At 66.3% G+C, this 57,671-nt stretch carries 45 protein-coding genes and 1 tRNA gene (2 of these 46 only partly in view); 20 read left to right on the forward strand and 26 right to left on the reverse strand.

The annotated features are described in order from the left end of the window. Positions 1 to 1,295, reverse strand: partial view of an NAD(P)H-hydrate dehydratase gene (locus FQV39_RS04010; protein ID WP_248313237.1) — the 5' portion only. The gene continues 208 nt to the left of window position 1, outside the view; 1,295 of the gene's 1,503 nt are visible here — the first part of the coding sequence; its start codon is at positions 1,293 to 1,295; the stop codon falls past the left edge of the window. A gap of 307 nt (positions 1,296 to 1,602) precedes the next feature. Between FQV39_RS04010 and FQV39_RS04015 the strand changes: the two genes are divergently transcribed. After that, positions 1,603 to 1,941, forward strand: coding sequence for a P-II family nitrogen regulator (locus tag FQV39_RS04015; protein WP_149129127.1), 339 nt, complete (start codon positions 1,603 to 1,605; stop codon positions 1,939 to 1,941). 98 nt (positions 1,942 to 2,039) lie between these two features. Beyond that, positions 2,040 to 3,449 (forward strand): type I glutamate--ammonia ligase, encoded by a 1,410-nt coding sequence (gene glnA / locus FQV39_RS04020; RefSeq protein ID WP_149129128.1) that lies wholly within the window; start codon positions 2,040 to 2,042, stop codon positions 3,447 to 3,449. A gap of 375 nt (positions 3,450 to 3,824) precedes the next feature. Here the strand turns inward: glnA and FQV39_RS04025 are convergent, their stop codons facing one another. The 3 genes from FQV39_RS04025 to FQV39_RS04035 all read right to left on the reverse strand — a co-directional run bounded on the left by FQV39_RS04025 (position 3,825) and on the right by FQV39_RS04035 (position 7,010). Then, a complete protein-coding gene (locus FQV39_RS04025) occupies positions 3,825 to 5,042 on the reverse strand; it encodes a glycosyltransferase family 4 protein (protein ID WP_149129129.1) in 1,218 nt (405 codons plus the stop codon). 184 nt (positions 5,043 to 5,226) lie between these two features. After that, a complete protein-coding gene (locus FQV39_RS04030) occupies positions 5,227 to 6,609 on the reverse strand; it encodes an oligosaccharide flippase family protein (protein WP_149129130.1) in 1,383 nt (460 codons plus the stop codon). Positions 6,610 to 6,818: 209 nt separating this feature from the next. Next, positions 6,819 to 7,010 carry a hypothetical protein gene (locus FQV39_RS04035; protein WP_149129131.1) on the reverse strand — a complete coding sequence of 64 codons (192 nt, stop codon included), beginning with the start codon at positions 7,008 to 7,010 and terminating at the stop codon, positions 6,819 to 6,821. Positions 7,011 to 7,397: 387 nt separating this feature from the next. Between FQV39_RS04035 and parE the strand changes: the two genes are divergently transcribed. The 3 genes from parE to FQV39_RS04050 all read left to right on the forward strand — a co-directional run bounded on the left by parE (position 7,398) and on the right by FQV39_RS04050 (position 10,942). Next, positions 7,398 to 9,479 (forward strand): DNA topoisomerase IV subunit B, encoded by a 2,082-nt coding sequence (gene parE / locus FQV39_RS04040; RefSeq protein ID WP_149129132.1) that lies wholly within the window; start codon positions 7,398 to 7,400, stop codon positions 9,477 to 9,479. A gap of 159 nt (positions 9,480 to 9,638) precedes the next feature. After that, positions 9,639 to 10,610, forward strand: a complete 972-nt coding sequence (locus tag FQV39_RS04045) for a LysR family transcriptional regulator (RefSeq protein ID WP_149129133.1) — start codon at positions 9,639 to 9,641, stop codon at positions 10,608 to 10,610. Between the two features lie 71 nt (positions 10,611 to 10,681). Next, positions 10,682 to 10,942: a hypothetical protein gene (locus tag FQV39_RS04050; RefSeq protein ID WP_149129134.1), complete on the forward strand. Its 261-nt coding sequence runs from the start codon at positions 10,682 to 10,684 to the stop codon at positions 10,940 to 10,942. Between the two features lie 156 nt (positions 10,943 to 11,098). Here the strand turns inward: FQV39_RS04050 and FQV39_RS04055 are convergent, their stop codons facing one another. After that, positions 11,099 to 11,794, reverse strand: a complete 696-nt coding sequence (locus tag FQV39_RS04055; RefSeq protein ID WP_149129135.1) for an alpha/beta fold hydrolase — start codon at positions 11,792 to 11,794, stop codon at positions 11,099 to 11,101. A 162-nt stretch (positions 11,795 to 11,956) separates the two neighbouring features. Between FQV39_RS04055 and FQV39_RS04060 the strand changes: the two genes are divergently transcribed. Both FQV39_RS04060 and FQV39_RS04065 read left to right on the forward strand, forming a co-directional pair. Then, positions 11,957 to 13,420: a DEAD/DEAH box helicase gene (locus tag FQV39_RS04060; protein WP_149129136.1), complete on the forward strand. Its 1,464-nt coding sequence runs from the start codon at positions 11,957 to 11,959 to the stop codon at positions 13,418 to 13,420. A gap of 186 nt (positions 13,421 to 13,606) precedes the next feature. Continuing rightward, positions 13,607 to 14,665, forward strand: coding sequence for a GGDEF domain-containing protein (locus FQV39_RS04065; protein ID WP_149129137.1), 1,059 nt, complete (start codon positions 13,607 to 13,609; stop codon positions 14,663 to 14,665). Positions 14,666 to 14,822: 157 nt separating this feature from the next. On the opposite strand, the gene FQV39_RS04070 is transcribed toward FQV39_RS04065, so the two are convergent. Then, entirely contained in the window at positions 14,823 to 15,212 is a 390-nt protein-coding gene (locus tag FQV39_RS04070; RefSeq protein WP_149129138.1) for a HesB/IscA family protein, read from the reverse strand. Positions 15,213 to 15,418: 206 nt separating this feature from the next. Here FQV39_RS04070 and FQV39_RS04075 point away from each other — a divergent pair, with 206 nt between their 5' ends. Both FQV39_RS04075 and FQV39_RS04080 read left to right on the forward strand, forming a co-directional pair. After that, complete coding sequence (locus FQV39_RS04075) at positions 15,419 to 16,486, forward strand: malate/lactate/ureidoglycolate dehydrogenase (protein ID WP_187640159.1); 1,068 nt, start codon at positions 15,419 to 15,421, stop codon at positions 16,484 to 16,486. Positions 16,487 to 16,492: 6 nt separating this feature from the next. Next, entirely contained in the window at positions 16,493 to 16,852 is a 360-nt protein-coding gene (locus FQV39_RS04080; protein ID WP_149129140.1) for an MmcQ/YjbR family DNA-binding protein, read from the forward strand. A 262-nt stretch (positions 16,853 to 17,114) separates the two neighbouring features. Here FQV39_RS04080 and FQV39_RS04085 read toward each other — a convergent pair whose 3' ends face one another. From FQV39_RS04085 to FQV39_RS04120, 8 genes are all read right to left on the reverse strand, one after another. Then, a complete protein-coding gene (locus FQV39_RS04085; RefSeq protein WP_149129141.1) occupies positions 17,115 to 18,002 on the reverse strand; it encodes a PhzF family phenazine biosynthesis protein in 888 nt (295 codons plus the stop codon). A 213-nt stretch (positions 18,003 to 18,215) separates the two neighbouring features. After that, positions 18,216 to 18,521, reverse strand: coding sequence for an SUF system Fe-S cluster assembly protein (locus tag FQV39_RS04090; RefSeq protein WP_472840671.1), 306 nt, complete (start codon positions 18,519 to 18,521; stop codon positions 18,216 to 18,218). A 212-nt stretch (positions 18,522 to 18,733) separates the two neighbouring features. Further along, on the reverse strand, positions 18,734 to 19,987 hold the full coding sequence (locus tag FQV39_RS04095; protein ID WP_149129142.1) for an aminotransferase class V-fold PLP-dependent enzyme: 1,254 nt from the start codon (positions 19,985 to 19,987) through the stop codon (positions 18,734 to 18,736). A gap of 2 nt (positions 19,988 to 19,989) precedes the next feature. After that, complete coding sequence (locus tag FQV39_RS04100; protein ID WP_149129143.1) at positions 19,990 to 20,196, reverse strand: tautomerase family protein; 207 nt, start codon at positions 20,194 to 20,196, stop codon at positions 19,990 to 19,992. After that, the gene (gene sufD, locus FQV39_RS04105) at positions 20,196 to 21,545 is read right to left on the reverse strand and encodes a Fe-S cluster assembly protein SufD (RefSeq protein ID WP_149129144.1); all 1,350 of its coding nucleotides are present in this window, start codon (positions 21,543 to 21,545) and stop codon (positions 20,196 to 20,198) included. Before sufD ends, FQV39_RS04100 begins: the two co-directional genes overlap by 1 nt. Then, positions 21,545 to 22,297, reverse strand: a complete 753-nt coding sequence (gene sufC, locus FQV39_RS04110; protein WP_149129145.1) for a Fe-S cluster assembly ATPase SufC — start codon at positions 22,295 to 22,297, stop codon at positions 21,545 to 21,547. The genes sufD and sufC overlap by 1 nt, the downstream gene beginning before the upstream one ends. A 112-nt stretch (positions 22,298 to 22,409) precedes the next feature. Next, a complete protein-coding gene (sufB, locus tag FQV39_RS04115; RefSeq protein WP_149129146.1) occupies positions 22,410 to 23,882 on the reverse strand; it encodes a Fe-S cluster assembly protein SufB in 1,473 nt (490 codons plus the stop codon). Between the two features lie 59 nt (positions 23,883 to 23,941). After that, a complete protein-coding gene (locus FQV39_RS04120; protein WP_149133646.1) occupies positions 23,942 to 25,147 on the reverse strand; it encodes a cysteine desulfurase family protein in 1,206 nt (401 codons plus the stop codon). A gap of 289 nt (positions 25,148 to 25,436) precedes the next feature. Between FQV39_RS04120 and FQV39_RS04125 the strand changes: the two genes are divergently transcribed. Then, entirely contained in the window at positions 25,437 to 26,108 is a 672-nt protein-coding gene (locus tag FQV39_RS04125) for an alpha/beta hydrolase (RefSeq protein ID WP_149129147.1), read from the forward strand. Positions 26,109 to 26,117: 9 nt separating this feature from the next. Here the strand turns inward: FQV39_RS04125 and gcvA are convergent, their stop codons facing one another. Continuing rightward, positions 26,118 to 27,071: a transcriptional regulator GcvA gene (gcvA, locus tag FQV39_RS04130; protein ID WP_149129148.1), complete on the reverse strand. Its 954-nt coding sequence runs from the start codon at positions 27,069 to 27,071 to the stop codon at positions 26,118 to 26,120. Between the two features lie 122 nt (positions 27,072 to 27,193). Here gcvA and FQV39_RS04135 point away from each other — a divergent pair, with 122 nt between their 5' ends. Continuing rightward, positions 27,194 to 27,421 carry a YjiS-like domain-containing protein gene (locus FQV39_RS04135; RefSeq protein WP_149129149.1) on the forward strand — a complete coding sequence of 76 codons (228 nt, stop codon included), beginning with the start codon at positions 27,194 to 27,196 and terminating at the stop codon, positions 27,419 to 27,421. Between the two features lie 93 nt (positions 27,422 to 27,514). Continuing rightward, the gene (tyrS, locus tag FQV39_RS04140; RefSeq protein ID WP_149129150.1) at positions 27,515 to 28,759 is read left to right on the forward strand and encodes a tyrosine--tRNA ligase; all 1,245 of its coding nucleotides are present in this window, start codon (positions 27,515 to 27,517) and stop codon (positions 28,757 to 28,759) included. Positions 28,760 to 28,983: 224 nt separating this feature from the next. Here the strand turns inward: tyrS and FQV39_RS04145 are convergent, their stop codons facing one another. Beyond that, complete coding sequence (locus FQV39_RS04145; RefSeq protein WP_187640160.1) at positions 28,984 to 32,427, reverse strand: YhdP family protein; 3,444 nt, start codon at positions 32,425 to 32,427, stop codon at positions 28,984 to 28,986. Between the two features lie 222 nt (positions 32,428 to 32,649). Between FQV39_RS04145 and FQV39_RS04150 the strand changes: the two genes are divergently transcribed. Continuing rightward, entirely contained in the window at positions 32,650 to 33,114 is a 465-nt protein-coding gene (locus tag FQV39_RS04150) for a peroxiredoxin (RefSeq protein ID WP_149129152.1), read from the forward strand. Positions 33,115 to 33,196: 82 nt separating this feature from the next. After that, positions 33,197 to 34,504 carry a peptidoglycan DD-metalloendopeptidase family protein gene (locus FQV39_RS04155; RefSeq protein WP_149129153.1) on the forward strand — a complete coding sequence of 436 codons (1,308 nt, stop codon included), beginning with the start codon at positions 33,197 to 33,199 and terminating at the stop codon, positions 34,502 to 34,504. A gap of 190 nt (positions 34,505 to 34,694) precedes the next feature. Here the strand turns inward: FQV39_RS04155 and prfB are convergent. The 3 genes from prfB to FQV39_RS04170 form a co-directional block, all read right to left on the reverse strand. Then, positions 34,695 to 35,823 (reverse strand): peptide chain release factor 2 gene (gene prfB, locus FQV39_RS04160; protein ID WP_149129154.1). Its coding sequence is split into 2 segments (ribosomal slippage): positions 34,695 to 35,753 and positions 35,755 to 35,823, totalling 1,128 coding nucleotides; the frame shifts between segments, so codons are not numbered across the junction. 265 nt (positions 35,824 to 36,088) lie between these two features. After that, the gene (locus FQV39_RS04165; RefSeq protein WP_149129155.1) at positions 36,089 to 38,536 is read right to left on the reverse strand and encodes a penicillin-binding protein 1A; all 2,448 of its coding nucleotides are present in this window, start codon (positions 38,534 to 38,536) and stop codon (positions 36,089 to 36,091) included. 296 nt (positions 38,537 to 38,832) lie between these two features. Then, positions 38,833 to 40,095 carry an N-acetylmuramoyl-L-alanine amidase gene (locus tag FQV39_RS04170; protein WP_149129156.1) on the reverse strand — a complete coding sequence of 421 codons (1,263 nt, stop codon included), beginning with the start codon at positions 40,093 to 40,095 and terminating at the stop codon, positions 38,833 to 38,835. A 636-nt stretch (positions 40,096 to 40,731) separates the two neighbouring features. Between FQV39_RS04170 and FQV39_RS04175 the strand changes: the two genes are divergently transcribed. Both FQV39_RS04175 and FQV39_RS04180 read left to right on the forward strand, forming a co-directional pair. Continuing rightward, positions 40,732 to 43,512, forward strand: coding sequence for an Rne/Rng family ribonuclease (locus FQV39_RS04175; protein ID WP_149129157.1), 2,781 nt, complete (start codon positions 40,732 to 40,734; stop codon positions 43,510 to 43,512). Between the two features lie 235 nt (positions 43,513 to 43,747). After that, a complete protein-coding gene (locus FQV39_RS04180; RefSeq protein WP_149129158.1) occupies positions 43,748 to 44,101 on the forward strand; it encodes a hypothetical protein in 354 nt (117 codons plus the stop codon). A gap of 400 nt (positions 44,102 to 44,501) precedes the next feature. Here FQV39_RS04180 and FQV39_RS04185 read toward each other — a convergent pair whose 3' ends face one another. Both FQV39_RS04185 and FQV39_RS04190 read right to left on the reverse strand, forming a co-directional pair. After that, positions 44,502 to 46,811 (reverse strand): mechanosensitive ion channel family protein, encoded by a 2,310-nt coding sequence (locus FQV39_RS04185; RefSeq protein WP_149129159.1) that lies wholly within the window; start codon positions 46,809 to 46,811, stop codon positions 44,502 to 44,504. Between the two features lie 89 nt (positions 46,812 to 46,900). Continuing rightward, complete coding sequence (locus FQV39_RS04190) at positions 46,901 to 48,091, reverse strand: aminotransferase class I/II-fold pyridoxal phosphate-dependent enzyme (protein WP_149129160.1); 1,191 nt, start codon at positions 48,089 to 48,091, stop codon at positions 46,901 to 46,903. 286 nt (positions 48,092 to 48,377) lie between these two features. Between FQV39_RS04190 and FQV39_RS04195 the strand changes: the two genes are divergently transcribed. The 3 genes from FQV39_RS04195 (at position 48,378) to accC (ending at position 51,697) form a co-directional block, all read left to right on the forward strand. After that, complete coding sequence (locus FQV39_RS04195; protein WP_149129161.1) at positions 48,378 to 49,184, forward strand: DsbA family protein; 807 nt, start codon at positions 48,378 to 48,380, stop codon at positions 49,182 to 49,184. A gap of 642 nt (positions 49,185 to 49,826) precedes the next feature. Then, positions 49,827 to 50,294: an acetyl-CoA carboxylase biotin carboxyl carrier protein gene (gene accB / locus FQV39_RS04200; protein WP_149129162.1), complete on the forward strand. Its 468-nt coding sequence runs from the start codon at positions 49,827 to 49,829 to the stop codon at positions 50,292 to 50,294. Positions 50,295 to 50,335: 41 nt separating this feature from the next. Next, entirely contained in the window at positions 50,336 to 51,697 is a 1,362-nt protein-coding gene (gene accC / locus FQV39_RS04205) for an acetyl-CoA carboxylase biotin carboxylase subunit (protein ID WP_149129163.1), read from the forward strand. Between the two features lie 228 nt (positions 51,698 to 51,925). Here accC and FQV39_RS04210 read toward each other — a convergent pair whose 3' ends face one another. Both FQV39_RS04210 and FQV39_RS04215 read right to left on the reverse strand, forming a co-directional pair. Then, positions 51,926 to 53,038, reverse strand: a complete 1,113-nt coding sequence (locus FQV39_RS04210) for a M20 family metallopeptidase (protein ID WP_149129164.1) — start codon at positions 53,036 to 53,038, stop codon at positions 51,926 to 51,928. A 74-nt stretch (positions 53,039 to 53,112) separates the two neighbouring features. Next, positions 53,113 to 54,462: an amidase gene (locus tag FQV39_RS04215; RefSeq protein WP_149129165.1), complete on the reverse strand. Its 1,350-nt coding sequence runs from the start codon at positions 54,460 to 54,462 to the stop codon at positions 53,113 to 53,115. Positions 54,463 to 54,736: 274 nt separating this feature from the next. On the opposite strand from FQV39_RS04215, the gene FQV39_RS04220 reads away from it, so the two are divergent. Continuing rightward, positions 54,737 to 54,810, forward strand: a tRNA-Gln gene (locus FQV39_RS04220). A 163-nt stretch (positions 54,811 to 54,973) separates the two neighbouring features. On the opposite strand, the gene FQV39_RS04225 is transcribed toward FQV39_RS04220, so the two are convergent. From FQV39_RS04225 to FQV39_RS04235, 3 genes are all read right to left on the reverse strand, one after another. Continuing rightward, the gene (locus tag FQV39_RS04225; protein WP_187640161.1) at positions 54,974 to 55,795 is read right to left on the reverse strand and encodes a MipA/OmpV family protein; all 822 of its coding nucleotides are present in this window, start codon (positions 55,793 to 55,795) and stop codon (positions 54,974 to 54,976) included. Positions 55,796 to 55,872: 77 nt separating this feature from the next. Next, on the reverse strand, positions 55,873 to 57,249 hold the full coding sequence (locus FQV39_RS04230) for a sigma-54-dependent transcriptional regulator (RefSeq protein WP_149129167.1): 1,377 nt from the start codon (positions 57,247 to 57,249) through the stop codon (positions 55,873 to 55,875). Beyond that, positions 57,246 to 57,671: the end of a sensor histidine kinase gene (locus FQV39_RS04235; RefSeq protein WP_149129168.1), read on the reverse strand. The gene runs 1,302 nt beyond the window's last position; the window shows 426 of its 1,728 coding nt (coding positions 1,303-1,728); its start codon lies off the right edge, out of view; the stop codon is at positions 57,246 to 57,248. Before FQV39_RS04235 ends, FQV39_RS04230 begins: the two co-directional genes overlap by 4 nt.

Genomic DNA, 57,671 nt, shown 5'->3' on the forward strand with positions numbered 1-57,671 from the left:
CCGGTCGCATTGATCGCCGCCCGCCCGTCCGGCGCGGCGATGACCGTATCCGCCCCCTTGTAAACGAGGATGGCGTCAGCGTGAGCCGCCGCCTTGCGCGCACGCTCCAGCTTCGAGGCTTCCATCGCGATCGCCGGCTCCTTGCCGAACAGGCGCTGGAACTCGCCCTCATGCGGCGTGAACACGCGAGGATAGGTGGGGTTCGAGGCGGGGGCTTCCTCGCGCAGCGACGTCGCAAGCAAGGTCAGGGCGTCGGCATCGAGCACGGCCGGCCTGTCGCTGGCGAGAACTGAGCGGACCAGGGCGGCAGCCCGCTCGTCCAGGCCCAGCGCCGGCCCGGCCACGATGGCAGAGATCCGTCGGTCCTGCAGGAATCCAGTGAACGCCTCACCGTCCGCGACCGGGCGCTGCATCACGGCGTTCGGGCCGTGCGATGCATGAGCGGCCAGGGCCCCCGGCGCGCACAGGATCGTCACGAGCCCGGCGCCGATCCGCAACGCCGCCCGCGCGCTCAAACGCGGCGCGCCGACACCCGTGATACCGCCTGCGGCGACGGCCACCGCCCCGCGCCGGAACTTGTGCGTGTCGAGGCCGTGATGCGGCAAGGCGGCGAGCCAAAGCGCCGGTTCGTTGCGGAAGGTCGCGGGCGCGATCTCGGACAATGCCCTCGCGGCCGGGATACCGATATCGGCGACGACGATCTCGCCGCAGAGCGCGCGCCCCGGCAACAGGAGATGACCCGGCTTCAGTCGGAAGAAGGTCACGGTTTCAGTCGCGCGAACGGCGGGGCCTTCGGCCTGGCCGGTATCCCCGGATACGCCGCTGGGAATGTCGACGGCGATCACCGGGCGACCAGCACCGTTCATGAGCGCGACGGCTTCGGCTGCCTCGCCGGCGAGCGGCCGCTTGAGCCCTGCGCCGAACAGCGCGTCGATATAGAGATCGATCGTCCCATCGCCGAGCGATGCGAGCGGCAGAACCGGCCCGCTCCACTGCGCGAAAGCAAGCGCGGCATCGCCCTGGAGGGCATCCGGCGAGCCCAGCAGCGCTACTTGCACCGTGACCCCGCTCTCCTGCAGCAGCCGGGCCGCAACGAAGCCGTCGCCGCCATTGTTGCCGGGACCGCAGGCGATCGCGACCCTGGCGCCTTTCCCGACGCGCCGCAACGCGGCATCGGCAACGGCGCTTCCCGCACGCTCCATCAGAGTGATCCCGGCCGTGCCGGTGGCGATCGCAATGCCGTCCGCCCGGCGCATCTGGTCGGTCGAAAGCAGGGCAAGATCCGATGGCTGCATCGCTTCGGCTTCAGAAATGGTCATCCGGCATGATGGGATGGCCGGGCGCGATATCGCAAGAGAAGGCCTATCGCGAGAATTGCTATATAATTAGGCACATGATCTATTTTTGTGCTGTTTTTTGCCTCCTGCACGGGCGCGTCGAAGGGGTCTGCCGCATGGCGGGGCGTTTGCGCCAATGCTATGAGCAGAAGTACGGTCGCAATGGTTCGAAGCCGAAGGGCGCCCAGCCCGCGATGACGGATCGTTGCAGTTCCCTTTCCGGCACGTGCCGGACCCTCGAAGCGCAGTGGAGGTCGATCGGCGCATGAAGAAGATCGAAGCGATCATCAAGCCCTTCAAGCTGGACGAGGTGAAGGAGGCGCTTCAGGAGGTCGGCCTGCAGGGTATCACCGTGCTCGAAGCAAAGGGCTTCGGCCGCCAGAAGGGCCATACCGAGCTCTATCGCGGCGCCGAATATGTCGTCGACTTCCTGCCGAAGGTGAAGATCGAGATCGTACTGAACGACGACATGGTGGACCGCGCCATCGAAGCGATCGTCAAGGCCGCCCAAACCGGCCGGATCGGAGATGGCAAGATTTTTGTATCGACGGTCGAGGGGGCTATCCGCATCCGGACCGGCGAGACCGGCGCGGACGCGATCTGAAGTATTTCCCCCGCATCACGGGATCAAAGGCCGGTGGCTGGATTGGAGCCAGCGACGGCCCACGAGTTTGATAAACTGCTGGCAAGAGGAATGCTGAAATGAAAAGCGCCAAGGATGTCCTCAAGGCGATCAAGGACAACGACGTCAAATACGTCGACTTCCGCTTCACCGACCCGCGCGGCAAGTGGCAGCATGTGACGTTCGACGTCGGCATGATCGACGAGGACATCTTCGCCGAAGGCACGATGTTCGACGGCTCCTCGATCGCCGGCTGGAAGGCGATCAACGAGTCCGACATGCTGCTGATGCCGGATCCGACCACCGCGACGATGGATCCGTTCTTCTCGGCCGCCACGATGGTCATCAACTGCGATGTGCTCGAGCCGGCCACCGGCGAGCCCTATGGCCGCGATCCGCGCGGCATCGCCAAGAAGGCCGAGGCCTACCTCAAGTCGACCGGCATCGGCGACACCGTTTATGTCGGCCCCGAGGCCGAGTTCTTCGTCTTCGACGACGTCAAGATCGCGGCCGATCCGTACCACACCGGCTTCAAGCTCGATAACGTCGAGCTGCCGACCAACGGCTATGCCGACTACGAGGGCGGCAACCTCGGCCACCGCATCGCCACCAAGGGCGGTTATTTCCCGGTTCCGCCGCAGGATTCGGCGCAGGACATGCGCGGCGAGATGCTGGCGGCCATGCAGGCCATGGGCGTCAAGGTCGAGAAGCATCACCACGAGGTCGCCTCGGCCCAGCACGAACTCGGCATGAAGTTCGACACGCTGACGCACACCGCCGACCTGATGCAGATCTACAAATACGCGATCCACAACGTTGCCCAGAGCTACGGCAAGACCGCGACCTTCATGCCGAAGCCGGTCTATGGCGACAACGGCTCGGGCATGCACGTGCACCAGTCGATCTGGAAGAACGGCAAGCCGCTCTTCGCCGGCAACAAATATGCCGACCTGTCGCAGGAGTGCCTGTGGTACATCGGCGGCATCATCAAGCACGCCAAGTCGCTGAATGCCTTCACCAACCCCTCGACCAACTCCTACAAGCGCCTCGTCCCGGGCTATGAGGCCCCGGTGCTGCTCGCCTATTCGGCGCGCAACCGCTCGGCCTCCTGCCGTATTCCGTGGACGACCTCGCCGAAGGCCAAGCGCGTCGAGGTCCGCTTCCCCGATCCGATGGCGAACCCCTACCTCGCCTTCGCCGCGATGCTGATGGCCGGCCTCGACGGCATCGTGAACAAGATCGACCCCGGCCCGGCGATGGACAAGGATCTCTACGACCTGCCGCCGCGCGAGCTGAAGAAGATCCCGACCGTCTGCGGCTCGCTGCGCGAGGCGCTGGAAGCGCTCAAGAAGGACAACGCCTATCTCAAGGCCGGCGGCGTCTTCAACGACGACTTCATCGAGAGCTATATCGAGCTCAAGATGCAGGATGTGGCGCGCTTCGAGATGACGCCGCACCCGATCGAGTTCGCGATGTACTATTCGTACTGAGGGCTCGGGCCGGCTCTGCGAGCCGGCCAAGGTCTCCTCCTGGCCGCGGATTCGCGGCTACCTTTCACCGGGGCGGCGACGCCCCGGTTTTTTGTTGCAGTCGAGCGACGGGGCTGACAGATCGTTTGAAAATCCACCAAGCCCTCATCCTGAGGAGCCATTCCGTGAGGAATGGCGTCTCGAAGGATGCTCCAGGAGGCTTAGGAACCCACTGGATCATCCTTCGAGACGCGCCTGCGGCGCTCCTCAGCATGAGGGCTGGAATTTCCAAGCGGTCTCTGAGAGGTAGCGGCTGTGGCAAGGTCGTTGCCGTACTCGACGGTACTGGCACGATCCAGGCTGATAATGGCTTGAGATCAGCTCAGAGTGGCGGTTTCACTGCTTCCCGCTGACGAGACGGCGATAGTTCTCGACCGTACGCCCGACATGCCGAGCTGTCGTCAACGGGTCCGCCCAGTAGCGGCGATAGGCTGCGGCGCCCATCGCCTGCGCGAGCGCATCGTCCTTGAGTCGGCTGAGCGCCGCAGCAAGTCCGGCGGCATCTCCGCCGTCGACGAGGATGCCGTCCTCGCCGTCATCGACCCAGCTTGCCGGCCCCGTGGTCCGCGCCAGAACCACCGGCACGCCGAGAGAGCGCGCTTCGGCGATCACCAGCGGTCCAGGCTCGTACCAGAGGGAGGGCAGCACGAGGCAGCGCGCCTGCGCGATCTCGTCGAAGACCTGCTCCGCAGGCACCCAGCCGCGGATCTCGGCCTGTGGATTGATGCGTGCGATCTCCGCGGCCAGCGGCCCTTCCCCGACGAAGAGCGCGGGCATGCCGGCATCGGCTGCTGCCTGCGCCAGGATGTCGCCGGCCTTCTCCTGGGTGAACCGGCCGAGGAACAGGGCATGCCGGTTGTTCGCCACCTGCGCGGGCCGCCGCTTCTGCGCCTCCATCATGTTCTCGACCACGGCATGGCGCGCCTGTTTCGGCAAGAAGGGCTCGGCGAAGCTGCGGGCGAAATCGCTGACATGGATGAAGAGCGGCGCGGAGAGCTTGCGCATCGCCTCGTCGGAACGCCATTGGCGCGCCACCCGGACAAGCTTGTGGACATACGAGGCTCGATCGCAGTTGCTGGTGATGCAGTCGACCGACATCGGCTTCAGCCGACAGGGCGCATTGGCCCTGAAATCGAAATAGCCGCCGACCGGGCAGAAGGAGAAATAGTCGTGCATGGTGATCGCGACCGGCAGCCCGCTTTCGCCGGCCGCCGCGATCGCCGCCGGGCTGAAAGCCTTGGTCCACTGATGGAGATGCACCAGAGTCTCGCCGCGCGGCTGGCGCGCCAGAAGTTCGCTCAGGAAGGTATGCGCCCGGGCGTTCCAGATGCCTTGCCTGGCTGCCGCGAGTTTGCTGCCGACCTGCCAGATGTCCTCGCCGGCAAAGCGTTCGACGCTGATCAGAGGATGATCGAGCCGGTCGGAAACGGGACCGATGGCGCAGGCGAAGACGATCTCGACACCGGCTTCGGCCAGGCCGCGCGCGCTCTCGATGGCAACTTTTGCGGCGCCGCCATTGACCGAGCCGAAATCGCTGATGATGACCGCGCGCACGAAAGCCTCCCACGAACATTCTGGCCGCGAAAGATTGAGGAAGGGCTGACGCCCCTATTTGAACGACAGGATTCGCTGCGGGCTCAGCCGCGCCCTCGACAGGTCGAGCAGCGTGATGCCGTTACCTTTCAGCTGGCCGCGCCGACCGCGCCCCCTTGCCGCCTTCGCGGCAGCACGGCACCGTTCAGCGAGTCAGCCATTGCAGCATCCGCGGCAGGACGGGAAGGCTCACGGCGGCGACAATCCCGATGGACATGGCGGTCGACAGCCAGAGATGGCCGGCAAGTGCCACGGACGTGCTCCAGGCCGCCGCGAAGGCGGCTAGGGTAGCCGCGATCGGCGCCCACGGCATCTCGAAAGGCAACAGCTGCAGCATGAAGAGCCCTCCCGCCAACGCCAGCGCCGCGCCCGCCGCCGCGCCGCCCGCGACCGCAATATCGGAACCGCCCCAGACGGAAACCGCTGCAATCGCGCCCGCGCAGGTCAGGACGCAATCGGCCACGGCGAGCAACCCGATGACCGAGAGACGGCGGCGCAGATGGGCGGGCGTGGGCAAGAGCGTCTGGGTCAATGCCCGTAGTAACGCCATGACCGTGATCAGCGGTGCCGTGCGCAGGAACGAGGTTCTGAGCTCGTTCGCGATCACCAGCGTGGTCGCGATATCGATCAGGGCGATGATCGCAGCCGCTCCCATGATCGAGAAGCCGGCCAGGAGCGCGTAGTAGCGCCCCAGCTCGCCGCGCATCTCGCCTGCCGCATCGCCTCGATCGAACAGTGAGACCAGCATGGGGTAGCGGATGGCCTGGATGGCGGAAACGATCAGCACGAAGGGGCGCTGGAGCAGATCGAGCGCCAGCATCGGCCCGGCGGCGCCGGCAGTGCCCAGCGCCTGCGCCAGAATGGCCTTGAGCCCGAGCGGCGCCAGCAAGTTCGCGACAGAGGCGCCGGCCGAGACGCTGCCATAGGCGAGATGGCGGCGTATCACGCTGACGTCGCGGCGCGGCGCGAATGGCATGACACGGTGCGAGAGCGCCCAGGCTCCTGCGCAATAGAGCAGATTGCCGGCCAGCACGCCGATGACGACATGCTCGAAATCGGCAGAGGCGAAAGCGCCGGCCAAGGTCGCGACCGCGATGACGCTCGCCCTGGCGCCCTGGAGCAGGGAGAAGATCCGAAACTTCTGCCGGAATCGCAGCATCGTCAGATGCAGTTCGCCGGCCGCCTGCAGGATTGCAACGATGGCTCCCGCAATCCCGATCCAGAGCGGCAGCCCGAACGCTGGCGCGGCCATCCCGCAGAGCATGCAGATGGCGGAGCTGGCGAGAAACTCGAACTGGATGACGCCGCGCTCGGTCGCCTCGCTATGCAGATCCGGTCCGGGATAGAAGCGACTGCAGGCGAAGCGTATCCATTCGAAGATCGCGATCGCGGCGAACTGGGTCAGCGAGACGAACAGCGAATAGGTGACATAGTGCTCGGCCGGCAGCCGATGCGAGACCGCCAGCAGCAGTCCGAAAGCCAGCAAGGCTTGGTAGAGATAGGTCGAAAGAGCCGCGAGCTTGGCCATCAGGCCGTCGCTCCTCTAGCTCTTTGTTTTATCGCATTTTCTTCACGCGAACCGGTGTCCACTTCGCTCGAAAATGCTCTAACGGCCGAATTGTCGGCCCTATGATCGACCGCGCCGAAATCGATGCCGAAATGCATTCACCCTCGCCCTCCAGCCACAGGCCCTAGGGCAAAAAGGTTGATATTTCCGCGCTGTCGAAGCGATTTGCGTCAGTAGAAATGCAGAGCGACCAGCCCTGCCGATGCGGCGATCGCCGCGATCCACCACAACCAACGGGATGAAGCACTATCGGTCAGCGCAGCGCTGACGACATCCTCATGCCCAAAGCATTCTCCCGCGAGGCGCGCCGTGCGCTGCAGACCCGCGATACCCTTGCCCCCTACCGGCTGACGCGACGCCACGCTCTCCTCCCCCTTAGGCCGATCATAGCGCATTGCGATTCTCCGCATAGGCCCGATCGTGACGTCGATCCTCGACGGTGATGGTTAACGCAGGCTGAACACTCCCGGTTCCTGCTCCCGACACAGATCGTCACATCGGCATGACAGGCGGAAGACGTCCCGAGAAGAGAGTTTCGATGCGCGGAGCAGCTGTCTATAAGCAACCCGACCAGGCGCAGCGCCCGGCGATGCGCTAGAGAACGCGCCGATCTGACTGCAACGCAGTCAGATCGGAGAACGCGTTCTCTTACTTAAGTTTAGAGACGGATTCACCGATCAGGTTGTTTCAACCTGATCGGATCCGGCTCTAGAATTTCAGTTCCGCGAATCAGGAAGCATTTGGCAGCGATGGCAGAGAACGGCGATCTTTTCGGCTCGGAATCGGAGCGGCCCCGTGCGGCCGATCCAATGCCGGAAGCGCGCTCGCCGGCCGCGGTGCCGAAAGCCCCCGCGCCCGCAGGGAACGGCGCGCGCAACGGCACGCTTTCCGAGGCCGGCTACGATGCCTCGGCGATCGAGGTGCTCGAAGGGCTGGAGCCGGTCCGGCGGCGGCCCGGCATGTATATCGGCGGCACCGACGAGCGCGCGCTGCATCACCTCTTCGCCGAGGTGATCGACAATGCCATGGACGAGGCGGTGGCGGGCCATGCCACCTTCATCGATGTCGAATTGTTCGAGGACGGCTCGATCGCGGTCACCGATAATGGCCGCGGCATCCCGGTCGACCCGCATCCGAAATTCCCGGGCAAGTCCGCGCTCGAAGTCATCATGACGACGCTGCATGCCGGCGGAAAGTTCGACTCCAAGGCCTATGAGACCTCGGGCGGCCTGCATGGCGTCGGTGTCTCGGTGGTGAATGCATTGTCCGACCGGCTCGAGGTCGAGGTCGCGCGCGGCAAGACGCTCTACCGCCAGATCTTTTCGCGCGGACTGCCGCAGGGGCCGCTGGAGACGGTCGGCGCCGTCGCCAACCGGCGCGGCACGAAGGTGCGCTTCCATCCCGATGCGCAGATCTTCGGCGAGGGTGCGCATTTCTCCCCGGCCCGCCTCTTCCGCATGGCGCGCTCCAAGGCCTATCTCTTCGGCGGCGTCGAGATCCGCTGGACCTGTGCGCCATCGCTGCTGAAGCCGGAAGGCGACGTCGCGGCCGAGGCGGTGTTCCGCTTCCCCGGCGGCTTGCGTGACTATCTCGGCCGCGAGATCGAGGGCAAGGACCTGGTCGCCGAGCCGATCTTCTCGGGCAAGATCACCAAGGAAGGCAGCCACGGCTCGCTCGAATGGGCGGTGGCCTGGCTCGCGACCGGCGAGGACGGCTTTTCCTCCTCCTACTGCAACACCATCCCGACGCCCGAGGGTGGCACCCATGAGCAGGGTCTGCGCATCGCCCTGCTGCGTGGCCTTCGCGACCATGCCGAGCGCATCGGCCAGTCGAAGCGCATGGCGCAGGTCACCTCCGACGACGTGATGGCGACCTGCGCGGCCATGCTTTCGGTCTTTATCCGCGAACCGGAATTCCAGGGCCAGACCAAGGACAAGCTCGCGACGCTGGAAGCCTCCCGCATCGTCGAGGGCGCGGTGCGCGATGCCTTCGACCATTGGCTCGCCGCCGCCCCGCAACAGGCTCTGCGCCTGCTCGACTGGTCAGTCGACCGCGCCGAGGAGCGCCTGCGCCGTCGCCTCGAAAAGGAAGTCTCGCGCAAGACCGCGACGCGCAAGCTACGCCTGCCCGGCAAGCTCGCCGACTGCTCGAATGCCGGTGCGGCAGGCTCCGAGCTCTTCATCGTCGAGGGCGACTCGGCCGGCGGCTCGGCCAAGCAGGCGCGCAATCGCTCGAACCAGGCGATCCTTCCCCTGCGCGGCAAAATCCTCAACGTCGCCAACGCGACGCGCGAGAAACTTAACGCGAATCAGCAACTCGCCGACCTGATCCTGGCGCTCGGCTGCGGCATCGGCACCCAGTTCCGCGAGGACGACCTCCGCTACGACAAGGTCATCGTGATGACGGACGCCGATGTCGACGGTGCCCATATCGCCTCCTTGCTCGTCACCTTCTTCTGGCGGCAGATGCCGCGGCTGATCGAGAAGGGCCATCTCTACCTCGCCGTGCCGCCGCTCTACCGGCTCCAGCATGGCGGCAAGAGCATCTATGCCCGCAACGACGCCCATAAGGAGGAGCTGCTGGAGACGGCGTTCAAGGGCAAGAAGCCGGAGATCTCGCGCTTCAAGGGCCTTGGCGAGATGATGCCGCAGCAGCTCAAGGAAACCACCATGGATCCGGCCAAGCGCATCCTGCTCAAGGTCATGGTGGACCATGAGGCGAAGGAGGAAACCTCGGATACGGTCGAGCGGCTGATGGGCAACAAGCCGGAAGCACGCTTCACCTTCATCCAGGAACGCGCCGCCTTCGCCGGCGAGCTGATCGACCTGTGAGGAGCGAGCCCCGCAACTCTGAGGGGCTGGGCTTCACGGCCGCCGGGCTGTCCGACGATGCGGCTGCAGGCAGGGTTCGCGCATGCCGAACCTGCCCCCGCTCACGGAACGCCATGACCACAAGCGCCGGACCGCGCAAGGCGACTGGCCGCTGACCCCATGGCCGAGCCTGCTCCACCTCCATCTCGACGCGACGGCGATCTGGCGGCAGCCGCCGGGAGCGCCTCCTGGGACGACATCCGCATTTTCCACGCCATCGCCGTCGGCGGGTCGATGGCCGTGGCGGCGGCACAGCTCGGGCTGAGCGAGGCCACCGTCACGCGCCGCCTCAAGGCGCTCGAACGCGACCTCGGGCTTCAACTCTTCACGCGCGAGGCCAACAGGCTCGTCCCGACGGCGATCGGACTGGAACTTGCGGCTGAGGCCGGAGAGATCGAGGCCGCCGCCCGCCGTTTTGCGGTCCGCGCGGAAGCTGCGAAACCGCTTGCCAACGCACCGGTGCGCGTCACCGCGACGACCTCGATCAGCCTCCTCCTGACCATGCATGCGACCGCGATCTCGGCCGCGGCCGGCGGCGTTGAGATCGTCATCATCAGCACGCGCAGCCGGCTCGATCTCGCCCGCGGCGAGGCCGATATCGCGCTGCGCATGAGCAGGGCGCCGACCGAGCCGGGCCACTACGCGCAGAAGCTCGGCCGGCTGATGCAGGCGCTTTATGTCCGGCACGACGTCGATCCCGCCACGGCCCCGATCATCTCGGTCAATCGCGAAACCTCGTCCCGGATCGACGACTACATCATGGCCTATGCCGCTGGCAGGCCGATCGCAGCCCGCGTCGGCGATTCTTCCGCGCGCTACGAAAGCATCCGCTCGGCCGGGGCTCTCTCGATGGCGCCCTGCTTCATGGGCGATGCCGACCCGACCCTGCGCCGGCTGGAGCCACCGCCTGAACAGACCGGCGACGACATCTATCTGGTCTCGCACGACGTCTCGCGCAGCCGGCCCTGCGTCATCGCCGTGCTCGGCGCGCTGCGAAAGCTCTTTCGTGAACAGCGTTCGCTGCTTGCGGGAGATGCCGTCGGGTCCGCGGAGATCACTCAAATCGAACGATTTCGGGCAAGAACCGGCTAACCAAGCTTTTACGGCTGTTCCGTAAGGTCGTCTGCAGTGCTCGTGAGGTCACGAGACGCGGAGAGTGCGCCATGCGCCTGATCGAACTGTTCTGGAAGAACAACCGCGGCACGGTGGTCGCCGATGTCGCCAAGGCCGGCGCGGCCATCGCCTTCCTGTCGGTGATCGCCGCCAACTTCATGTCGAGCCGCACCGTGCCGATGGACAAGGAGCGCATGGCGGCCGTCAGCCTCGCCGCCTCCAAGCGGCAGCCGGTCGATCCGCTGACCACAGGCTCGATCACCAAGGCGGCCAACGACACCCGCCTCGACCCCTGCGCCCTGCCCCGCTGATCTCTCCACGCCGCGAACGGGCACAACCGTCATTGCGAGCGCAGCGAAGCAATCCAGGGGGACTGGGCAGAACGTCTCACCCAGTCCCCCTGGATTGCTTCGTCGCTACGCTCCTCGCAATGACGGTTCCGGCGATCCTGTCGCTTTGAGAGCCTGTCAAGCCAGCCAGCGCGCCAGCTCCGCCGTCACCCGTTCTGGTGCCTCCAGCGTCGAGAGATGCCCGCTGCCCGGAATAATGGCCAGCCGCCCGCGCGCGCCGACCAACCCGGCCATTTCGCGGGCCTCGGCAAGCGGCGTGATCTCGTCCTCCTCGCCGACGAGGACCAGCACCGGACAGGTTGAGCCGGCCAGCGTCGGCCGCGAATCCGGCCGGCGCATGATCGCCCGCTGCTGGCGAATGAAACCGTCCGCCCCGACATCCTCCGCCATCTGCCGCACGAGGAGCCGCAAAGGCTCGTCGGTGAGCCGCGCCGGCGCGACCAGCTTCTGCCAGAGCAGGGTCGTGACGTTGTCGAAGGCGCCCTTCTCCGCCAGCGCGATCATCTGCTCGCGCGGTACATTGGTTTCCGGCGTGGCAGGCTTGACGCTGGTGTCGAGCAAGGCAAGGCGCGTCACGCGCTCCGGGGCCTGCCGCAGGACCTCGAAAGCGACATAGCCGCCCATCGACAGGCCGCAGAGGGCGAAGCGGGCCGGCGCCGCCGCCAGAAGGCGCTGCACGATGCCTGAAAGCGTATCGTCCAGGCTGTGCTCGGCGACCAGGATCGGGCGACCATCGGCGAGCGCAGGCCACTGCGGAGCATAGAGCGCAGCGTTGCAACTCAACCCGGGAACGAGAATAAGCGGCTCCTTCATGGGGCTATCGCAGTCCTTTCAAGGCTAGATGATTGACTTTGCCGCGTTTTCTTTGCATTCCACACGTGTCCGAAGGCGCGCAGGAAGTGTTGTCGCGCCAACGCGGTGGTTGAGCAGGTCATCCCACCGCGTTTCACCGACCCTGAAGAAGCGCCAAACGCGATGTCATTTGCCGAACTCGGCTTGAGCGAAAAGGTTCTGACGGCCGTCACGGCCGCGGGCTATAGCACGCCGACCCCCATCCAGGCCCAGGCCATTCCACATGTTCTTGCCCGCAAGGATGTTCTGGGCATCGCCCAGACCGGCACCGGCAAGACCGCAGCCTTCACCCTGCCGATGCTCACCATCCTGGAAAGCGGCCGCGCCCGCGCCCGGATGCCGCGCACGCTGATCCTCGAGCCGACGCGCGAGCTCGCCGCGCAGGTCGAGGAGAACTTCACCCGCTACGGCGTCAACCAGAAGCTCTCGGTCGCGCTGCTGATCGGCGGCGTCTCCTTCGGCGATCAGGACGCCAAGATCACGCGCGGCGTCGACGTGCTGATCGCAACGCCCGGCCGCCTGCTCGATCATGTCGAGCGCGGCAAGCTGCTGCTCACCGGCGTCGAGCTCCTCGTCATCGACGAGGCCGATCGCATGCTCGATATGGGCTTCATCCCCGACATCGAGCGCATCTGCAAGCTTGTGCCCTTCACCCGGCAGACGCTGTTCTTCACCGCGACCATGCCGCCGGAGATCACCCGCATCTCCGAGCAGTTCCTGCACAACCCGGTCCGCGTCGAGGTCTCACGGCCTGCGACCGCCGCCACCACGATTACCCAGCGGCTGATCGCCTCGAACTCCCAGGACTTCGAGAAGCGCGAGACGCTGCGCCGGCTGATCAAGGGCGCGACCGATCTGCAGAACGCCATCGTCTTCTGCAACCGCAAGCGCGATGTCGCGACGCTGCACAAGTCGCTGCTGCGCCACGGCTTTCCGGCGGTCGCCCTGCATGGAGACATGGACCAGTACGCCCGCATGGCGGCGCTGGAATCCTTCCGCACCGGCGAGAACCCGATCCTCGTCGCCTCCGACGTCGCGGCCCGCGGTCTCGACATCCCGGCGGTCAGCCACGTCTTCAACTTCGACGTGCCGACCCATGCCGAGGACTATGTCCACCGCATCGGCCGCACCGGCCGCGCCGGGCGCGAAGGTGCCTCCTTCACCATCGTCACCCGCCACGACGATAAGCTCGTCGCCGCGATCGAGAAGCTGACCGGCCAGACCATCGCCTTCGAGGGCGGCGGCATCGCCGATCTGCCGCCCGGCGAGCCGCGCGAGGACCGCAAGGGCCGCCGCGACGACAAGCGCGGCCGTGGCCGTGGGCGCCCCGAGCGCGGTGCGCGAGCCGAAACCGAATCCTCCCGCTCGCATGCCGCCGAGAAGGCGGAGGAGAGCCCGCGCCATGCGGGACGTCGCCCGCCCGTCAGGCCGGGTCCCGAGGTGGCGGCAGCGCCTGCCGCTGCTCGCCAGGACGATGCTCGGCGCGGCCGCAATGCGCGTGCGCGGGACGAGGATGACGGGCCGCAGGTCAAGGGGCTGGGCGATCACGTGCCGGCCTTTCTGCTGCGCCCTGCCCGCGTCGGATAACCTTGCGTCATCAACCCGATTTTAACGTCGTCTGACTAGATTGATCGTCGCTGCTGCGGGAACATCGCAGCGGCGGACGGGCGCATGCCGCCGTATAGACGGACAGGATGTCCCGCTTCGATTGGATCAATCGAAGCTGACGTGGCCGAAAGCCACGACCCGGCTTCATACCGGAATGGCGAAGGCATGGACGACGAAGCTTCGGTTTCCGCCCGCACCAACGATCTGGCCGAGCGCGTCGTCGCCGCGATGCGGCATCACGGTTCGCCGAGCTATCCCCGCGCCTTCGAGGTCTGGTACGCGCATCTGAGCGGCGAGATGCCGGCCGTCAGCATGGCGATGAACGCCATCATCGCCGGCAATGAAGGCCAGGTCACCGCAGCCGATATCGACAGCCTCTACGAGCGTTTCATCAGCACGGAACGCTTTTCCCGCCAGGCCGAGCGCACCAGCCTCCAGGTCCTCGGCGAGATCGACGCCATGATGGAGCTGGTCGACAAGGCGCTGGGATCTAGCGAGCTGTATCACGGCCGCCTGACGGCGATGTCGGAAGACGTGCCGCCGATGACGGATCGGCAGAAACTGCGCGAATGGGTCGAGGCGCTCGTGCTCTCGACCCGCGAGGAAGTGACGCGCAAGGCCCAGCTTGAAGCCGAGCTGCGCAACAGCTCCAACGAGATCCGCAACCTCCGCGAGGCGCTGGAATCGACCCGCGCCGAAGCCTTGACCGACCCGCTGACCGGGCTCGCCAATCGCCGCCATTTCGAGGAGATGCTGCAGAAGTCGATCGACCAGGCGACGCTGCGGCGCGAGCCCTTCGCGCTGGTGATGGCCGACATCGACTTCTTCAAGCGCTTCAACGACGCCCATGGCCATCTCACCGGCGATCAGGTGCTGCGCCTGGTCGCCCGCACGATGAAGGACAAGTTCAAGGAAAAGGCGGTCATCAGCCGTTTCGGCGGCGAGGAATTCGCCATCATCCTGCCGGAGGCCGACCTGATCGCCGGCAAGTTCGGCGCCGAGACCGTGCGGCAGGCATTGCTGACCCGCGAGCTGATCAAGCGCTCGACCAACGAGAATCTGGGCCGCATCACCATTTCGCTCGGCGTGTCGAGCTACCGCCGCGGAGACACCGCCGGCTCGCTGGTCGACCGGGCCGATCAGGCGCTGATGCAGGCCAAGCGCGACGGCCGCAACCGCACCGTCACCGAGGACGTGCTGGAGACGACGAGCCGCGTGGCTTGACGTCGGCAGACGCCGGACGCCCGTACCCCCGTCATTGCGAGCGCAGCGAAGCAATCCAGGGGGACGTAGAGCTCTGCGGCCCCTGGATTGCTTCGTCGCTTCGCTCCTCGCAATGACGGGGGAGCCTGTCGTCGAGCGGAGGCCTGGATCGCCTCCCTCAGGAAGCGGCAGCCGTAACGTCGGCGCGCGGCTTGATCTCGACCGACTCGCCGCAGCCGCAGGCGGAGACCTGATTGGGATTGTTGAAGACGAAGGTCGAGGAGAAGCGGTCCGTCCTGAAGTCGAGCTCGGTGCCCAGCAGGAACAGCACCGCCTTGGCGTCGACGATCACGGACGCATCCTTCTCGGTCACGACCTCGTCGCCCTTGTTGACCGCCCGGGCGATCTCGAAGGTGTACTCCATTCCGGCGCAGCCACCCTTCTTGACGCCGACGCGCAGGCCGAGCGCCGGCGCATCGCCGCCAGCCGACTGCGCCATGATCTCACGGATGCGGGTGGCCGCGGCGTCGGTCAGCGAGATGACCTTGAGGCCCGGTATCGAAAACATTCCTCGTCCCTCCTCGACCGAGTTCAAGGCCCGGTGAAGCAAGATTGTCGCTCTAACATAGGGATCGCGACGCCTCGCGTCGAGATGGACGCGGCTTGCCATGCAATCCCCGGTCCCGCACCCATCGCCAGATGCATTGCGCATCGGGCCGGGGCATGCACTCTGGCGGCATCGTCCTGCCTATCCGCCCAACTCCCGGAAGAACCATGTCTCATCGCCTGCACCGTCCCGAATCGCTGCGCGCCCTCGTCCACGACATGGTGGTGAAGGCCGGCTGGACGGAAGCGGAGGCTCGCGAGACCGCCGACCATCTTGTGCTCGCCAATCTCAGCGGCCATGACAGCCACGGGGTCGGCATGATCCCGCTCTATTTCCAGTCGCTGGCCGACGGCAATCTCAGCCCGAAATCGCAGCCGCAGGCCCGGGTCGACGCCGCGCCCTTCCTGATCATCGACGGGGCCATCGCGCTCGGCCAGCCGAATGCGCGCAACGCCGTCGACCGCGCCGTCGCGATGGCCAAGACCGGCGGCGTCGCCATCGTCAACCTGCTCGATTCGCATCATATCGGCCGGATCGGCCACTATGCCGAAGTCGCTGCCGCCGCCGGACTGATCTCGTTCTTCTGGGTCAATGTCGCCGGCCGGCCGCCGATCGTCGCGCCCTATGCCGCCAAGGAGGCGCGCTTCGGCACCAATCCGCACGCCATCGGTATCCCCGTCCCCGGCGGCGAGCCGCTCATTCTCGATTTCGCCACGAGCCGCATGGCCCATGGCAAGGCCCGCGTCGCCCTCAACAAGGGCGAGCAGGTGCCGCCCGGCTACATCATCGATGGCGAAGGCCGGCCGACCACCGATCCGGCCCATGTCTTCGCAAGCCCGGATCATCCGCTGGGAGCGCTGCTGCCCTTCGGCGACCACAAGGGTGCCGGCCTCTCGCTGATCGCCGAGCTGCTTTCGGCCGGGCTGATGGGCGCCGCCCGCATCGACGAGAAGCCGCAGAAGAGCTGGATCATCAACTCGCTCTTCGGCGTGATCATCGATCCCGCCCGGCTGGAGCCCAACGAGGAGCTGCGCAAGAGCCGCACCGAAAGCTATCTCGCCTTCGTGCGTGCGGCGAAGCCGCAGGATCCGGCCAATCCGGTGCTGGCGCCCGGCGACAAAGAGCGCAAGGTCCGGGCCGAGCGCGGCGCCACCGGCATTCCTCTCGACGACGAGACCTGGTCGCAGATCAAGGCCGCTGCGGCCCGCCACGGCATCGACGCCGAGAGCTACTGAGCCGCCATGTCCCCCCAGGCCTACAACGCCTTCTGCGCCTCGCTGCCGGCAACGAGCCATGTCGTGCAATGGGGCGGGGCCGATGTCTGGAAGGTCGGCGAGAAGGTCTTCGCCATCGCCCGGCAGCAGGAGGATGGCGAGATGGCCGTGAGCTTCAAATGCTCAGCCCTCGCCTTCGACATCCTGAGCGAGCAGCCGGGTCTCAGGCCCGCGCCCTATCTCGCTTCGCGCGGCATGAAGTGGATCCAGTGGCTCACCGACGAGAGCATGCCGGATGATGCCTTGCAGGACTATCTGCGCGAGAGCCACCGCCTCGTCGCCGCCGGGCTGACGAGGCGGGTGCGCGTCGAGCTCGGGCTCGGCTAGAGCGTTTTCCGATCAGGTTGGGTCACAGAAGCCGTCATTGCGAGGAGCGAAGCGACGAAGCAATCCAGGGGCGGCAGAACTCTACATCCCCCTGGATTGCTTCGCTGCGCTCGCAATGACGGGTCAGACTGATCGGAAAAGGCTCTAACCAGCACGCCGTCGCTGGAAACGAACTCGTCATTCCGAGCTTGATGATGGATTCCGGATCGGCGCCGCTATCGCGGCTTGTCCGGAATGACGTGGGCGCAAGGGTGGGCAGATTCTAAAGCAGCGCCTCGCCGCGGAACATCGGCGCGCAGGCACCGCCGACGCGGGAGCGGTAGCCATCCGCAGCCCGGCGCGAGGTGACATTCAGCAGGCTCGGCCGACCCATCTCGACGCCCTGGGTGATCGTATAGGCCGCCTCGTCGCCGCCATCGAGCGAGAGCAGCAAAGCGCCAAGCGTTGCGCTGGCGCTTCCGGTCGCGGGGTCTTCCCAGGTGCCGGCCAGCGGCGCAAACATCCGTGCGCGGATCGTGTTGCCGTCACGCGCATAAAGGAACAGCGAGAGCCGCCCTTGCAGCTCGGCATGCTGGTTTTCCAGCCTGCGGAACGCAGGGAGGTCCGGCGCCGCGCCAGCCAGCGCGCCTGAGGCGACCTGCGCCAGCACGAACTTGACGCCGAGCGAGGCCTGGACTGGTTTGTGCGCGGCCGTGACGATATCGCCAGGCTGTAGCCCGGCGCAGGCGGCGATGCCTTCCGCCGGCAATTCGATGTCGAGCGAGAGCGCCTGCGGTGCGGCGATGACGGCGCCCGTCACTGCGCCTGCCGCATTCCGCTCCACCGCGATCTCGACGAGGCCGGCCATCTGCTCGAAGCGCAGCACGCCGTTGCGATCCCGCCCATGGCGCGCCAGCACGCAGGCGGTGCCGACATTGGGGTGACCGGCGAAGGGCATCTCGGCCGTGCGATGGAAGATGCGGACGCGTGCGTCGTTGGCCGGATCATCCGGCGGCAGGACGAAGGTCGTCTCGCTGTAGTTCATCTCCGCCGCCAGCGCCTGCATCTGGGCATCGGAGAGACCGCGCGCATCGGTGAAGACGGCGAGCGGATTGCCGCCGAAGGGCTTGTCGGTAAAGACGTCGACGGTTTCGTAGGGATAGCTGGGCATGGCAGGCTCCACAGATGGGTGGCGCCTATTCCTGCCAGCGAAGCGTGTTCAGCGCCAATGAAGCAATGAGATGTGTTTCATCAACGCGCCGTCTGCCCTGCCGTCATTGCGAGGAGCGAAGCGACGAAGCAATCCAGGGGGACTGGGTGAGACGTTCCACCAAGTCCCCCTGGATTGCTTCGCTTCGCTCGCAATGACGGATGGCGCCGCCCGTCACCACATGTCGAGGGCGACACGCGCCTCGTCGGACATGCGCGACTGATCCCAGGGCGGATCGAAGGTCATGTTGACCGTCACGCCGGCGATGCCCTGCACCGTGCTGACGGCGTTCTCGACCCAGCCCGGCATCTCGCCGGCGACGGGGCAGCCCGGCGCGGTCAGCGTCATGTCGATGGTGACCTGACGGTCATCGGCGATATCGACGCGATAGATCAGGCCGAGCTCGTAGATGTCGGCCGGGATCTCGGGGTCATAGACCGTCTTCAGCGCCGCGACGATGTCGTCGGTCAGGCGATCGATCTCCTCGGGCGGAAGCGACGAACCGGAGCCGACCTGCGGCTCGTTCGGCTTGAAGCCGTCTTCCTTCAACGCGATGGGCTCGGAGGTGGCCAAGGCTCTTGATCCTCGATTGTTGGAGCATTCGGCGCTTCTTCAAAGCGCGAAATGCTCCAATTCATTATCTTATCGCATTTTCTTCACGCGAACCGGTATCCACTTCGCTCGAAAATGCTTTACGCGAACAGGCTTTCGGCCTTCCGCAGGGCTTCCACCAGCTTGTCGACCTCTTCCAGCGTATTGTAGAGGCCGAAGGAGGCACGGCAGGTCGATGTCACCCCATATCGTGCCAAAAGCGGCATGGCGCAATGGGTGCCGGCCCGAACTGCGACACCAGCGCGGTCGATCACCGTCGCGACGTCATGGGCATGGGCGCCCTTCAGATCGAAGGCGACGATCGCGCCCTTCTCCTTCGCCTTGCCGAAGATGCGGATGGAGTTCATCTCGCCGAGACGTTCCATCGCATAGGCGCCGAGCTTGGCTTCATGCGCCGCGATGTTCTCGCGGCCGAGCGCCATCATGTAGTCGAGCGCGGCGCCGAGCCCGACAGCCTCGACGATCGCCGGCGTGCCGGCCTCGAAGCGATGCGGCGGGTCGTTATAGGTCACCGTATCCTCGGTCACGGTGACGATCATCTCGCCGCCGCCTTCATAGGGCGGCAGCTTGTCGAGCCACTCCTTGCGGCCCCAGAGGATACCGGAGCCGGTCGGCCCATAGGTCTTGTGGCCGGTGAAGGCGTAGAAATCGCAACCCAGCGCCTGCACGTCGACCGGCAGATGCACCGCGCCCTGGCTGCCGTCGACGACGAGCGGGATGCCATGGGCCCGGCAGACCTTCGCCACTTCGGCTATCGGAACGATGGTGCCGGTCGCGTTCGACATATGCGTCAGCGACACCACCTTGGTCCGCGGCGAGATCAGCTTCTCGAATTCCTCGATGAGGAAGTTGCCGTCCTCGTCGATCGGCGCCCATTTCAGCACGGCGCCATGGCGCTCGCGCCAGTAATGCCAGGGCACGATGTTCGAGTGATGCTCGAGGATCGAGACGAGGATCTCGTCGCCCTCGCCGATGTTCAGGTGGCGCCCGAGCGAGGAAGCGACCGTGTTCAACGCCCCGGTCGAGGAGCGCGTGAAGATGATTTCTTCGAGATGCTTGGCATTGAGGAAGCGGCGCGCACTTTCGCGTGCCGCCTCATAGGCTTCGGTCGAAGCGTTCGCGAGATAGTGCAGGCCGCGATGGACGTTGGAATAGTCCTCGCGCATCAGCTTCGTCATCGCCTCGATCACCACCTCGGGCTTCTGCGCCGAGGCAGCGTTGTCGAGATAGACGAGCGGCTTGCCATAGACCTCGCGCGACAGGATCGGGAAATCCCGCCTGACGGTCTCGACGTCATAGGGCTTCAGCACGGGCTGGCCGGTGACCGCGTTCATCCTCACGCCTTTCCGGTACCGGGCTGCCGGTCGGCGACGAGCGCGCCGGCATGCCCCCAATGCTCTCGCTCGATCTCCTGGATCACAATATGGGTATTCTGCGGGTTCTTGCCGAGCACGCGCACCAGCGTCTCGGTGAACTCCTTGACGATCTGCGCCTTCTGCTCGCGCGTCGCGCCCTTGGTGATCTGGAGATTGATGTAGGGCATCAGACGGTGCTCACCTCGGAAGCGGCCTCGCGGGCCTGAAGCCAGGCCTCGACCTCGGCCATCACCAGATCGCGCACGGTCTCGTCGGCGATGAACTCGGCCACCTCGCCAGCGAAGGCCTGCAGCACCAGCGCCTCGGCCTGCGGCCGCGGCAGGCCGCGCGCCATCAGGTAGAAGAGCTGGTCGCCGTCGATCTGCGCGACGGTGGCGCCGTGGCCGCAGACGACGTCGTCGGCGAAGATCTCGAGCTCCGGCTTGTTGAACATCGCGGCGCCGTCGTTCAGCAGCAGCGCGTTGCTCTTCATGCTGCCATCGGTCTTCTGCGCATGCGGGCGCACGATGACCTTGCCCTGGAAGACGCCGGAAGCCTCGCCGCCAGCGATCGTCTTGAACAGCTCGCGGCTCGTGCCGTGCGGCACCTCATGATCGACGATCAGCGTGACGTCCGAATGCTCCGAGCCGCCGAGCAGGTTGACGCCGCGCAGGCCGATCTCGCTGTGCTCGCCGGCGAAGCGAATGAAATGCTGCTGACGCAGCGTGCCCGCCTTGGCGACGAGCGCGAAGGAGTCGAACTTGGCGTGGGCGCCAACCGTAGCCAGCAGGCTCTGCACCTGCACGCTCGCGGCAGCCTGCCGCGTGACGAGGCGGATATGCTGGATCTCGCTCTCGTCGCCGGTCTCGAAGACGATGGCGCCACTGATCTGCTGCGCGGCGGAGCCCGCCGCTTCGCTGACCTCGACGATCGTGCCCTTGGCGCCCTTGCCGGCGAGCACGACCGAGCGATGGAACACCGCCTGCTCTTCCTCACCCGAAACCAGCGAGACGATCACGACGGGCTGCTCGAGCTCGACGCCCTCGGCGATCTCGACGAAGACACCGTCGCGCATCAGCGCGGTGTTGAGCATCAGGCCGGTGTCGTCGTTGCCGACCGAGGGGCCGGCGAGGATGCGGGTCAGGTCCTCGCGCGGCGAGACCAGCGCATCGGCGAGCGACTGCACCGAGACGCCCTCGGGGATCGCGTCGAGCGTAGACAGCTCCGGCGCGAAGGCGCCGTCGACCAGCACGAGGCGCAGGCCGTCGAGCTGCAGCTCGCCAAGCCGTGCCTTCACTGCCTCGGTGGCAGCCGCGCTGTCAGCGAGCGGACGCGCCTCACGCAGCAGCGTGCGCAGATCGGTATAGCGCCAGGATTCGAGCCGGCGATGCGGCAGGCCCTTGGCCTCGAAGCCGGCGAAGGCGTCCTCGCGCAGCTTGCGCACGGCCGGGCCACCCGGCAGCTCGGCCTTGCTGTCGGCATATTGCTGGATGAGCTGCTGCTCAGCCGCCGTCTTCAGCGGGGTGACGATAGCCATTACGCCGCCTCCCCATAGGAGGCATAGCCGCTCTTCTCGAGCTCCAGAGCCAGCTCCTTGCCGCCCGTCCTCACGATCTTGCCCTGCGACATGACGTGGACGGTGTCTGGCACGATGTGATCGAGCAGGCGCTGATAGTGGGTGATGACGAGGAAGCCGCGGCTCTTGTCGCGCAGCGCGTTGACGCCCTCGGCAACGATGCGCAGCGCGTCGATGTCGAGGCCGGAATCGGTCTCGTCGAGGATGCACATGGACGGCGAAAGCAGAGCCATCTGAAGGATTTCCATGCGCTTCTTCTCACCGCCCGAGAAGCCGACATTGAGCGGCCGGCGCAGCATATCCCTGGCGATGCTGAGCTTGTCGGCGGCGGCGTTGACCTGCTTGATGAAGTCCGGCGTCAGCAGCTCGTCCTGCCCACGCGCCTTGCGCTGGGCGTTCATCGCCGCCTTCAGGAAAGTCATGGTGGCGACGCCAGGGATCTCCAGCGGGTACTGGAACGCGAGGAAGATGCCGGCGGCGGCGCGGGCATCGGCCTCCATTTCCAGCACGTTCTCGCCATTGAGCAGGATCTCGCCGTCGAGAACCTCATAGTCCTCCTTGCCGGCGATGACATAGGAGAGCGTCGACTTGCCGGAGCCGTTCGGCCCCATGATGGCGGCGACCTCGCCGTCGTTCACGGTGAGGTTGAGGCCGTTGATGATCTGCTTGTCTTCGTCGGCGATCTTGACGACCAGATTGCGGATTTCGAGCATGTTCGTGTCCAGTGTTCTGTCGCGTCATGCTCGGCCCTGTGCCGAGCATCCACGACTTGAGCATTCGAAAGAAAGACGTGGATGGTCGGGACAAGCCCGACCATGACGGGTCTCAGCCGACCGAGCCTTCCAGCGAGATCGTGATCAGCTTCTGCGCCTCGACGGCAAACTCCATCGGGAGCTGCTGCAGCACCTCCTTGACGAAGCCGTTGACGATCAGCGCCACCGCTTCCTCCTCGGAGAGGCCGCGCTGCTGGCAGTAGAAGAGCTGGTCCTCGCCGATCTTCGAGGTCGTGGCCTCGTGTTCGAAGATCGCGGTCGCGGTCTTGGCCTCGATATAGGGGATGGTGTGCGCGCCGCACTGGTCGCCGATCAGCAGCGAGTCGCAGTTGGTGAAATTGCGCGCGCCGGTCGCCTTGCGGTGGGCCGAGACCAGGCCGCGATAGGTCGAGTCCGACTTGCCGGCGGCGATGCCCTTGGCGATGATCTTCGAGGTCGTGTTCTTGCCGAGATGGATCATCTTGGTGCCGGAATCGACCTGCTGCATGCCGTTCGACACCGCGATCGAGTAGAACTCGCCGCGCGAGCCGTCGCCGCGCAGGATGCAGGACGGGTATTTCCAGGTGATCGCCGAGCCGGTCTCGACCTGGGTCCACGAAATCTTCGCGTGCTTGCCGCGGCAGTCGCCGCGCTTGGTCACGAAATTGTAGATGCCGCCCTTGCCCTCGGCATCGCCGGGGAACCAGTTCTGCACGGTCGAGTACTTGATCTCGGCATCGTCGAGCGCGATCAGCTCGACCACGGCGGCGTGGAGCTGGTTCTCGTCGCGCTTCGGCGCCGTGCAGCCTTCGAGATAGCTGACATAGGCGCCCTCGTCGGCGATGATCAGCGTGCGCTCGAACTGGCCGGTGTTCTGCTCGTTGATGCGGAAGTAGGTCGAGAGCTCCATCGGGCAGCGCACGCCCTTGGGGATGTAGACGAAGGACCCGTCGGTGAAGACCGCGCTGTTGAGCGTGGCGAAGTAGTTGTCCGTCACCGGGACCACGGTCGCGAGGTACTTCTTCACCAGCTCCGGATGCTCCTGGATCGCTTCCGAGATCGAGCAGAAGATCACGCCCGCCTTGGCGAGCTCCTCCTTGAAGGTCGTCACCACCGAGACGGAATCGAACACCGCATCGACCGCGACGCGGTTCTCCGGCGTGACGCCGGCGAGGATTTCCTGCTCGCGCAGCGGAATGCCGAGCTTCTTGTAGGTGTCGAGAATCGCCGGATCGACCTCGTCGAGGGACTTCGGCGAAGCGCCCTTCTTCGGCGCCGCATAATAATACAGGTCCTGATAGTCGATCGGCGGATACTGCACGCGCGACCAGACCGGCTCCGTCATGGTCTTCCAGCGGCGGAAGGCATCGAGCCGCCACTCCAGCATCCATTCCGGCTCGTTCTTGCGGGCCGAGATATAGCGGACCGTGTCCTCGGTGAGGCCCTTGGCCGGCTTCTCGACCTCGAGCTCCGTGACGAAGCCGTATTTGTACTCGGTCACGTCGATCGACTTGACCTGATCGATGGTCTCCTGGACCGCTGCCATGTTCAGTCTCCTGTCGCGGGTTCAAGGCCCGCCGGTTCAGTCTTCGTGTTGCGGAACGCTCAGGCGGCAGCCCGGGCGTTCCGATCGGTATCCGCGGCCACGAGCTTGCCGTAGGCCGCGAGGAAAAGATCGATATCCGCCTCGCAGGTGGTCCATCCGAGCGAGGCCCGCAAGGCCCCCGCGCTCATGGCGGGATCGATTTTCATTGCGTCGAGCACATGCGAGCGCTTGACCTTGCCCGAAGAGCAGGCCGAACCCGAGGACAGCGCGGCCCCGGCCAGATCGAGCTTGATCAGCACGGTCTCGGCCTTGAGGCCCGGCGTCGCGAAGGCGCTGGTGTTGGGCAGGCGCGGTGCCGCCTGGCCGAAAATTGCCGTCTCCGGCGAGAGAGCCGCCAGCCCTGCTTCCAGCCGGTCACGCAGGCGTGCAAGCCGCTCCGCTTCATCAGTCAGAAGCTTGCGCGCGACTTCAGCCGCTGCGCCGAAGCCGATGATTCCCGGCAGGTTTTCGGTTCCGGCGCGCCAGCCGCGCTCCTGCCCGCCGCCGCGCATCGGCTTGTCGGCGAGTTCGAGTGCGCCGGTGCGGAAGATGATGGCGCCGACGCCCTTCGGCCCGCCGATCTTATGCGCCGAGAGCGTCAGCACGTCGGCGCCCAGCGCCATGATGTCGATTGCGATCTTGCCGGCCGCCTGCACGGCGTCGCTGTGCAGCAGGCCGCCATGGCGATGCACGATCTCGGCCGCCTCGGTGATCGGCTGGATGACTCCGGTTTCGTTGTTGGCGAGATGGATCGAGACCAGCGCCCGTGCGCCGGGGTGATCCGCCACGAAGCGTGCGAGCCGTTCGTCGAGCCAGGCGAGATCGAGCAGACCGTTCCCGTCGACCGGGATCGCCTCGGCCGCCCCGGCCGGGAAACGGTGCCCGTCGCGTACACAGGCATGCTCGCTCGCGCTGTGGAGCAAAAGCGTAGCAGGCGTACGAACGCAGTCGCGGCCTCCATCGCAATCCATCAGGCTGGGCGAAAGCACCGTGACATTGGCCTCGGTGCCGCCGCTGGTGAACACGACATTCGAAGCCTTGGCCCCGACGAGCGCTGCGACCTGCTCGCGCGCCCGCTCCAGCGCGCCGCGCGCAGCCCGACCCTCACCATGGACGGAGGACGGATTGCCCGGCAGCGAAAGCGCATGTGCGACCGCATCCATCACCTCCGGTCGGACCGGGGTGGTGGCGTTGTGGTCGAGATAGGCGCGTCCCGCCGTCACGATCCTGCCTCCTCCATCATCATTGCCTGGCTCGTCGATACGAAATGCTTGAAATCGCACCTGTGCGCCGTGCTATAGCCGCCCATCCGAACCGGCCGGAACGGTCGAAACGCGGTTCGCTCAGGCGATCCATCGTTTTGTTCCCGACTTGTTCACGGCTGTTAGAACTATTCTAAGCGCCCTTCATCTAGGGCGCGCATGGTGGCGCCGTCAAGGGTGGCCGGGTTTCGAGCAGGCATGCGCCCGCTTTCTGCCCGCTCAAGCCGGTGCTGCCGCAAGAAGCGGTGAGACGATGCCAGAGGTAATCTTCAACGGGCCCGCAGGCCGTATCGAGGGCCGCTACCAGCCCGCCAAGAAGCGCGGTGCGCCGCTGGCGATCATCCTGCACCCGCACCCGCAGTTCGGCGGGACGATGAACAACCAGATCGTCTACAACCTGTTCTACACCTTCGTGAACCGCGGCTTCTCGGCGCTGCGCTTCAATTTCCGCGGCGTCGGCCGCAGCCAGGGCCAGTTCGACCACGGCGCCGGCGAACTCTCGGACGCCGCTGCCGCGCTCGACTGGATGCAGGCGCTCAACCCAGAGGCCAAGAGCTGCTGGATCGCCGGCGTCTCCTTCGGCGCCTGGATCGGCATGCAGCTGCTGATGCGCCGCCCGGAGATCGAAGGCTTCCTGTCGATCGCGGCGATGGCGAACCGCTACGATTTCTCGTTCCTGGCGCCCTGCCCGTCCTCGGGCCTGTTCGTCCACGGCTCGGAGGACCGCGTCGCTCCGGTCAAGGAGGTCATGGCGGTGATCGAGAAGGTGAAGACCCAGAAGGGCATCCAGATCGAGCACGCCGTCGTCGACGGCGCCAACCACTTCTTCGACGGCCGCGTCGAGCAGCTCATGGAGCAGGTCGGCGTCTATCTCGACCGCAAGGTCGGCCCCGAGATCCTCAAGTCCGAGCAGGAACAGGCCTGATCCTGACGATCAGACGGCCGGGGCGGTGACGTCCCGGCTCCCACCGCGGACAGGCAACTTCATGCAGGCTGCCCTCGCCTCCGCCAACGCCCAATCGCGGAATAGCCTGATCTTGCGCTCGCGCTGGCGTTCGCGGGGATAGACGATCCAGTAGGCCCGCTCGTCGCGGACGACATGGTTCACGGCGAAGACGAGCCGACCCGCCGCGATATCGTAGGCGAAAAGCTCCGGTACGGCCATCGCGACACCATGTCCGCGCAGCGCAGCCTGGATGTTCATGGCCTGCATCTGCAGCGCCATCGTCGATCTGCCACCGAGTTTAGGTGCGTCGATGCCGATATCGGCGAACCAGATCTTCCAGAAATCATCGCCGGGGCTGAGCAGTGGTGCGCGGAGCAGATCCGCGGGCTCACGCAATTGCAGCCGCTCGCGCAGCTCCGGGGTGCACAGCGGCGCGAAGTGGCATGCGAAAAGCTTGTCCGCCACCAGTCCGGGCCAGTCGCCGAGCCCGTAGCGTAGGGCTAGATCGACCGATTCCGTCGCGAAATCGACGAGATGCTCCGTCGTTCCCACCCGCACCTCGAATTGCGGGTTCTCGATCTGGAACTGGGCAAGACGCGGAGAGAGCCAGTTGATCGCCATCGTCTGGAGCGACGAGATCGTCAGGACCGTCTGGTTCTCCTCGCAGAGGTTCCGAAACACTGTGCCGATATCGGCGAGCGCTTTCGCCACCGGTCCGGCGAGCCGTTGGCCAATCGCCGTCAGCACGACCTGGCGCGGCTGGCGCACGAACAGCGGCGCGCCGACACGGTCCTCCAGCAGCCGGATCTGATAGCTCACCGCGGCCTGCGTCATGCCGAGCTCTTCGGCGGCGCGGGTGAAGTTCTGGTGGCGTGCCGCAGCCTCGAAGACGCGGACCGCTGCAAGAGGTGGAAGCTTTGGTGGCGGCGGCTGCGCGGGCATGTCGAAGCATAAGCTGTGTTTATGGCAGGTGACAATCTTCCGCTTTGTGACGGCGCCGCGGCTCGTCCAGATTCGAACTCACATCAGCGGGCGCCATCGCCCGCCTTTCCGAGGATCGGATCATGACTTGCCTGTCGCAAACGCCACCGCTCGCCCCGCAGAGCGGCGCTTCCCCCTTACTCGGCTGGCTGGCGGCCTGGCAGCGCGCCTTCGCCGCCGCCCGAGCGCAGCGCTATCTCGCGACGCTGGACGATCGTGCGCTTTGCGATCTCGGATTGTCGCGCGAACTCGTCGACCCACCGCGCCCTTGCGACCCTTCAGGGCTGTGGCTCAGCCGCGTGCCCGGGTGAGCCCGGAGGTGCTTTTGCCGCAAAAGCGGTTTCCACTTTGGCGGAACATGCTCTAGACGACGGCGGACCGACAAACGCCAGATCGCAGCTGCCATGACCACCTTCAAATCCGACCTGCTTCGCACCCTCTCGGAGCGCGGCTACGTCCATCAGATCTCCGATCCGGAAGGGCTGGATGCGGCTGCGCTGAAGGGGCCGATCAGCGCCTATATCGGCTTCGACGCGACGGCGAGCTCGCTCCATGCCGGCTCGCTGATCCAGATCATGATGCTGCACTGGATGCAGGCGACCGGGCACAAGCCGATCGCGCTGATGGGCGGCGGCACCTCGATGGTCGGCGACCCCTCCTTCAAGGAGGAATCGCGCAAGCTGCTGACGGTCGCGGACATCGAGCGCAATCTGCTGGGCATCAAGCGCGTCTTCGCGCGCTATCTCGACTTCGACGGCCCGGCGACGATGATGAATAACGCCGACTGGCTGCTGGGGCTGAACTACCTCGAATTCCTACGCGATGTCGGCCGCCATTTCTCGGTCAACCGCATGCTGTCCTTCGACAGCGTGAAGATGCGGCTCGACCGCGAGCAGTCGCTGTCCTTCCTGGAATTCAACTACATGATCCTCCAGGCCTACGACTTCGTCGAGCTCAACAAGCGCACCGGCTGCATCCTGCAGATGGGCGGCTCCGATCAGTGGGGCAATATCGTCAACGGCATCGACCTCGGCCACCGCATGGCGAATGTCCAGCTCTACGCCCTGACCTCGCCGTTGCTGACCACGGCCTCCGGCGGCAAGATGGGCAAGACCGCTTCCGGGGCTGTCTGGCTCAATGACGACCTGATGAGTCCCTATGAGTTCTGGCAGTACTGGCGCAACACCGAGGACGCCGATGTCGAGCGCTTCCTGAAGCTCTACACCACGCTGCCGATGGCGGAGATCGCCAAGCTCGCAGCCCTGGGCGGCGCCGAGATCAACGACGCCAAGAAGGTGCTGGCAACCGAGGTGACGGCCCTGCTGCACGGCCGCGAGGCCGCCGAGGCTGCCGCCGAGACGGCGCGCAAAACCTTCGAGGAAGGCGAGCTCGCTGCGGACCTGCCGAGTGTCGCGATCGCCCGTGGCGAGATCGAGCCCGGGCTCGGCGTGTTGACCGCCTTCGTCAAGGCTGGGCTCGTGCCCTCGACGGGCGAGGCCCGCCGTCAGGTCAAGGCGGGCGGGTTGCGCGTCAACGATGCGGTGGTGTCCGACGAGCGCGCGATACTCAGCCTCGGCGACCTGTCGTCGGAAGGCGTGGTCAAGCTTTCCTTCGGCAAGAAGAAGCACGTGCTGCTACGGCCGGAATAGGCCGCCGTCGCGGCGGCGAGGCTCGAGTCTTTGCACGGAACAACGCCGTCATTCCGGGGCGGCCCTTGGGCCGAGCCCGGAACCCATGAACACGACGCTCCAGAGAGGGCCGGACCGGCTCGGAGCACTCTTCCTGCTGAGACGGTGTTCATGGGTTCCGGGCTCAGGCCTTCGGCCTGCCCTGGAATGACGGCGGTGACCTAAGGCAGGCGGACGCGGCCGCCTCAGCGCGGCTGCGCCTGGCTAGGCTGGAGCGGGCGCTGTGCCGGCGCGCCGCCGAGCGGATCGACGAAGCGGCGCAGGATCCCGGGTGCGATCGCCGAGAGCGGGTTGATCGTCATGGTCGGCGCGCTCGCCGGGCCCGAAATCCGGAAGTTCACGGCGAACAGACCGCCATACTGGCTGCCGCCGCCAAGCAGGGCGCCGACCACCGGCACCTGGGCGAAGGCGTTATTGAAGGCGTACCCCGGCACGAAGGTGCCGCCGATATCGACCCGGTCACGCCCGTAATCGACATGGCCCTGCAGGGTGAAGCCGACCTGCTGGCCCCAGATCACCATCTCGGAAACGTCGAGCCGGCTGGTCGAACGGGTGAACTCCGCCTTGAGCTTGGTGAAGGCGACCTCGGAGGTATCGATACGCTGCTCCTCGGCGCGATCTCCCGAGAAGGCGTTTGCGGATTGAGCACCGACCACGCGACGCAGAGCCGGCTCGTCGCGCACGATGAAGTTCCGAAACGTCAGATCGCCGCTCTGGCTTGCTCCCGAGCCCATGGTCAAGACGAGATCGCCGCCATGGGCCCGGTTGTAGAGATCGAGGAAGCGCAGGAGCGAGCCGCCATTCTCGGATTGAACGACGAGGCGCTCACCCTGCCGGCCTTGGCGCGCCGTCACATCGGCCTTGCCGATCCGCCCCTGGAAGTTTGCCGACCGCACCTCGCCGCCCCGCTTGGAGAGCTTGAGCGTGCCGTTGGTAATGGCCTCGTTGTTGAAGCCGGTCAGGATCGGCACATCGAGATCGATGTCGTAGTCTCCATCCTTGGACCCCGCCTTGTCTCCGCCCTTGGACGAAGGGGCTGCGCCCTGGATATCCTTGATGAAGGGGCGCAGATCCGCGACGGCGCCGCGCACCGCGAGCTTGGTGACGTTGCCGTCCCGCTTCGCGTCGAGCTTCAGATTGTCGCCGGGAGAGATCCGGAACTGCGAGAGATTGGCGGCATCGAGGCCGTTCTGCCTGTTCAGCTCTACCCGCCCCTTGATCAGGGCGGGGGCCGCATCGAGCGTGAAGTCCTCCAGATCCGGCCCGTCAGGACTGGAGACGTAGAGGAAGCTGATCTTGCCTGCGCGGCCGGCCGGCTTGCTCAGACCCGGAACGACTCCCTCGAGCCCCACCTTGGTCAGATCGATCTCGACGCGCGGCGGCCCATCGCCAGCCTTGCCGAGAACCTTCGTGACCTTCACGGGAAGCGTGCCCGAAATGCCTGAATCCGCACCGAAGCCACGCCGCTGCCGAGCCGCGGCGTCGAGGCTGAGTTGCAGGGTGGCTTCGCCCTGCCCCTTGCCGTTCTGCTTCAATTCGATGGTGCCCTTGTCGCCGCCGATGCGGGCATCGCCCTTCAGAGAGAGACCGTTGCGATCGACATTGACGGAAAGATTGCCGCCTTCGAGCTTCTCCGTGCCCAGAAGCGTATCCGAGCTGACATTCGTCAGCGTGCCCGAGGCGGTTACCGTGACTTCATCCGGCTTCAGGTCGTTCGCGAGCGGCAAGGTTATAGCGACCTTGAGATCACTCGTACCCTTGATGGCGCCCGGATCGATCTGGCCCAGATTGAAATCCTTGAGCGCCGGGAAGGCGAAGAGCGCGGCCAGCGCATCCATCGAGCCCTGCGAACGAAAACCGATGCGGGCCGGGGCCCGGTGCACGGCGTAGTCGGGCATGGCGAAGCTGCCTTCGCCGAGCTGCAGCTGCCGTCCATTGCCGAGTTCGGCGGTGGCATTGCCGATCGCCAGTTGCACGGTCCGTCCCGTCACCTTGCCGGTGACAGTCGCATCCGCCAGCGGCGGCAGGCCGGGATCGGGCAGATAGCGGACCTGATTGGCATCGATCAGCACAGTAAGGGCGCCGTCGGGCAGTCCGTGACCTCGAATCAGGCGGGCATGATCCGCCGCCGGCAGGTCGAGAGCGACGGACAGCGACTTCATCCGGCCGGCTGCGAGCTGGTGGTGCAAGGTCTGGTGCACCTGGGGCGAGGTGAACTCCGGCCAGATCGCAAGCAGCGCACGCACATCGGAATCGCTCGCCTTGATCGCGAAGCGCTGCAGCGGAGATTCGCCCTGCTGCTGGATATAGGCCGTCATGTCGACGGTCGCGGCTGGTCCGCGGATCGCCGCCTGCTCGATCGTCACCGCACCGTTGGCCGGGTCGATCTTGACTGCTGCCTTGAGGCTATCGATCCGAACGGCGGCATCCGTGGCATCGAGGCCAGCGAGCTGCCCGCCGGCGTCGATGGCAAGTCGCCAGGCCCCGTTGTCGGCGCGCAGCGAGCCGGTCGCGGTCAGCTGCGTCGCACCAGCCTTGAACTCGGCCTTCTGGATGTCGAGCTGCGTCAGGTCGGCGCCACTGGCCAGTTCGAGATGGACGGCATCGACCGCCAGCGGTGGCATCGGGCTGTCCGGGAAGCGGACGCGTCCGGCGTGGACATCGATCTGCGCGGTGATCGACTTGCGCCCGTCCGGCGTCTGGAGGAGCGTCGCCTTCCCCTGGAGCGGCAGGCCTTCCAGGCTCACCCCTGTCCCCAAAGCCAGCGCCACGATCTCCGCCGGCTCGAAGCGCAGGATGTTGATGTCGGCCCGCTGTGTGCCGTCAGCCTCCGTCGACAGATCAATGGCGATGTCCTTCCAGCGCTGGCCGGTACGCCCCTTCATCGTCAGCCGGGTGCCGCGCTCGCCCGAGCGGGTGAGTCTGATCTCGACATCCTCGAGGCCGGCCTTCTGCTGACCGTCCGGATCGACGAGCGCCAGGCGGGCACCGTTCATGCCGGCGGTTTCCAGCGAACCGAGCAACCCGTCGCCGCGCGCCAGCATCGAGATCGCGCCCATGATGCCGGTGAAGGCGTTCCATTGCGCGGCATCCGGCAGCGCCGGTGTCGGCGGTGTCTCGGCGGGCGCCGAATCGGCACTGACGACGAGGACGCCTTCCTTGTTGACGCCGAGGCGGACATTCACGCCGCGCAGATCGACCGAAACCAGCCGGATATCGCCCTTGAGCAGCGCGAGCGGCTCGTAGCCGAGAACCGCTTCAGGCGCGCGGATGATGGCGCCGCTGGCATGGCGGAACAGAACCTGGCGAACCTTGAGCTGCGAATGTCCATCGGTCCGGCTGAGCTCCGCCGATGCGGCCTCGACCTTCCAACCCGGCCCCAGACGCTCCTCGATCGCTGCGGAAATGCGCCCCTCGAGGCCCGACAACGGGATGATCCCGGTCGCCAGAAGCGTGACCGCAGCGCACGCCAGAACCACGACGGCCACCGTGATCGCGACGCAGATCGTCGCGAGGCCGGCTTTTGCGCCGCGCTTCACGATCTCGACTTCACAGGCTTCGCGCTCGGCTTGCGTTTCAGCACGCCCCGAAGCCGTGGCCCCTACTTCCTCGTCCGCCAAGATCCGCATGGTCCTTTTCGGCGCCGGGCATCGGCCTGCCAGCAGAGTGCGTCTGTTCGCCTCTTGCCGCAATCCCGCCAGACGGCATGCATGTCGATGAGGCCAGACGAAGCGATTCGGCAATCCGGAAAGGACATGCCGCATGCTTCGCTGACCGATGGTATCGCCGGCCTGCCTTGCAGTGTTCCGCGGTCCATGCAGCGAGAAGGCGACGAAAGGAAGGCAGCGGCCATGACATTGCAGGAAGGTAATCCAGCCCCCGATTTCAGGCTGCCGCGCGACGGCGGCGGCGAGGTCAGCCTGTCCGGGCTGCGCGGCCGGAAAGTCGTTCTCTACGCCTATCCGAAGGACAACACCCCGGCCTGCACCGAGGAGGCGATCGCCTTCAACCGCCTGCGCCAGGCCTTCGCGGATTGCGGCACCGAGATCATCGGCGTCTCGCCGGATTCCGTGCAACGTCACGGCAATTTCAAGCGCAAATACGAGCTGGACTTCGCGCTGCTGGCGGATGAGGAGCAGAAGCTTGCTTCGGCCTACGGCATCTGGGTCGAGAAGAGCCTGTACGGCCGCAAGTTCATGGGGATCGAACGGTCGACTTTCCTGATCGACACTGACGGCCGCCTGGCCCGCATCTGGCGCAAGGTCAAGGTCGCCGGCCATGCCGAGGACGTGCTGGCGGCCGCACAGGCCTTGTGAGCCGGCACCGTCCGAGTTTGCGAAAGATTAACCCTAACGATCTCTAATCGCGGCATCGGCAGCGTTCTTTCCGGTTCCGCGTATGCATCATCAGCCACAAACGGGTCCCGCTCTCTCGACCGTCGGCCTGGTCACCCACAAGACCTACACAATCCGCCGCTCGACGATGCTCGCCGGGCTTGCCTGGCTTACCCTGACCACGGCCTGCACCGGTGGCGCCGGCTGGTACATCCTCAGCCGGGACGACCTCGCCGCCCGGCTGATCGCCCGCGAAACCACCCGGCAATATGCCTATGAAGATCGGATCGCCGCCCTGCGCGCCGATATCGACCGCTATGCCAGCCGCGCCCTGCTCGACCAGGACGGTGTCGAATCCCGCGTCGACGAGCTTGCTACCCGGCAGGCGGAACTCGAATCGCGCCAGTCGCTCGTCACCGCCCTCGCCGACACGCTTCAATCCAACGGCCTCGCGCCGGCCGTGAAGCTGCCGCTGCGCGCGAACGTCATCAAGCCGGGCGAGCCGATCCGCGCCTCCGGCGTCACGAGCTTCGCGCCGATCATGCCGAGCAAGCCGATGCCGGCCCCGGAAGCGCCGCCGCTGCGTGGCGCCGAGGCCAATGCCGCCAATGGCTGGCAGTCAGGCGAGGCACCGGCCGAGCCGCCTGCGAAGCGCGTCGAAGCGACGCTGACCCGGCTCGACAAGGCCATGGCCAGCACGTCCGACGCGCAGATCGCCGTGCTGAAGGATATGGACGAGACACTGGCCGCGACCCAGAAGCGGCTGCGTAGCGCCTTGGCGGAAACCGGCCTCGACGCCGAGCGGCTCACGCCTCCGGGCAATGCAGGGGGCGTCGGTGGTCCGTTCGTCCCGGTCAATCTCGATCCCGCCGCCGGCCCCTTCGAGGCGACGCTGACCGCCTTGCAGCCGCGCATGGCCTCGGTCATGCGCCTGCGCGGTGTGATCGATCAGCTCCCCCTCGCCCGGCCGATGGCCGGCGACCACGATTTCACCTCCAATTTCGGCTACCGGACCGACCCCTTCACCCGCGGCCTCGCCATGCATACGGGCGTCGACTTCCGCGCCGAGACGGGCTCCTCGATCCTCGCCACGGCGCCCGGCAAGGTCGTCGCGGCTGAGTACAATGGCGGCTACGGCAACATGGTGGAAGTCGAGCACGCCAACGGCCTGAGCACGCGCTACGCCCATATGTCGGCGATCTCGGTCTCGGTCGGGCAGATCGTGAAGACAGGTTCGGTTCTCGGCCGGGTCGGCTCGACCGGCCGCTCGACCGGCCCGCATCTGCACTACGAGACCCGAATCAACGACGAGCCGGTCGATCCCACGCGCTTCCTGCGTGCCGGCGGCAAGCTCCTCGCCAGCGCGCTCTGAGACGCCGCCCCAACAAAAAAGCCGCGCAACCCGCGCGGCTTTTTCTGCTTCAGGGGGAACGCTGTCATCCCGGCCGGAGCGAAGCGGAGAGCCGGGATCCATGCCTGAACCTCGATGGACACCGCTACGGCATGGATCCCGGGTCAAGCCCGGGATGACGGCGCGGTTCCGGTAGGAAGCCGGCAGCTTCCTAGTCGATGTCCTCGACCTCGACTTCCGTGCCGTAGACGCGCTGGGCCAGCGACGCCTCCATGAAGGGATCGAGATCGCCGTCGAGCACGTCCGAGGGAGCCGTCGAGCTCACGCCGGTGCGCAGGTCCTTCACCAGCTGATAGGGCTGCAGCACATAGGAACGGATCTGGTGGCCCCAGCCGATATCGGTTTTGGAAGCCTGCTCGGCATTGGCCTTCTCTTCGCGCTTCTTCAGCTCGACCTCGTAGAGACGTGCGCGCAGCATCTCCCAGGCCTTGGCCCGGTTCTTGTGCTGCGAGCGTTCCTGCTGACAGGCCACTGCGATACCGCTCGGAATATGCGTGATGCGCACCGCCGAATCGGTCGTATTGATGTGCTGACCGCCGGCACCCTGGGCGCGGTAGGTGTCGATCCGGCAGTCCGACTCCTTCACGTCGATGACGATGCGGTCGTCGACGACGGGATAGACCCAGACTGATGCAAACGAGGTCTGGCGTCTGGCGTTGGAATCGAAAGGCGAGATACGGACGAGCCGGTGCACACCGGATTCCGTCTTCAGCCAGCCATAGGCGTTGTGGCCCTTGAACTGGAGCGTCGCCGATTTGATCCCGGCGGTATCGCCGTCCTGGTATTCGAGCGTCTCGACCTTGAACTTCCGCCGCTCACCCCAGCGCCGGTACATGCGCAGCAGCATCTCGGCCCAGTCCTGGCTCTCGGTGCCGCCCGCGCCGGGATGAATCTCGATATAGGTGTCGAGCATGTCGGCTTCGCCCGAGAGCAGGGTCTCGACCTGAAGGCGAGCTGCTTCGTCCTGAATAGCCTTGATCGCCTGCTCGCCCTCGGTGACGGTGGCGTCATCCTCCTCCATCTCGCCGAGTTCGATCAGCGTCAGCGCATCGTCGAGATCGCGCTCGAGCTTGGTGATGCCCTCGATCTGGGTCTCCAGCGAAGTGCGCTCGCGCATCAGCTTCTGCGCGGCTTCGGCATCGTTCCAGAAATCGGGTCCCTCGGAGAGGGCGTTGAGTTCCGCTAGGCGGCGCTGGGCTTGATCCCAGTCAAAGATGCCTCCTCAGCAGTCCGATCGACTGCTTGGCGTTATCGAGTTGCGTCTGGATTTCGGGGCGCATGATTCCGTCGAAACGTCCTTGTGAGCTCTGTGTTCGAGCGCTGAGATAGGGGTGAATGCGCCGGGTGTAAACGCCCTTGAGGCAAGCCTGTGAAGCACCACAGGTCCCCTCTCCCCTTGCGGGAGAGGGTTAGGGTGAGGGGTCGCGCAGGTCTGGGCGGTTTCGTCGAGAGTTGCAAAACTGGCCGGACCGGCGCGACCCCTCATCCGGCCCTTCGGGCCACCTTCTCCCGCAAGGGGAGAAGGGAAGCCGCGAGCTTCCGAAATCAGTAGAGGCCGCCGGTTCCCGAGCCGATGGCGCGACCACCGCCACCGGGGCCGACGGAAAGCGGCGCGCTGCCGTCACCCGCCGCACCGATCACCGAATAGCTGTCCGGAGGCGCGGTGCCGGGCTTGAAGGCTTCGAGGATGCCGCCCTCGCCGCCAGCCCGCATGCCGCTCTTCGGATCGACGCGGATCAGCTTGATGCCGGCGGGCACGCGGAACGGCGTGGCCGGCTTGTCCTTCAGCGCGACCGTCATGAAGTCGCGGAAGATCGGCGCGGCATACTGGCCGGCGGTGGCCGAGGTGCCGAGCGACTTCGGCTTGTCGAAGCCCATATAGACGCCGACCGCGAGGTCCGGCGAGAAGCCGACGAACCAGACGTCCTTGGCGTCGTTGGTCGTGCCGGTCTTGCCGGCGAGCGGCTTGCCGACCGACTTCACCACCGTCGCCGTGCCGGCGTTGACCACGCCTTCCAGGATCGAGACCATCTGATAGGCGGTCAGCGGATCGAGCACCTGCTCGCGGTTGTCGATCAGGCGCGGCTCCGACTGGTTCGCCCATTTGTCGGCATTGCAGCCTTCGCAGACGCGCTGATCGTGACGATAGATGGTCGTGCCGGTGCGGTCCTGAATGCGGTCGATCAGCGTCGGGCGGATGCGACGGCCGCCATTGACCAGCATCGAATAGCCCGCGGTCATGCGCATCACCGTCGTCTCGCCGGCGCCGAGCGACATCGACAGCACCGGCTGCAGATCGTCATAGATGCCGAAGCGGCGGGCATATTCCGCGATCAGCGGCATGCCGACATCCTTGGCGAGGCGCACCGTCATCAGGTTCTTCGAGAACTGGATGCCGTAGCGCAGCGTGCGCGGCCCGGTGAACTTGCCGTCGTAGTTCTCCGGGCGCCACATGCCGAGGCCCGGGCCCTGGTCGATCTCGATCGGCGCATCGAGCACGATGCTCGACGGGGTGTAGCCGTTGTCGAGCGCCGTCGCGTAGACGAAGGGCTTGAAGGAGGAGCCGGGCTGGCGCAGCGCCTGCGTCGCGCGGTTGAACTCCGACTGGTCATGCGAGAAGCCGCCGACCATGGCGATGACGCGGCCCGAGAACGGGTCCATCACGACGATGGCGCCGTTGACCTCGGGCAGCTGGCGCAGGCGCACATAGCCCGGCCGGCTGTCCATCGGCTCGACATAGACGACATCACCAACCGAAACTGCCTGCGAGACCCGCGCGCGGCGCGTCCACTTGATGCCGTCGGCGGCAAGGGTGACGGTCTGGCGCTCCTTGTTGAGGTGGCCGGCATTGTCGCGCAGCGGATGCAGGCCAAGCTTGGCGCTGTCACCGCTCGATTCGAGCACAACCGCCAAACGCCAGGGCGCGACGTCGCCGAGCACGGGCAGTTCGCCAATCGCGGCGCCCCAGTCGCGACCGGTATCGAGCTTCTGGATCGCGCCGCGCCAGCCGCGCGCCTCGTCAAAGCGCACGAGACCGTCGACGAGCGCCTTGCGTGCCATCAGCTGCGTCTTGGGATCGACGGTGGCGCGCACCGACAGGCCGCCTTCGAGCAGCTTCTTCTCGCCGTAACGGTCCTGAAGCTCGCGCCGGATCTCCTCGGCGAAATAACCGGCTGCAATCTGATTCGGCGAAACCGTGCGCGGATTGACGCCGAGCGGCTGCTTCTTCGCGTCCTCGCCGACCTCGCGCTTGACGTAGCCATTCTCGACCATGCGGTCGATCACGTAGTTGCGGCGCTCGATCGCGCGGTCGCGGTTGCGGAAGGGATGCAGATCGGACGGCGCCTTCGGCAGGGCGGCGAGATAAGCCGCCTCCTGCAGATTGAGCTCATGCACCGACTTGCCGAAATAGTTCAGCGCGGCGGCGGCGATACCGTAGCTGCCCTGCCCCGGCGCCGGCGCGCCGAGATAGATCTCGTTCAGGTAGAGCTCGAGGATCTTGTCCTTCGAATAGGTCGATTCGAGCTTCAGCGCGACGAGCGCCTCACGGATCTTGCGCTCGATCGACTGCTCGGGGCTCAGGAAGAAGTTCTTCGCGACCTGCTGAGTAATGGTCGAGGCGCCCTGCGGCCGGCGATTGGCGCTGCGGTTGCGATAGTTGGAGATCGCGGCGCGGACCAGGCCTTCCGGATCGACGCCCATATGCTTGTAGAAGTTCTTGTCCTCGGCCGAGATATAGGCGTCGACGACGAGCTTCGGCACGGCCTGGATCGGCAAATAGAGGCGGCGCTCGCGGGCATATTCGGCGATCAAGCTGCCGTCGCCCGCATGCACGCGGGTCATCACCGGCGGCTCGTAATTCCGGAGCTGGGCGTAGTCGGGCAGGTCCTGCGAATAATGCCAGATCAGGCCGCCGGCCAAGGCAGCACCGATCACGAAGGCGATCGCACCGGCGGCGAACAACCATCCGAAGATTCGCAGAATGAACCGCATCTCAGGCCTTGGACCCCATCTCTGCCACCCGACGGGCGCCAAATCGGGGCGCGTCGCAAATCAGAGCTATAACATGACGTAGATGGCGGAACCGTGGCCTTGTGACCACATTCCGCATGATCCGACAATGGGTCGGAACGAGAGCATGCTGCGTTTTCATGGAAGCGCGGGTCATCCCGGACGTAGCGAAGCGGAGATCCGGGATCCATGCCTGAACCCTCATCGGAAGCGCTCTAGCATGGATCCCGGGTCAAGCCCGGGATGACGGGATGTTTCCGCGCAAAAATCAGCAGGCTCTAGTTGCGATTTTCCGCAGCCTTGCCGACGGAGGCACGCTCCCGCGCGAAATAGTCGTCGACTGCAGCGGACACCGCCGTCACGGCCTTGCCGCGCCATTCGGGGGAATTGAGCAGTTCGGCATCCTTCGGGCTCGACATGTAGCCGAGCTCGATCAGCACCGAAGGCACGTCCGGCGCGCTCAGCACCCAGAAACGCGCCGAGCGCAGCGGGATCTTGTGCATCTTGATCGAGCCGCCGAGCTTCTCGACGAGGTTGCGGGCAAAGACACCGGTGAAGGTCCGCGTCTCGCGCCGCGCCAGATCCATCAGGATGCCAGCGACATCCTGCACTTCCTCGCGCGTCTCCAGACCTGCCGCCGCATCCGCCTCGTTTTCCTTGGCGGCGAGCTTGGCCGCCTCGGCGTCGGTCGCCCGCTCGGAGCGGGTATAGACGGTGGCTCCGCGCACATCCTGTGCCTGCATCAGCGAATCGGCATGGATCGAGATGAACAGGTCGGCCTGCTCGTTGCGCCCCGTCTGCACCCTGTCCGAGAGCGAGACGAAGCGGTCGTCATCGCGCGTCAGCACGACGCGATAGCGGCCGGAGGCTTCGAGCTGCTCCTTGAGCGCCTTGCCGAAAGCGAGCACGACCGCTTTCTCGGAGATGGAAGCAACCATGGTGCCGGGGTCGATGCCGCCATGGCCGGGATCGATGACGACGATGCGGCGCGTCTCGCCGGGGGGCTTGGCGGGAGCCACGGAGGGCGGCGTCTCCTGAGGCTTCCTAGCCTTGGCCGCCTCGGCCTGGAAATCGGCGCGCACGGCCTTCTTCAATTCGATCGTGAGCTCGCCGAAACCGCCGCGCACGGGCTTCACCTCGGTCCTGGTGATCGTGGCGGGCTGCGAGAGATCGATGATGATTCGGGCCTTGTCGGCGGTGAAGAGGCCGTAGCGATAGGCGCTGACGAAGCCGGCCGTCTTCCTGGCATTGCCCTGGATCTGGAAATTGGTCGACGGCATCTCGACGATGACGCGGTCGGGCGAGGCCTGCACCCAGGCCTCCACGTCGACCGTCGCGGACAGCGTCATGGTCAGACGCACGCTTTCGCCGCTCTGCTCGAGGCGAGCGTCGGTCGCGACCGGATACTCGTTCTGCGGTTTGCTCTCGCTGCGAGCCGGCCCAGAGGCGAGCGCGAGGCCGCACGCAAAGGCGATCAGGGCGGCGCTCCGCAGGAATGTGCGGGACGGCCGACCTTCAGAACCCTGAACAGCGTGGCGCATGCGCGAAAACAGCTGAAAAATCCCGTTCGATATTACCAAGGCTTAACCATAACGGGGGTGAAATCTTAAGAGGCGGTTACCACCTCTTGGAGAGGGCGTGAACCGCTCGGGGACGGGGTCGGCGAAATGCGGCCGTCATGTGACTTGCAAATCACCATCACCTGTCTGTAATGGAATTGGCTGCCCGTCAGCCTGCCCATGGGACACACCCGGATCGAGCGATCCGTCGGCGTCCGGTCAGGCTGTGCCACCTTCTCCCTCGGGAGCGGCGGCGGGATAGCCGCAACGGATCGTCCGCAGACGGTTGGTATGGGGATTGCGAGTGTTCTGCGCCCCGCCCTGTCTTGCGAGCGTGCAAACGCGATGAGCCGGCCGCCAGGCGGGCGCATCGCAGGTCAGGACAGATGACGGGGCAAGAGACGACGCTAGCACCTAAGGTGAACCGTCCGAACCTGCGGGACCGCGCCGGGCTTCAAGCCCGAGCCGTCCCGAGCCGTATTCCTGTCCAGGCCACTCTTTCCCACCTCCTGCAACATGCCGGCTCGCTCCGGCCTCTACGCGGCGCCCCTGCCCGCGGCGGCGGATTGTCATCCGTAGCCGCGCCTGCACCGGCGACCGCGCCAATGGAAGTTTCATATGGCCAACAAGATGCTTATCGATGCCACCCACCCGGAGGAGACCCGGGTCGTGGTGGTCCGCGGATCGCGCGTCGAAGAGTTTGATTTCGAATCCGCCAGCCGGAAGCCGCTCCGCGGCAATATCTATCTCGCCAAGGTGACCCGCGTGGAGCCGTCGCTCCAGGCGGCCTTCGTCGAGTATGGCGGCAACCGCCACGGCTTCCTCGCCTTTTCGGAAATCCACCCCGACTATTACCAGATCCCTGTCGCCGACCGACAGGCGCTGATCGAGGACGAGGCACGCGCCGAGCGCGACGAGGAGCGCGATGAGGAACGCCGCGAGAAGCGCGGCCGCCGCGATCGCCGCCGTGGCGGAGACCGCGATCATCGCGCCAAGAAGGCTGCCGCCGACGAGACCGTCTCGGCCGAGGTCGAGGCGAATGGCGAGGACGCCGGGGAGCGCGTCGAGACCGACGGCAAGGAAGCCGCCATGGTCAACGAAGGCGCGCCGGCCTTCGGCGAGTACTTCGCTCCGGCCGTTGCCGAATCGACCACCGAGGATGCCGTCGAGAACACCGCGCCGCTGACCTTCGAGACGGTCGAGGCTGCCGCCCCGGCCGATGAGACTTCGGCTTCCACGGAAGATTCCGAGGCTTCGGAGACCGAGGCCCGCAAGCCCTCCGAGGACGAGGATTCCGAAGACGACGAGAACGGCGATGAGGCCGAAGAGGCTCCCGAGCAGCTCGGCGGGGGCGACGCCCTCGACGACATGCCGGAACGCCCGCAGCGCCATTCGCGCCGCCAGTACAAGATCCAGGAGGTGATCAAGCGCCGCCAGATCATCCTGGTCCAGGTCGTCAAGGAAGAGCGCGGCAACAAGGGCGCGGCGCTCACCACCTATCTGTCGCTCGCCGGCCGCTATTCGGTGCTGATGCCGAACACCGGCAAGGGCGGCGGCATCTCGCGCAAGATCACCAATGCCGAGGACCGCAAGCGCCTCAAGGAAATCGCCCAGGAGCTCGAGGTTCCGGAGGGGATGGGCCTGATCCTGCGCACGGCCGGCGCCTCGCGCACCAAGGTCGAGATCCGGCGCGACTACGAATACCTGATGCGGATGTGGGAGAGCGTGCGCGAGCTGACGCTGGCCTCGGTCGCCCCCGCGCTGGTCTATGAGGAGGGCAACCTCGTCAAGCGCTCGATCCGCGACCTCTACAACAAGGATATCGACGAGGTTCACGTCGCCGGCGAGGAGGCCTATCGCGAGGCCAAGGACTTCATGCGCATGCTCATGCCGAGCCATGCCAAGAGCGTGAAGCCCTATCGCGAGCAGACCCCTCTCTTCGCGAGCTTCGGCGTCGAGAGCCAGCTCGACGCGATGTTCTCGAACACGGTGACGCTGAAGTCCGGCGGCTATCTGGTGATCAACCAGGCGGAAGCGCTGGTCGCGATCGACATCAACTCGGGCCGCTCGACCCGCGAGCACAATATCGAGGACACCGCGCTCAAGACCAATCTCGAAGCGGCGGAAGAGATCGCAAGGCAGCTCAGGCTGCGCGACCTCGCCGGTCTCATCGTGATCGATTTCATCGACATGGAGGAGAACCGGAACAACCGGGCCGTCGAGAAGAAGCTGAAGGAGTGCCTGAAGGACGACCGCGCCCGCATTCAGGTCGGCCGCATCTCGGCCTTCGGCCTGCTGGAGATGTCGCGCCAGCGCATCCGCACCGGCGTTCTGGAGAGCTCCTCGGTGCCCTGCCCGCACTGCGCCGGCGCCGGCATGATCCGCTCGACGCCGTCCGTCGCGCTGCAGATCCTGCGCGCGCTGGAGGAGACGCTGATCAAGAGCGCCTCGCACAACCTCACCGTCCGCACCCGGCCGGAGGTCGCGCTCTACGTCCTTAACCAGAAGCGCGCCCATCTGACCGATCTCGAGACCCGCTTCGCCGTGGCGATCACGATCTCGACCGATCCGAACCTGCTCGGCACCCGCTACTTCGAGGTCGAGCGCGGCGAGTTCGTCGGCAATGAAGGCCGGATCATCCCGACCAGCTTCAAGGCCGAAGCCATCGCCTCCGATGTCGATGACGAGGCGCTGGATGCTGCTGCCGAGGCTGCCGCTCTCGACGCCGAGACCGGCGACAACGAGACGACGGCCGGCGAAGCCCAGGGCGAACGCGGCGAAGGTGACCGTGACAGCCGCCGCCGCCGCCGTCGGCGCCGTCGGCGGCGTGGCGGGGAGCGCGACGGCCAGGGCCAGCTGCTCGATGCGGGCCAGGCCGGCGAAGGCGACGAGGACGAGGATGGCGAGGATGCAGCCGAGCCGAGCGTCGTCGAGGTCGTTGCCGAAGCGATGATCGAGTCGCCTGCCTCTGCCGAGGCCGCTCCGGAGCCGGTTGCTGAAGAGGCCGCCCCCGCCGAGCCGGCGAAGCCGAAGCGCAGCCGCGCTCGCAAGCCGAAGGCCGAGGCCGCCAAGGAGGTCGAAGCCGAGGCGGAGACCGCCACGGCCGAAGTCGCTCCGGCGGAGAAACCCAAGCGCAGCCGCTCGCGCAAGAAGGTCGTGCCGATCACCGAAGGTGGCGAAGCCGCTGCTGAAGCTGCCCCAGCCCCGGTCGAGGCCCAGCCCGAAGCTGTGGCCCAGCCTGCTGAGGAGCCAACCGCTCCGGCCGAGCCCGCCGCAGTGCCCGAGCCTGCGCCCGCCCCGGCTCCGGCCGAGGAACCCGTCGCGGTCGTGCTGACCCCGGCCGATCCGAGCCGGCCGAAGCGCGGCGGCTGGTGGAACAGGCTCGCCGGCCGCTCCTGAGCGCGCCGTTTCCGAAACGGTCAAGACGAAGCCCGCCGCTACCCGCGGCGGGCTTTGTTTTTGAGGTGCTTGGCGGCCGCGGCTCGGCCCGGCATTGTGGTCGGTGGATGATCGCCTAGATCGCCGCGCGTCCGACAGGACGCGATAACATGATCTATCTATTTGTTATCGCATCGGATTCTTCCGAAAAGCGGATTCCACTTTTCGGTCCGATGCTATAGCCGGGAAGAAGCCGATGCAGCCGCCTCGAAACAGGGAGCGTGACGTTCTCCTCGTCCTATGCGCGGTCGGGCTGCTCGGTCTGACCTATCTCGCCTGGCGTGCCGTCGGCTGGTTTGGCGTGGGGCTCCTCGGCCTGCTCGTCGTCTTCCTCGCAGTCAGGATCGAGCTCGAAGGCAATCGGCCGATCGGCCCGGAGATGACGGCCGATCTCCACGCCGGCCAATATCGCGCCGAGGCCGGTTTCGACCATGCCGAGCGTGCACATCGTAGCGCTGAACGTGGAGCCGTCACCGGCGGCGCCCGCCTCGCCAGCCTGTTCGGCGGCGGGCTGACGGTCGTGGGCTTCGGTCTGTTCTTCCTGCTGTAGGCGGCGTGGACAGTTGTCGGGATGGATCGGCCGGAACCGCCGCCGTCATTCCGGGGCGGCCCCTTGGGCCGAGCCCGGAACCCATGAACACGACGCTCCAGATAGGGCCGGACCGGTTGGGAGCACTGCTCTTCCTGCTGAGACAGTGTTCATGGGTTCCGGGCTCAGACCTTCGGCTTGCCCCGGAATGACAGAGGTGGCGGCAAGAGACCGGCACAGCCGACTGTTAGAGCATTTTTCGATCAGGTTGGATCGCAGAAGCCGTCATTGCGAGGAGCGAAGCGACGAAGCAATCCAGGAGGACTGGGTGAGACGTTCAACCCAGTCCCCCTGGATTGCTTCGCTGCGCTCGCAATGACGGTTCAGACTGATCGAAAAATGCTCTAGCAAGATCTCGGGTTCAGCTCGCGGCCGGCGCGAGAGGAGTCGGTGGCGGCACTGTCGCGATCGCTGCTGCCGCGCCGGTCTGCGCTCCTCCCTCGCCGCCGCGCACTGTGACGGCGTTGGACGCGAAGGGAATATGCGCCTCGTTCAGCGCGCGATAGACGCGCTTCAGCGCCTCGCGCTGCAGCATCGAGGCCTGATTGGGCTTGCCGGTGAATTTCAGCCGGATCACGATCGCCTGGTCGGTGATATCGGCCACACCCTGCATCTTGAGCTGCGCGATGAAGTGAGGTCCGTATTCGGGGTCCTCCAGCAAGGCGAGGCCAACCTTCTTGATGGCCTTGCGCGCCTGCTCGAGATCGGCCGAATGGTCGAGGCGGACATTGAACTTCACCGTCGCCCAGTCGCGGCTGGCATTGGTCAGCGACTGCACCTGGCCGAAGGGTACGGTGTGGATCTGACCGCTCTGATGGCGCAGCTGCATCGAGCGCAGCGAAATCTTCTCGACCGTGCCCTTGAGCCGCCCGGTATCGACATATTCGCCAACGCGGAAGGCGTCTTCGAGCATGAAGAACACGCCCGAGACGATGTCGCGCACCAGGGCCTGCGAGCCGAAGGAGATCGCAAGGCCGAGAATGCCGAAGCCGGCCAGCAGCGGGCCGATATCGACGCCCAGGCGTGAGAGCACCACCAGGATGGTGAGGCCGAGCACCGCACCGAGCACGACGCCGCGCAGCACCGGCAGCACGGTCGCCAGCCGGCTCGGCACGCCTTCCTCATGCGCCACGTCCTCATCGGCAGGGCCGACCACCCGGCGTTGCGGCGTATAGGCGTCGAAGAACGCATGCAGGAAGACCAGGGCCACCCAGCCGACAAAGGCGAACACCGCGACGCCGGCCGTCTGGCGCATGACGGCAGCGAACTGTGCCGAGCTGACACCGAGGAGCAGCCCGGCCCAGAGGCGTGCGATGACGAAGAAGCCGGCGGCCCAGATCACCCCGACCGCAGAGGCCCGCAGAGCGGCGCTGCCGGCGCGCAGCATGGGTGTGACACCCTGCTTCGCCTCGCGCCGCGCCGCACGGCAACGGAGCAGGCTGGCGACGCCGACGGCCAGGATGGGGATGATCACGATCGCCCCCTGAGTCAGCGCCGAGGCTTCCGCCCAGCGCCCGCCATTCGACATCATCGCCGCGGCACTGCTGACCATCCACAGCAGGACCGTCGTTGCGATGTAGAACCACGCCGTTCCGGCCGCGATCAAACGACGGATCGGGCCGGGCTCGGAGGAGCCGGACAGAACCAGCGTTGCGAGATCGTACCGTCCGTTGTGGAACCACCAGATCTTGAAGAGCGTGACGGCAAGACCGGTCAGCGCGATGAGACCCGTCACCGGTCGCGGCCCGGTACTGACCTGGTGGGCCAGCAGAATCCCCGTCACGATCAACGGCGTCAGGGTGGCATAGACGACCAGCCGACGGAAATGCCGCTCAGCCCGCGGCAGCGGCATGATGCGCCGCTCGGGAGTGCCGGGCGAGAGCAGAAACCGGCCGACGGCGATATAGAGCGCGCCGATCGCGGCGCCGTTTGCCGCTGTCGACAGGGCGAACATGGCGAGGTCGTTCTCTGGCAGCCAGGCGTTGCGTGCGATTCTCACGACAGCAAGGGCCAGCAGGATCGTCGCGACATCCTGGAGCAGCCCCCAGGAGGAGGCGATAAGGCGCGGGGTGAACTCCGGCCCCAAGGGCTGGCGCTTGCGGGCGAACCATCGGGCGGTCGCGATCCGGAACGCGAGGGCGATGGCGAGCGCGAGGCAGACGATGCCGAAGATGCGCCAGCCGGCCGTCGGGCCTTCGCGGCCGTTGAGATTGCGCTGCCAGGTCCGTTCCCAGTCGGCCGGCAGTTCGGTGACCGTCGGTACAGAGGTGGTGCCGTACTCGACGCCGTCGACGAAACGGTCGACGAGCGCAGTGACCTCGGCCTGAAGACCTTCCTCATCCGCCATCAAGGGAGCGGGCATGGGTGCAGCCGACTTGGTCTTGCCGGCCGGCTCCTGCGGGGGCGCAGCGGCGGGCGTGGTCGGTACGCCGCCGACCCTGATCTCCACCGGCCGGCCCGCAAGTGCATCGACCATCCTGCGGATCGTTTCAGGCGTCTCGTCGCCGCGCAGGTTGAGCACGACCGGCGCCTGGGTTTCAGCCTGCGTCGGCCCGGCCCCAATCACGGCAGCCAGGCAGATACCCAAAGTGATCGACGCAACGATCCTGGAGAGGAGGAGCCCGATCGAAGCGCGCTTCGCGGTAGCCCCGCCAGCTGTTGTGCCGTCCATCGCCTGCCTTCCCCGCCTCGCAAATGCAGAATGCGAATCTTATAGGAGTTCTTGCACGAGTTCTTGCAAGTAAGACGCTACGCCATCCCTCAGCGATTCTTAAGCCAGCCGCCGAGGCGGGAGACCGCCTCCTCGCATTCCGCCAGCGAGCCCGCGAAGGAGAGCCGCACCGTGCGGGCGCCGCGCCCTTCGTCGAAGTCGAGCCCCGGCGTGATCGCGACGCCGGCCTCCTCCAGGACGCTGCGGCAGAAGGCCATGGAATCGTTCGAATATCGGCCGATGTCGAGATAGATGTAGAAGGCGCCATCCACCGGCAGGAAATCGCCGAGACCGATCTCGGGCAAGGCCTTGAGCAGGAAGGCGCGGTTCTGCGCATAGCCCGCCTTGATCGCCTCGCACTCCTGCGTCGCGTCGAAGGCCGCCTCTCCCGCCACTTGGCTGAGATAGGGCACCGAGATCGAGAAATTCTGCTGCAGCCGCTCGATGGTGCGCACCAGCCGCTCGGGCACGATGAGCCAGCCGACGCGCCAGCCGGTCATGCAATAGTACTTCGAGAACGAGTTGACGATGATCGCATTCTGATCGGTCGCAAGCGCCGTCGTGGCGGGCGCGTCATAGGTCAGCCCATGGTAGATCTCGTCCGAGATGTACCAGAGCCCGAGCTTGCGGCAGCAGGCCGCGACCTCGGCGATCGCGCCGGGTGCCATCACCACGCCGGTCGGGTTGGCCGGGCTCATCGTCAGCACGCCGGCGAGCGGCTTTTCGCGATGGGCGCGCTCGATCAGCTCGGGCGTCAGCGCGAAGCGAGTCTCCGGCCCGACCTCGATCGCCACCGGCTCCAAGCCCAGCGCGATCAGGATGTTGCGATAGGCCGGATAGCCCGGTGCCGTGATCGCGATCCGCGATCCCGGCTGGAAGCAGGCGAGGAAGGCCAGGATGAAGCCGCCCGAGGAGCCCGTGGTCACCACCACGCGCTCGGCCGCCACGTCGACGCCATAGGCGTGCGCGTAATGGCGCGCGATGCGAGCCCTGAGCGAATCCGTGCCGAGCGCCTGCGTGTATCCGATGCGCCCGTCTTCCAGCGCCCGCGCTGCGGCAGCGCGGATCGAGGCCGGGGTCGGCGCCGAGGGCTGGCCGACCTCCATATGCACCACCGAGCCGCCGCGACGTTCGATCGCAGCCGCCTGGTTCATCACGTCCATGACGATGAAGGGGGCGACACGCTCGGCGCGTTCGGCGAGAGCAGGCAGCGCAGCGGGCGAAAACAAGGGATTCTGCATCGACTTGTCCGGTTCCTCTAGATCGCCGCGCGCCCTATCGGACGCGATAGCGGTGATCTATGTCTTTGTTATCGCATCAGCTTCCTCTGAGAAGTGGATTCCACTTTTCGGTCCGATGCGACAGGGCCGAGCCCGCGTAGCCGAGCCTGCGCCTCCCCGCAACCGCCGCTCGGCTGGCAGAGCTGTGATTTGACCTTCGGGCGGCGAAGACACACAAGCTCGCGTTCACGAGTGCTTTGGCCCGCCGGATCATTATCCCGCCCGGCGGCTTTGAAAGGACAACGAGATGGCTTTCCGGACCCTCACCAGCCTGGCGCGCGCCTGCCTGCGGCCTGCCGGCCTCGCGCTCGGCCTCTGGCTCGCGGCTTCCGCGGCCCCCGCCATGGCGCAGGGCCAGCCTCTCTCGCCCGAGCAGCGCAAGGCGGTGACGGACCTGATCCGCGAGACGCTGCTGAAGAACCCCGAGATCATCCAGGACGCGCTGATCGAGCTCGAGCGTCGCAACACCGTCGCCCAGGCCGAGGCTCAGCGCAACGCCGTCGCCGCCGAGAAGGCGCGGATCAGCGACCCGGCGACCTCCGTCATCATCGGCAATCCCGAGGGCGACATCACCCTCGTCGAGTTCATGGACTACAATTGCGGCTTCTGCAAAAGGGCCATGGAGGATGTGACGGCGCTCGCCAAGAGCGATCCGAAGCTGCGCGTCGTGCTGAAGGACTTCCCGATCCTCGGCCCCGATTCGGTCGAGGCAAGCCGCGTCGCGGTTGCCGCCAAGAGCCAGCTCCAGGGCCAGAAGTACTTCGATTTCCACAACAAGCTGATGGCCGTGAAGGGCAAGGTCAACGCTGCCAAGGCGCTTGAAGTCGCCAAGGAGGCCGGCGCCGATGTCGAGCGCCTGAAGAAGGACATGGAGGCCCCGGCCACCAAGGCGGCGATCGAGGACACGGTCGCGCTCGGCGACCGCCTCGGCCTCACCGGCACGCCCGCCTTCATCGTCGGCGACGAAATCGTCTTCGGCGCCGTCGGCCAGGCCGCGCTGAAGCAGAAGATCGATTCCGTGCGCCGCTGCGGCAAGACCGAGTGCTCCGGCTGAGCGCCCGCCAAGACACGCAAACCGCGCCGTCATTCCGGACAAGCCGCCTCCGGCGGCGCCGATCCGGAAACCATCATAAGGTGCTGCGCTCTACGATGGATCCCGGGTCAAGCCCGGGATGACCGGTTCGCCTCGCGCAGGCGGGTGCCGGAGCGGACTCCTCCCTTCCCCCTTGTGGGGAAGGGTATGGGGATGGGGGTGGCGCCGCTTGGTGAGCGGCCGGCGAATGAGCGCTCACCCGGTCGCTCGACCCCCACCTCTCTCTCCTCCCCACAAGGGGGAGGAGAAGCGCTCATGCCTCGACCCGGGCAGATCGTTCACCCGATTGCCCTGCGGCAGGCGCCGTTCAGGCTTCCCCTACCGGCCCGCAACGTTTATGAGGGCGGCTCCTGCCGCCTGCGCGCGGCGCCGGAATCAACGCCCTTCCATGGTTTGCGTCCGCGTCCTGAACGGACCCCACCCCAATCCGCCCGCACCATGCGGGACGGCGAGCTGCGGCGGCGGGCACGCTGAACCCGTGTTCGACGCCATGGCTCTGCTGCCGGACGGGTGGGCGGCGAAGGCCATCTGAATCCGAATGAACGGGCTTTCGGCGCAGGCCGCGGCCCATCCGAGAATCTAAAGAAGACGGTGACACCCGCCATGGCGACCAAGAGCCCGATCGATCCCGAACTTGTCCGCGAGCTCGCCGAGCTTCTGAACCAGACCGATCTCACCGAGATCGAGGTCGAGAAGGGCGATCTGCGCGTCCGCGTCGCCCGCAGCATCACGGCGACCGTCCAGGTGCCGGCCGCGGCGCCCTTGGCCGTCGCAGCTGCCCCCGCCTCGCTCGCCGCCGCGGCAGCCCCCGTCGAAAGCAAGCCGACCGCCGCCCATCCGGGTACGGTCACCTCGCCGATGGTCGGCACCGCCTATCGCCGCCCCTCGCCCGAGGCCAAGCCCTTCGTCGAGGTCGGCAGCGTCGTGAAGCAGGGTGAGCGCATCCTGCTCGTCGAGGCGATGAAGACCTTCAACGACATCGTCGCGCCCCGCGCCGGCACGGTCACGGCCGTTCTCGTCGAAGACGGCCAGCCGGTCGAATACGGCGAGCCGCTGCTGGTGATCGAGTGAGCGCGGCGCCGCTTGCCGCCGGGTCGGATTTGGATTTCAAGATGTTCGACAAGATCCTGATCGCCAACCGCGGAGAGATCGCGCTGCGTGTGCTGCGCGCCGCCAAGGAACTCGGCATCGCGACCGTCGCGGTCCACTCCACGGCCGACGCCAACGCGATGCATGTGCGCCTCGCCGACGAGAGCGTCTGCATCGGCCCGCCGCCGGCCCGCGAGAGCTACCTCAACATTCCCGCCCTGATCGCCGCCTGCGAGATCACCGGCGCCGACGCCGTCCATCCCGGCTACGGCTTCCTCTCCGAGAACGCCCGCTTCGCCGAGATCCTGGAGCGGCACAACATCGCCTTCATCGGCCCCAAGGCCGAGCACATCCGCGTCATGGGCGACAAGATCGAGGCCAAGCGCACCGCCAAGCGCCTCGGCATTCCCTGCGTGCCGGGCTCGGATGGCGGCGTCACCGAGGATGCGGAAGCGCTGCGCATCGCCAAGGAGATCGGCTTCCCGGTCATCATCAAGGCGGCGGCCGGCGGCGGCGGGCGCGGCATGAAGGTGGCGCGCAACGAGGAGGAGATTCTCGTCGCGCTCCAGACCGCCCGCACCGAGGCCAAGGCCGCGTTCGGCGACGATGCGGTCTATATCGAGAAATATCTCGAAAAGCCGCGCCATATCGAGATCCAGGTGCTCGGCGACGGCCGTGGCCACGCCATCCATCTGGGCGAGCGCGACTGCTCGCTGCAGCGCCGCCACCAGAAGGTCTGGGAGGAAGGCCCCTCGCCCGCGCTGAACGCCGGCGAGCGTGACCGGATCGGCGAGATCTGCGCCAAGGCCATGGCCGAGCTCGGCTATCTCGGCGCCGGCACGATCGAGTTCCTCTACGAGGACGGGCAGTTCTACTTCATCGAGATGAACACCCGCATTCAGGTCGAGCACCCGGTCACCGAGATGATCACCGGCATCGACCTCGTCAACGAGCAGATCCGCATCGCCGCCGGCGCGCCGCTCTCGCTCAAGCAATCTGACATCGTCATCGAAGGCCACGCCATCGAATGCCGGGTCAATGCCGAGCATCCGGCGAATTTCCGCCCCTCGCCCGGCAAGATCGCCTCGTTCCACACGCCGGGCGGCCTCGGCGTGCGCGTCGATTCCGCTGCCTATCAGGGCTATACGATCCCGCCGCATTACGACTCGCTGGTCGGCAAGCTGATCGTCCACGGCCGCAACCGCGACGAATGCCTGATGCGCCTGCGCCGTTCGCTCGACGAGTTCGTCGTGGATGGCGTCGACACGACGCTGCCGCTGTTCCGGACGCTGGTGCGCAACCCGGACATCCTCAACGGCGACTACAACATCCACTGGCTCGAGAAATTCCTCGCCGCCGGCGGCATGGCCGAGCCTGAGGCCTGAGAGCCCGGCAGTCCCGGAAACGACAAAGCCCCTCGCAGCGCGAGGGGCTTTTGCTTTCTCGCATTCCGCGAATGAAATCCGAAGGTCATCCCGGACGCAGCGAAGCGGAGATCCGGGATCCATGCCGGAATGCTTCCGATCAAGGTTCAGGCATGGATCCCGGGTCTCCCTGCGGTCGCCCGGGATGATCCGCCTTTCCTTTGAACGCCGAGAGCGTGACGCGGCGCTTCAGATCGTCTCCAGCAGGCCCTTCATCAGCGCCTGACGCGGTGCGATCGAGGAGATTAGTGCGTATTCCTGCAACGTATGCGCGCCGTCGCCATCGATGCCGAGGCCGTCGAGGGTCGGGATGCCGAGCGCGGCGGTGAAGTTGCCGTCCGAGCCACCGCCCGTCATCGGGCAGTCCTGCAAGTCGAGGCCGATGCCGGCCGCGACCTTCTGCGCCTTTCCAAACAGCTCCGCCACCATCGCCGATTTCTCATACGGCGGCCGGTTCATGCCGCCGGTGATGCGCAGCTTCACATCGGGGTCGTGCGGCTTGAGGCTGAGGATGCGGTTCTCCATCATCACGCCATCGGCGAGCGTGGTGACGCGGCAATCGACGCTGAACCAGGCATGCTGCGGGATGACGTTCGCCGCCGTGCCGCCGCCGACCAGGGCGACGCTGGTCGTGATGCCGCGCGCGTAGTCCGTCATGCCCTCGACGGCGAGGATCTGGTGCGCCGCCTCGCGAATGGCGCTGCGCCCATCGGCATGGCGCGAGCCGGAATGGGCCGGCCGGCCTTCCAGCCTGACATCGAAGCGGCCGACGCCCTTGCGCGCCGTGACGATCCTGCCACCCTGCCGGGCCGGCTCGGTGACGAGCACCGCCGCCGATTTCCGGCCGATCTCCTCGATCAGCCCGCGGCTGGTCGGCGAGCCGATCTCCTCGTCCGGCGTGAACAGGAAGACCATCGGCCGCCTGGCGTTGCCGGAGGCCGCGACCTGCTTGAAAGCCTGCAGCGCGAGCCAGGCGCCACCCTTCATGTCGTAAACGCCTGGGCCATAGAGCCGGTCGCCCTCGATCCTGACCGGCAGGTCCTTGGTGCTTGTGCCGACCGGATGCACCGTATCGAGATGCGACATCACCGCGACGGCGGGCTGGCCGTTGTCGAGGCCGGCGCGCAGCATGACCATGTCGCCGAGCCCGTCACGGCCGGGAATGCGCTCGACTGCGATCGGCAGCCCTGCGACATCCTTCTGGACGAGATCCATCATGCCGTTCAGCCCGGCGGGATGGTTCGTCGGGCTCTCGAGCGCAACCCAGACGGAGAGCGCGGCGGCGGCATCGTTCTGATTCATGGGGTCATGTTCTCCAAAGATGCTGTAGGCCGGAAGGCCGTTTCCATGCATGGCTCGCAGGCTCCCCGCGCGGCTCAGCGGCCGGCCAGAGCCGTTTCCGCCGCCGCTGCGATCGCGAACAGCGCAGCATCGCCGCCGCCGGCCCGCGCCAGCGTCAACCCCGCCGGCGCCTCGCCCGCACGATGCATCGGCAGCGAGATCGCGCAGCCATCCATCATGTTGATCAGCGTCGGGTTGCGCAGCATCAGCAGGTTGATGCGGGTGAAGGCCTCGTCGTCCTCGGCGAGCTCGGCGATGGTCGGCGCGACGGTCGGTACGGTCGGCAGCGCCAGCACGTCGAAGGCCGCAACCTCCTCGCGCATCGCCGCGACGAAAGCGGCCCGTGCCTGCAGGAGATCGATATAGTCGGCGCAGTCCTGGTTGCGGCCGCGCAGCACCCGCGTCCGCACGCGCGGATCGTAGCCATCGCCCTTCGCCTCGATCAGGGCGCGGTGATGGGCGTAGGCCTCCGAGGCCGCGAAGCCGCCCTTGGCGTTGATCCGGGCGACCTCGGCGAAGCGTTCGAGGGGCGTATCGATCACGACCGCGCCGGCCTCCGCCAGCAGCTCCAGTGCCCGGTCGAAGCTCGCCGCGACATGGGCGTCGAGCCCGTCGAGCGCCACCGTCTGCGGCACGGCGATGCGCAGCCCCTTGAGGCTGGTCGGGACGTCCTTCGGCAGCTCGGCTCCGCTCATGATCTCGTGCAGCACGCGGCAGCACGCGACGCTGTTGGCGAGCGGGCCGATCGAGTCGAGCGTCTGCGACAGCGGGAAGGCGCCCTCGCGCGGTACGCTCGCCGCCGTCGGCTTGTAGCCGACGATGCTGCAGAAGGCCGCGGGGATGCGGCAGGAGCCGCCGGTATCGGACCCGATTCCGGCAAAGGCCATGCCGTCCGCGACCGACACTGCAGCACCCGAGGAGGAACCGCCCGGAATCCGACGCGTCGCGCGGTCATAGGGCGAGGCCGGCGTGCCGTAATGCGGGTTGAGGCCGAGCCCCGAGAAGGCGAACTCGGTCATGTTGGTCCGCCCCATCACGACGAAGCCGGCACGCCGCAGCCGGGCGATCGCCGGGGCGTCGCGCTCGGCCGGGGGCGCGTCAGTCAGCACGGTCGAGCCGGCCGTGGTCGGCTCGCCGGCCAAGTCGAACAGATCCTTCACCGAGATCGGGATGCCGGCGAAGCGCGATGGCGCAAGCCCTGCAGCCCGCAGCCTGTCCATCGCCTCGGCCGCGGCGAGCGCCGCCGCGCGATGGACCTTGATGAAGGCGAGCTTCCCCTCTCCCTCCGGCGCGTCGATCCGGGCGAGAGCCTCGCTTACGAGAGCAAGCGAAGTCGTCCGGCCGGAGGCGAGATCGTCGGCAAGGGCGGAAAGGGTGCGAGCCATGATGTTGTCGGACCGGATCGAGGCGATGAATGTCGAGGAGCGGGCAGCCCCCCTCGGAGGAAGAAGCGCATGTTTGGCACGGTGTGGGCCGACAGCATAGCTATGCGCAGGCAAGGCGGCCCCGCCGCGGCCACAGGCGATCCCCGATGCCGCAGCGAGCGACATGTTCCTGTGAACTGTTTCGCGTGCAGGGTGAATTCAGCTCTTGCCAAGCCGGACCTCATTGATTAGACCCCGGCTCACCAACGCGGCGCGCCACCAAGCGCCCCATCGTTGGGGGATCGTCTAACGGTAGGACCCCAGACTCTGACTCTGGTTGTCTAGGTTCGAATCCTAGTCCCCCAGCCAAGCCTTTCGGCATGGCGTTGGTACCAACCACCCACAATCAGGTAATCTCTGAAACAGCGCATCGCTCGCCGGTGATCCTGGTTTTGCTCCGGCGACTTCCGATGCCTGATTATCCCCGGAATCCGAGGCTGCCGTCAGGCAGCCTCGAGATCTAGCCGTCGCGTCACAGGTCCATCTTGAACGAGTAGCTCGCGCCAAGGCCGATCGTGAACTGATCGCGCTGACCGATCGTGCGGACAAGCGGCGAGCGCTCGGCCTGGTCGATCATGCGGTCGTAGCGCGCAAAAAGCGTCGTCGACCACTGCTCGGACCAAGTATATTCGAGCGCCGTCGCAACACCGAGGCTCTTGGCGCCAGCGGACGGTCGATACGGGGCCATGAAGCCGTTGATCAGCGATTCCGGCACGGTCACGCCGAAGTTGGTGCGCATATAGGAAGTGTTCCCCAGCGAGAACCGCGGCCCGGCCGACAGCGTGAAGCGTCCCAGGCGCTCGACCCAGTCGGCCGAGAGATCGGCAACGATGCCGTGATGTCCGTTGAAGCCCTGCCGAATCTCGATGCGCGTGCGCAGGCGATCGAGAATCGGCCAGTACTCGGCGAAAATCCCGGCTTCGATCGCCCAAGGGACGTCTCGCATGCCGAAAAGCTTGGGGCTGGACGAGGAATAGCGCCCGCTTTTCCAGCTCCCCGCCACGCCGAAGCTGAAGCGGTCGGTCTCATAGATCGCGAAATCGAGACTGTCGTCGGGGGCGCTGAAGCCTTCCGGCTCGCCGACGCGGCGCCAGCTCAGCGAAGGCATGAACGACGGGCCCATTGCGTTCGCGCCCTCGTATTTGGGGCCCATCTGGAACGATCCGCCGAGCGTCACGATCCAGCCCTTGGCCGGCGTTGCATCCGTCAAAGCCGGGCTCGGCTCGGCAGCCGCCGCGGCCGCGGCCGACAGCAGAACGAGGCAACCAATCTTTCCAAAACCGATACGCGACACGGTTCCTCCAGGGGCGGCAAACGCGCCAAACTTCGTTCTGGCGCGCTTTCGCGACAATGCCGCTACAAGCCCGTCCATCAGTCGACCACCGTCCGGCCAACCCGAATATCGAGCTTCTTGATTCGATGCCAGAGGCTGCGCTCGGCAATGCCCAGCATCCGTGCCGCCTTCACTTGCACGCCATCGCTGCGCCGCAGCGCCTCGATGATGAAATCCCGCTCGATCCGCTCGAGTTCAGCGTCGAGATCGCGTGGCAGCGCGTCGCGGCCAGCCCGGCGCGACCCTTCGAACAGGTCTTGCGCGAGATCCTGGATATCGATCTGGGCGGTCTTGGCGACGATCAGCGCCCGCTCGACGCAGTTATGCAGCTCGCGGATATTGCCCGGCCAGTCATGGCCCGCCATGGCCGCAAGCGCGGCCGGCGAGAAGCCGGCAACCCGCTTGCCGATCGATTCGGACAGCGTCGCCAGGAAATGCGTCGCCAGAAGCGGAATGTCTTCGGGGCGCTCGCGCAACGCCGGCAGCTGGATCGGAAAAACATTGAGGCGATAGAACAGGTCTTCCCGGAAGCGGCCCGCGGCCACCGCCTGGCGCATGTCCTTGTGCGTCGCCGCGATCAGGCGGACGTCGACGCTCTGACTGCGGTTGGCGCCCACCGGCTCGAAACTGCGCTCCTGGACGACACGCAACAGCTTTGCCTGGATGGCGAGCGGCATGTCACCGATCTCGTCGAGGAAGAGCGTGCCGCCCTCGGCCGCGGCGAAACGGCCGATCCGATTGGCCAGGGCGCCGGTGAAGGCGCCCTTGACGTGGCCGAAGAGCTCGCTCTCCAGCAGGGTTTCGGGGATGGCGGCGCAATTGACGGCGATGAAGGGCTGCCCCCGGCGCGGACTGTTGAAATGGATCGCACGGGCAACCAGTTCCTTGCCCGTGCCGCTCTCCCCGCTCAGCATGACGGTCGCCCGGGTCTCGCAAACCTCGGTGACCTGCTCGATCACGCGGCGGAACGATGCGCTGTTTCCGATGAGCGTATCGAAGCTGTGGCGGCCTTCCAGCTCGCTGCGCAGGCGCTCATTGTCCCGCACCACATCGGCAAGGCGCAGCGCGCGCCTGATCGTCGCTGCGACATCCTCCATCTCGAAGGGCTTGGCGATGTAGTCGAACGCGCCTTCCTTGATGAGCTCGACCGCATCACGCACAGCAGCGAAGGCCGTCAGGATGATAACCGGAATGTCCGGCCAGCGGCTGCGCACCTCACGCAGCAGGTCGCGCCCATCCATGACCGGCAGGCGCAGATCGGTGAGTACGAGGTCGAAGCGCGACTGGTCCAGTGCCGCGAGGGCCTCCCGCACGCTTGTCACCGCGGTCGTGCGATAGCCGAGGTCCTCCAGTGCGGCCGCCAGTACGTCGGCCAGACGCTCCTCGTCGTCGACCACCAGGATGGTGTGGCTCACGAGCCCTCTCCCGTTTCGGCCCGCGGCAATGCGAGGGTAAAGGCCGCCCCCTGGCCCGGCGCACATTCGCACGCAACCGTTCCGCCATGTGCCACCGCCACGCTCTGCACCTTCGCGAGCCCCAGCCCCGTGCCCTTGGCCTTGGTGGTAAAGAACGGGTTGAAGACCTCGCCGCGGATCGCGTCCGGAACGCCCGGTCCTTCATCGCGGATCGTCAGCGACACTGTGTCTGGATTCACGGCCAAGCTCGCGTAGATGGCGCCACCCGAGGGCATGGCATCCATGGCATTCAAGACCAGATTGAGGCAGGCTTGGTGAAGCTGGTCGGGGTCGCCGCTGATCCTGGCGCCTCCGCTCTTGTCGTCGATGTGAAAGGTGATGCCGCGCCGGGAAAGTTCGGCCGTCGCGATGGCAGCAACCCG

Source organism: Bosea sp. F3-2 (assembly GCF_008253865.1).
Classification (GTDB): Bacteria; Pseudomonadota; Alphaproteobacteria; order Rhizobiales; family Beijerinckiaceae; genus Allobosea.

Bases quoted from the DNA above. Each gene is read 5' to 3' on its own strand.
- FQV39_RS04015 (WP_149129127.1), top strand. From the start codon at position 1,603: ATGAAGAAGATCGAAGCGATCATCAAGCCCTTCAAGCTGGACGAGGTG.
- glnA (WP_149129128.1), top strand. From the start codon at position 2,040: ATGAAAAGCGCCAAGGATGTCCTCAAGGCGATCAAGGACAACGACGTC.
- FQV39_RS04030 (WP_149129130.1), bottom strand. From the start codon at position 6,609: ATGGCCAAGCTCGCGGCTCTTTCGACCTATCTCTACCAAGCCTTGCTG.
- parE (WP_149129132.1), top strand. From the start codon at position 7,398: ATGGCAGAGAACGGCGATCTTTTCGGCTCGGAATCGGAGCGGCCCCGT.
- FQV39_RS04045 (WP_149129133.1), top strand. From the start codon at position 9,639: ATGGCCGAGCCTGCTCCACCTCCATCTCGACGCGACGGCGATCTGGCG.
- FQV39_RS04050 (WP_149129134.1), top strand. From the start codon at position 10,682: ATGCGCCTGATCGAACTGTTCTGGAAGAACAACCGCGGCACGGTGGTC.
- FQV39_RS04055 (WP_149129135.1), bottom strand. From the start codon at position 11,794: ATGAAGGAGCCGCTTATTCTCGTTCCCGGGTTGAGTTGCAACGCTGCG.
- FQV39_RS04060 (WP_149129136.1), top strand. From the start codon at position 11,957: ATGTCATTTGCCGAACTCGGCTTGAGCGAAAAGGTTCTGACGGCCGTC.
- FQV39_RS04065 (WP_149129137.1), top strand. From the start codon at position 13,607: ATGGACGACGAAGCTTCGGTTTCCGCCCGCACCAACGATCTGGCCGAG.
- FQV39_RS04070 (WP_149129138.1), bottom strand. From the start codon at position 15,212: ATGTTTTCGATACCGGGCCTCAAGGTCATCTCGCTGACCGACGCCGCG.
- FQV39_RS04075 (WP_187640159.1), top strand. From the start codon at position 15,419: ATGTCTCATCGCCTGCACCGTCCCGAATCGCTGCGCGCCCTCGTCCAC.
- FQV39_RS04080 (WP_149129140.1), top strand. From the start codon at position 16,493: ATGTCCCCCCAGGCCTACAACGCCTTCTGCGCCTCGCTGCCGGCAACG.
- FQV39_RS04085 (WP_149129141.1), bottom strand. From the start codon at position 18,002: ATGCCCAGCTATCCCTACGAAACCGTCGACGTCTTTACCGACAAGCCC.
- FQV39_RS04095 (WP_149129142.1), bottom strand. From the start codon at position 19,987: ATGAACGCGGTCACCGGCCAGCCCGTGCTGAAGCCCTATGACGTCGAG.
- FQV39_RS04100 (WP_149129143.1), bottom strand. From the start codon at position 20,196: ATGCCCTACATCAATCTCCAGATCACCAAGGGCGCGACGCGCGAGCAG.
- sufD (WP_149129144.1), bottom strand. From the start codon at position 21,545: ATGGCTATCGTCACCCCGCTGAAGACGGCGGCTGAGCAGCAGCTCATC.
- sufC (WP_149129145.1), bottom strand. From the start codon at position 22,297: ATGCTCGAAATCCGCAATCTGGTCGTCAAGATCGCCGACGAAGACAAG.
- sufB (WP_149129146.1), bottom strand. From the start codon at position 23,882: ATGGCAGCGGTCCAGGAGACCATCGATCAGGTCAAGTCGATCGACGTG.
- FQV39_RS04125 (WP_149129147.1), top strand. From the start codon at position 25,437: ATGCCAGAGGTAATCTTCAACGGGCCCGCAGGCCGTATCGAGGGCCGC.
- gcvA (WP_149129148.1), bottom strand. From the start codon at position 27,071: ATGCCCGCGCAGCCGCCGCCACCAAAGCTTCCACCTCTTGCAGCGGTC.
- FQV39_RS04135 (WP_149129149.1), top strand. From the start codon at position 27,194: ATGACTTGCCTGTCGCAAACGCCACCGCTCGCCCCGCAGAGCGGCGCT.
- tyrS (WP_149129150.1), top strand. From the start codon at position 27,515: ATGACCACCTTCAAATCCGACCTGCTTCGCACCCTCTCGGAGCGCGGC.
- FQV39_RS04145 (WP_187640160.1), bottom strand. From the start codon at position 32,427: ATGCGGATCTTGGCGGACGAGGAAGTAGGGGCCACGGCTTCGGGGCGT.
- FQV39_RS04150 (WP_149129152.1), top strand. From the start codon at position 32,650: ATGACATTGCAGGAAGGTAATCCAGCCCCCGATTTCAGGCTGCCGCGC.
- FQV39_RS04155 (WP_149129153.1), top strand. From the start codon at position 33,197: ATGCATCATCAGCCACAAACGGGTCCCGCTCTCTCGACCGTCGGCCTG.
- FQV39_RS04165 (WP_149129155.1), bottom strand. From the start codon at position 38,536: ATGCGGTTCATTCTGCGAATCTTCGGATGGTTGTTCGCCGCCGGTGCG.
- FQV39_RS04170 (WP_149129156.1), bottom strand. From the start codon at position 40,095: ATGCGCCACGCTGTTCAGGGTTCTGAAGGTCGGCCGTCCCGCACATTC.
- FQV39_RS04175 (WP_149129157.1), top strand. From the start codon at position 40,732: ATGGCCAACAAGATGCTTATCGATGCCACCCACCCGGAGGAGACCCGG.
- FQV39_RS04180 (WP_149129158.1), top strand. From the start codon at position 43,748: ATGCAGCCGCCTCGAAACAGGGAGCGTGACGTTCTCCTCGTCCTATGC.
- FQV39_RS04185 (WP_149129159.1), bottom strand. From the start codon at position 46,811: ATGGACGGCACAACAGCTGGCGGGGCTACCGCGAAGCGCGCTTCGATC.
- FQV39_RS04190 (WP_149129160.1), bottom strand. From the start codon at position 48,091: ATGCAGAATCCCTTGTTTTCGCCCGCTGCGCTGCCTGCTCTCGCCGAA.
- FQV39_RS04195 (WP_149129161.1), top strand. From the start codon at position 48,378: ATGGCTTTCCGGACCCTCACCAGCCTGGCGCGCGCCTGCCTGCGGCCT.
- accB (WP_149129162.1), top strand. From the start codon at position 49,827: ATGGCGACCAAGAGCCCGATCGATCCCGAACTTGTCCGCGAGCTCGCC.
- accC (WP_149129163.1), top strand. From the start codon at position 50,336: ATGTTCGACAAGATCCTGATCGCCAACCGCGGAGAGATCGCGCTGCGT.
- FQV39_RS04210 (WP_149129164.1), bottom strand. From the start codon at position 53,038: ATGAATCAGAACGATGCCGCCGCCGCGCTCTCCGTCTGGGTTGCGCTC.
- FQV39_RS04215 (WP_149129165.1), bottom strand. From the start codon at position 54,462: ATGGCTCGCACCCTTTCCGCCCTTGCCGACGATCTCGCCTCCGGCCGG.